Genomic DNA, 57671 nt, shown 5'->3' with positions numbered 1-57671 from the left:
ACGCCGACGGCCGTGCGCCAGATGACGTGGGTGACGCGGTTGCGGCGCAGGCGCGCCCGCCAGGCCCAGCGGTCCTCGCTCGCGTCGAGCGTGACGTTGGGGTCGGAGTAGTCGACGGGCGGTCGGGTCTCGTCGCGGGTGCGGTCCTCCCCGGTCACGGGTCGCTGTCCCGCTCGGCGTTGCTGCGGAAGACCCGCTGCAGCTCGGTCGTGACGGGGCGGTCGGCGGACAGGTCCCGGTCGTCGACGGCGTGGACGGGCAGGACGTCCTTGGTCGAGCTGGTGATGAAGACCTCGTCGGCGCTGCGGAGCACGTCGAGCGGCAGGGTCTCCTCGCGGATGTCGAGGCCGGCGGCGCGGCCCCACTCGATGGTGAGCTCGCGGGTGATGCCGAGCAGCAGGCCGGACTCGGCCGGCGGTGTCAGCACGACGCCGTCGACGACGACGAAGACGTTGCTCCCGGTGCACTCGCAGAGCTCGCCTCGGGTGTTGCCGAAGACGGCCTCGACGGCGCCCACCTGCTTGGCACGGGCGAAGGCGACGACGTTCTCCGCGTACGACGTCGTCTTGAGCCCGACGACGGCAGAGCGTTCGTTGCGGGTCCACGGGACGACGGTGAGCTTGCCGCTCGACGGAGGGACTGGCTGCGGCGCCGCGAGGACGATGTAGGTCAGCGCCGTGTCGTCGCGGTCGGACCCGAGCGGCCCGACGCCGCCCGTGACGCTGTAGCGCAGCCGCCCGAAGTCGATGGCCGGCCCGTCGAGGACCGCGGCCACCCCCTTGTCGACGACGGTGAGGTCGAGGGGCGGCAGGCCGAGCCCGGTGGCCGACCGCTCGAGGCGTCGGTGGTGTCGCGTCAGCGCGAAGGGGACGCCGGAGGCGATCTTGGCGGTCTCGAAGACGCCGTCACCGACCGTGACCGAGTGGTCGAGCGCGGAGACGGAGGGGCCGGTCGGGTCGACGAGGTCGCCGTTGACCCAGACGCGCGTGGTCGTGCTCATGGTCCCTTCCTGGTGGCTCGGCGGCCGCCCGGAAGGCGCCCGACGGGAGCTCTCATGGTGTCACAGTGCCGGCGGCGAGCCCGATGAGGCGGGCCGCCTTGAGCTCGGTCTCGGCCCACTCCCCCTCGGGGTCGGAGTGCCACGTGATGCCGGCACCCGTGCCGAACCGCAGCCACCGCCGACCCACCTCGTCGTGCTCGGCCCAGAAGGTCCGGATGCCGACGGCGAGGTCTGCCTCCCGGGCGTCGGCGTCGACCCAGCCGACCGCGCCGCAGTACGGGCCGCGGGGCACCGTCTCGAGGTCCCGGATCGCTGTGAGCGCGCTGGACTTCGGCGCCCCGGAGACCGACCCCGGCGGGTAGGCGGCCGTGAAGACGTCGGCCCATCCCACCTCCTCACGCAGGTGCCCGCTGACCGTCGAGACGAGGTGCACGAGGCCCGGGTGGGCCTCGATCGTGCAGAGCTCGTCGACGGAGACGGTCCCGGGCTCGCAGACACCCGACAGGTCGTTGCGCATGAGGTCGACGATCATGACGTTCTCGGCGTAGTCCTTGGGCAGCATCTGCTCGGCGGTCGCGGCGGTGCCCTTGATGGGGCGGGTCACGAGGGACGCGCCGCGTCGCCCGAGGAAGAGCTCCGGCGACGCGCTGACGACGTCGAGGCCTGCCTCATCGCACCGGACCCGCGCGGCATGCGGCGCCGGGTTGCCCTGTCGCAGAAGGGCATCGAGCCCGTCGAGGTCGGCGTCGTCGGGCAGCTCGTGGCTGAGCACGCGGCAGACGTTGACCTGGTAGACGGTCCCGGACGCGATGCGCTCACGCACCTCGCGCACGACGCCGACGTATGCCGTCCGGTCGAGTGACGAGTGCCAGTGGCGGTCGAGCGGCTGCCACGCCACAGCGGACGCCCGGGTGGCCGCGGCGGGCGGCCCGGCGGCATACGCCCTCGGGGTGACCTCGGCGAACCGCACAGCGGTCACGGCACCCTCGAAGGTGGCCACGACGGCCCAGAAGCCCTCGCGCGTCATCGCGTCGAGGGCGTCGTGGCCGTGGCGGACGTCGACGACACCGCGGGCGTCCCGGTCGGCGAAGCGGGCGTGGTCCACCCGCAGATCGTAGGGCCTAGGCGGAGAGGGCCTTCTCGATGTCGCCGGCGAGGTCGGCGGGGTCGGTCGTCGGTGAGTAGCGGCCGATGACCGTGCCGTCGCGGGCGACGAGGAACTTCGTGAAGTTCCACTTGATCTTCTTGCCGAGCAGGCCGCCCTTCTCGGACTTGAGCCACGTGTAGACGGGGTGCTCGTCCGCGCCGTTGACGTCGACCTTCGAGAACATCGGGAAGGTGACGCCGTAGTTCTTCTGGCAGAAGGCGCCGATCTCCTCGTCGCTGCCCGGGTCCTGACCGCCGAACTGGTTGCACGGGAAGCCGAGGACCGTCAGGCCCTGGGCGCGGTAGGTCTCGTAGAGCTGCTCGAGGCCGCCGAGCTGCGGGGTGTAACCGCACTCGCTGGCGGTGTTGACGACGAGGACGACGTCACCGGCGTACTCGCCCAGCGACACCTCCCCGCCGTCGATGGAGGTGGCCTTGAAGTCGTGCAGGACGGTCACGGTGTCTCCTCTGGTGGTCATGCGTCACCCCGATCCTCACCCGTGGAGCCCCAGAACTGCGAATCGGTGGTCGAGCGGGCGTGCGGCGGCAGGGTGCAGCGTCGTCGCGGTGCGTCGTGACGGTGGTTCGGCGCCGTGGACCGCGCGGATGGGTCAGGCCCCCGCGTCGTCGGGCTCGGGGGGCACGTCGTTGCCGTCGCGCTCGTCGCGGTCGGCCCACTCGAGCAGCGTGCTGAAGTCGAAGACGGCGTCGTCGATGCCGGCATGCAGGTCACCGAGGCGGGCGAAGCGCTCGGGCATGGTGGCGATGGTGAAGTCCTGCGGTTCGGCGTCGGCGATCTCGTCCCACGCCAGCGGGGCCGAGACGGTGCCGCGCGGGTTGCCCCGGACGCTGTAGGCCGCTGCGATGGTGTGGTCACGCGCGTTCTGGTTGTAGTCGACGAAGAGGTCCTTCGGCGACCGGTCCTTGCGCCACCACGTCGTCGTCACGTCGTCGGGCAGCCGCCGCTCGACCTCGCGGGCGAACGCCAGCGCGCCGCGGCGCACGTCCTTGAACCCCCAGTCGGGGGCGATCCGGACGTAGACGTGCAGGCCGGAGCCGCCCGAGGTCTTGGGCCAGCCGACGGCGCCGAGGTCGTCGAGGATCTCGTGGGTCGTGGCCGCGGCCCGCCGCACCTTCTCGAAGCCACACTCGGGCATCGGGTCGAGGTCGATGCGCCACTCGTCGGGGCTCTCGGTGTCGGCGCGACGGCTGTTCCACGGGTGGAACTCGACCGTCGACATCTGCACCGCCCAGATGACGTCGGCGAGACGGGTCACGCAGAGCTCGTCGGCGTGGAGGCCGTAGCGCGGGAAGTGCAGACGCACGGTCTCGACCCACGGCGGGGCCCCGGCGGGAAGCCGCTTCTGGTGCACCTTGGGCCCGTCGACGCCCTTGGGGAAGCGGTGCAGCATGCACGGCCGCTCGCGCAGGGCGTTGACGATCCCGGGGCCGACGGACAGGTAGTAGTCGACGAGGTCGCGCTTGGTCTCGCCGCGCTGGGAGAAGTAGACGCGGTCGGGGCTCGACAGCCGCACGGTGTGGTCGCCGACCTCGATCTCGACGGCGGGGGCCTTGCTCGACGCAGCCATGGCCGACAGCCTACGGACCGGACCATCTCCGGCGCGTGAACCGGCCGGCGGCATACGCCCCCGAACGTGCGGAAGGGCCCGCCGACGTGAGTCGACGGGCCCTTCCGACGGAGCGGACGACCGGGCTCGAACCGGCGACCTCAACCTTGGCAAGGTTGCGCTCTACCAACTGAGCTACGTCCGCCTGCCAGGCCCTCGGAGCCGGGGGCTCCGTGGGTGCGAGGTAGACCATAGCGGACGGTCACCCGGTTGGCGAAATGCGCCGAAACCCGCTCTCGGAGTGGCCGTTCGGCTACTTGTCGACGGCCATCTCGCCGAGCTCGGACCACTGCGTCCCGTCGACCGTCGTGTTGACGATCCTCGGGGTGGCCGAGAGGTAGGCCGGCAGGTCGGAGGTGGCCTGGCGGAAGTGGTCGCTCTGCACGTGGGCGCCTCCGGCGGCGTCGTCACGGAAGGCCTCGACGAGGACGTACTCGGTCGGGTCGTCGAGGCTGCGCGACCAGTCGAACCAGAGGCAGCCGTCCTCGGCGCGGGTGGCCTCGGTGAAGGCCCGGGAGATCTCGGGCCAGTCGTCGGCGTGCTCGGGCTTCACGGGGAACTTCGCGGTGATGAAGATCAAGGCAGGTCACTCCTGGGTCTGGATGAGTCGGTCTCGTGTGTGCCGGGAGCGGCGGCGCTCGCGACACGGTCCTCGGGTGGGATACCCAACAGTGGACGCCACCCATCGTGCAGCGTCCTGCCGCTTCATCCCCGGGGGGTGATGTCGGGTGCGGAGTCGGCGCGTTCCATGGAGGTATGTGCCGCTGGATGGTGTACTCGGGTGACCCGATCCTCGCCGAGGACCTGCTCTTCAAACCGGAGCACTCGCTCATCGAGCAGAGCCTCCACTCCCGGATGGGCGCCACGACGACGAACGGCGACGGGTTCGGGATCGGCTGGTACGGAGACGAGCCCCGACCCGCGGTCTTCAAGAGCGTCGACCCCGCGTGGAACGACGAGAACCTCCGCGAGCTCACGACCCAGGTGCGCACGCGCCTGATGTTCGCCCACGTGCGGGCCTCGACCGGGACCCCGGTGCAACGGAGCAACTGCCACCCGTTCCGGCACGACACGTGGCTCTGGATGCACAACGGCGCCGTCTACGGCTTCCACGAGCTCAAGCGCGACCTCATGTTCGCGATCGACCCCTCGCTCTACCCCGACGTCGAGGGATCGACCGACTCCGAGGCGCTCTTCTTCCTCGCCCTGACCTTCGGCCTGCAGGACGACCCAGTCGGCGGTGTCGCCCGAGCCGTCGGTTTCGTCGAGGACCTCGCCGAACGACGCGGCGTGAGCAACCCCGTCCAGGCCACGATGGCCACGAGCGACGGGGAACGCGTCTGGGCCTTCCGCTACTCGTCGCAGCACGAGAGCCGCACCCTCTTCCACTCGACCAACGTGGGTCAGCTGCGCGAGCTCCACCCGGAGGTGGAGATGCTCCGCACCCTCGGTGACGAAGCACGGTTCGTCGTGTCCGAGCCGCTCCGGGACCTGCCGGGCGCCTGGCGTGAGGTGCCGGAGTCGTCCTGCGGCATCATCCAGCCCGGCGACGACGAGTTGCGGCCCTTCGAGCCGGTCCGACCCATCCACGTGGCCTGAGGGCGCCACTCGGCCCGTGCACCCCCGAAGGACTGCACGGGCCGGATGACCCCGGAGCCTGGGTCTCGTCAGAGACCCAGGATTCGGGACTTCTGTGTCTGGAACTCCTGCTCGGTGAGCACCCCCGAGGCACGCAGCTCGCCGAGCTGCTGCAGACGGGCCAGGTCGGCGTCAGGGTCGGGGGCCGCGGGTGGAGGCGGCGGCGGTGGCGCGGCATACTCCTGCGGCGCCTGCTCCGGTGGTGCCTCCTGGGCCGCCCACCGGCCGGCCTGTCGCCGTGACACCCGGTTGGACACCGCGGTCGCGGTCCCCGCGACGACGGCCGTCCGCGCCACCCCACGTAGTAGTCCCATCGTGTTCTCCTCCTTCTCGACTGCGGTTCGTCCTGACGTTCACGAGCCCTGGCACCGACCCGGTGCGGGACGTCGCTGGTCGGCGTCGCTACTCGGCGTCGCCGGCGGCGGCCTCGAGCGCCTCGAGCCGGGCGATGACGGCGTCGGCGGGGAGTCGGACGCTGGCGACGACCTCGGCTCCGGCCCGCCTCATGGCGGAGACGAACGGACCGGCCCAGGTGTTCTCGTAGACGAGGACGGCCACCGCATCCCCGGGCTTCACGAGGTCCGCCGCCGCGGCGAGGTCCTCCTCGTCCAACAGGTCGGACTCGACGCCTTCGAACACGGCGAGGTCGAGCGTGCCGTCCCCGTCGAGGTCGGTGATGGCAACCGCGGTGACCGTCCCGTCCGCGTCCCGGACGAGGCCTCGCATGTCGAGCACCCGGATGGTGCCGGCGTCGACGAGCCTGACCAGCTCGGCCAGACCTTCGCCCGTGAGCCGGGCGCCGGGAAACTCCAGCGCAAGGTAGTCGATCGGTCCGACATCGACGTTGACACTCATGTCTGCCTCCTTGGCGACTCTCGACTGACACCCCGACACTCGTCCCGGGGCCGGTCCCCGTGCATCGCTCCACGAGGATGAGTTGACCGTGACCTGTCGACGGCGTTGATCAGCTCACGGGGTCGTGACCCGGCGTCGGGTCGCCGACCTGGTGCACCGCGGTGACGCCGATCCCGAGCGTCTCCAGCAGGGCCAGGACGCGCGGCAAGGCCTCGGGGTCGGCCGTCGGCAGACTGAGGACCGTCGCGCCGCCGACGTCACGTCGCGGGATCGTGCCGAGGGCGTCGGCGAGGTCCGCTGACAGCTGCCCGTCGACGACGACCTCGTACACCTGCATGCTGCGCCCCACATCCCGATCTCGGCGATGCCCTTCCGCGGCATTCGCCCACGTGGTTACTCTGGAGGGGATCCAGACATCCCCGCATCCCTCAGCGGGGGTGACCTCTTGGGAAGCAGGGGCACCCATGGTCGGTCCACGCCACGCCCGGATGTCTGTGCCCCTCCCATCGGCCGGCGCCATCGACCGGTTGCGGCTGACCCCACTGCTCGAGCGGCGTCCCGTGACGGTGCTCTCCGGCATGGCGGGGTTCGGCAAGTCGACGCTGCTGTCCGAGACGGTGCGACGCCAGCAGGTCCGCGGAGCGGGATTCTGGCTGACCGTCGACGACTCGGACCGGGACCCGGTGCGTCTGGTGTCGGATCTGCTGGCCGCGGCCAGCCTCGCCGGCATCGAACAGCTCACCGCGGCCCTGGCTCCGCTTCGTGCCTCGTCGCTGCGTGCCGAGCCCGTGGCCCTCGTCGACGCGCTGCTCGAGGCGCTCTACGACACCGCTGAGCCCCTCGTCCTGGCCCTCGACGACGCACAGCACCTCGCAGGGGCCAAGGCGTCGGCAGAGCTGGTCAACCACCTGCTCAGATGGGCCCCTGCCAACATGCGCGTCGTGATCGGCGCGCGGGTGGTGCCGCCGCTGCGGCTGCAGAGACTGCGGCTCGACGACCACCTCACCTACCTCGCCCACAGCGAGCTCGCCTTCAGCGCCGACGAGACGGCCGAGGCGGTCAAGGCGTCCGGCCTCGAGCTGGACGGCGACACCGTGGCCTCCATCCACGAGGCCACGGGCGGGTGGCCCGCCGGGGTCCGCATGGCCATCCTCGCGGCCCGCCACGACGACCGACCCCGCAACGTGCCGGTCGAGCTGCGCCGCGACCGGGCGCTGGCCGAGTACCTCGCGACGGAGGTGCTCGCAGCCCTGAGTGACGAGATGCGCGACTTCGTCCTCGACAGCTGCCTCGACGAGCTGGTGTGCCCATCCCTCATCGACGGCATCCGTGGCACGACCACCGCCGAGGCGCTCCTCGAGCAGTGCCTGTCCGACGGGATCTTCCTGTCGCGGGGAGCGGCTCCCACGGACGAGCCCTGGTACCAGTGGCACCCGCTCTTCGCCAGCCACATCCAGCGCCGTCTGGCGACGGATCGGCCCGAGCGGGCCGTCCAGCTGCACTCCGCAGCGGCAGCCTGGTGGGTCCGCGTCGACGCGCCGACGGCGATCAGGCACGCCGTGGCCGCGGGCGACGGTGACATGGCGTCGCGCATCTTCTCCGAGCACTGGCTGGAGCTGTTCCTCGAGGGTCGGGTCGACGCCGTCACGGACGCCGTGCAGCACCTCCCGCACGCCGTCGCGGACAGTGCCGACGTGCACCTGGCCCAAGCGCTCGTCCTCGTGCGCCGGGGCCGGCTCGACGCCGCCCGCGCCGAGATCGCCTCTGCTCGACGCGCCGTGGAGCGGCTGCCGCAGCAGGACCAGGACGGGATCGAGGAGCGCACGGCGATCGTCGAGCTCTTCCTCACCGGCTACGACCAGGGGCTGGGCGCCGCGGTGGAGTCCGGGGAGGCGATGCTGGAGCGGCTCGCCCGGGGCGGCCGCGCCCCGGACCCGGCGGTCCAGGCGTCCCTGCAGGTCTTCGTCGGGATGGGCGAGGCGCGCCTCCAGACCCACGACGAGCTGCCCCTCGAGATGCTGCGGGCCTCGGCGGCCACCGCTCACGACAGCGGCCTGCTCGCGCTCGAGCTCACCGCCCTGGCCGAGTCCTGCATCCCCGCGATCGCCGAGGGCCGGCTGACCGAGGTGCACGACCTCGCCGTCGACGTGTTGGCCCGGGCCGCGGACCGCGGCTGGGTCGGTCTCGTGACGCTCGCCCCTGCGGTCGCCTACCTCGGCTGGCTGGACTACTGGCGGGGCAACCTGACCCAGGCGAGGGACCAGCTCGAACGCAGCCTGTCGATGGTGCTCCCCTTCGACCTGGAGCTGCGGGGGCTCACGCTGAACTTCCACGCGAAGACGTGCCTGGCGCTCGGTGACACCAAGGCCGCCAGGGCCAGCATGTCCGAGATCGGCGCCATGATCAGCTCCCATCCCCAGATCCCGTGGTGGCCCTCCATGCTCGACGGCCTGGAGGGGCTGGCCCTCATGGCCGAGGGTCGGAAGCCCGAAGCCGTCGCCCTCGCATCCTCGGCCCCGCTGGAGACCGACTACCGCCTCGCGCCGGCTCACCGTGCCAGGGTCCTGCTGCTGGCAGGTGACCCCGAGGCTGCGCTGGCAGAGATCTCCCGCGTGCCGATGGGCGGGGGGTTCGTCCACCTCACCTGCCTCGGCCGGTGCATCGAGGCAGAGGCCCGGTCCAAGCTCGGGCGAGCCGATGCCCATGCCTCCCTCGAGCTCGCCCTCGCGGCGGCCGAGCCCGACCAGCTCTACGGGCCGTTCCTCGCCGGCGGCAAGACGATGGCCCAGCTGCTCAAGGCGCACCTGCGCCACGGGACGAGCCACCCCGCTGCGCTGACGCAGGTGCTCGCGCGCCTCTCGAGGCAGCACGAGCACCACGTGCCCGGGTGGGGTGAGCGCCTCACCGACCGTGAGCGGGTGATCCTCCAGTACCTGGCGACCAACCTCACCAACGCCGAGATCGCCGAGGCCGAGTTCATCTCGCTCCACACGACGAAGACGCACATCGCGCACATCTACCAGAAGCTCGGGGTGGGCAGCCGCCGGGCAGCGATCCGTCGGGCCGCCGACCTCGAGCTCTACTAGGCCCGACCCCGCACCTCGCTCGACCGGCCGTTCCCGCGCGTTCGGCGTCCATCTCCCCCTCGGCGGATGACGCACGGTGCCAGGACCTCGCGACATCCTGCGACAGAGACGTGGACACCCCCGTCACGAGAGGGGCCAGCATGCGAGCGATCGTGGTCGTGGCCGGTGACGTCGACGAGCGCGACGTGTGGCCGTATGCCGTGTGGTCCGACGGCGACGGCACGAGCACGACGCTGACCGTCACCGTGCACGACAGCCAGGAGCTCGTCGGCGTGCTCGCCGCGCTGACCGCGCTGGGGCTCGAGGTCATCTCGACCCGGCTCGTCGACGAGCCGGGTGGCCCCGCTCCCTCCGACCCCCGTCGCTGACACCCGATCTCGCTCTGGGAGAGCGATGCCGCACTCCCCTCGGCGGGATGAATGTAGGGCTCGACAACAGGTCAATCCACTCGACCGTCGCAGCACGCGGCGGCACTGAAAGGTCGGTCTTCACCATGGACTTCTGGAGCTTCTTCTGGCTGCTCGTCTGGTCCTTCTTCTTCGTCGCCTACCTGATGATGCTCTTCCAGATCTTCGGTGACCTCTTCCGTGACGAGTCGCTGGGCGGCGTCGCGAAGGCCATCTGGGTCATCGTGCTCATCTTCTTCCCGCTGATCTCGGCGCTGGTCTACGTCATCGTCCGCGGTCGCGGCATGGCCGAGCGCACGATGAAGCGCACCTCTGAGCAGATGGCGGCACAGGAGGACTACATCCGCACCGTCGCCGCGCCCAAGTCGTCGTCCATCGAGGAGCTGACGCAGGCCAAGGCGCTGCTCGACGCCGGCGCCATCTCGCCCGAGGAGTTCGCACAGATCAAGTCCCGGGCCCTGGCATGACCCCGACCGCCCCGGGTGCGCTTCGGCCGGCCGGGGCCGTCGACCGTGACCGCCTGCTGGCCACGTTTCTCGGGCTCGTGGCCGTGGACAGCCCGACGGGCCACGAAGGCTCGATCGGCACGGTCCTCGAGGCTCGCTACCGCGAGCTGGGCTGCTCGACCACCATGGACGACATCGGCAACATCGTCGCGGTCTACCCGGGCACGCGGCCCGGAACGATCCTCGTGTCGACGCACATGGACACGGCCGGCACCGACCGCGGGATCGTCCCCATCATCGGGGACGACGGGGTCATCCGGACCGACGGCTCGACGATCCTCGGGGCCGACGACAAGTCCGGGCTCGCCGGTTGCCTGGAGCTGCTCCGGCTGCTCCAGTCCAACCGCGGATGGACCTTCCCGACGATCGAGTTCGTGTCGACCGTCGGCGAGGAGCGAGGTCTGGTCGGCTCACGTCATCTCGACGTGAGCCGGCTCGACGCGACGCACGGCTTCGTCCTCGACACCGCGGGCGTCATGGGGTCGATCACCTACTGGTCACCGACCTCGGTCTACCTCACCATCACCGTCCGCGGCCGCAAGGCCCACGCCGGCGTCGAGCCCGAGAAGGGCATCAGCGCCGTGCGGGTGGCCGCACAGGCCATCGCCTCGATGCCCCTGGGGCGCATCGACGAGGAGACGGTCGCCAACATCGGCACCATCCGGGGCGGCGAGGCCCGCAACATCATCCCCGACACGGTCGAGCTCGAAGGGATGGCGCGCAGCCACGACCAGGACAAGCTCGACCACCAGCTGGCGGCGATGCGGAGCGCGTGCCAGCGCGCGGCCGACGAGGCCGGGGCGACGGTGGACTTCGCGGCGGAGGAGATCTACAAGACGTACAAGATCGCCGAGGACGCCCTCCCCTACCGAGAGGCAGCCACGGCGATCCGGTCCCTCGGCCTCGAGCTCTCTCCACGCAAGTCGGGTGGCGGCACGGACGGAAACTACTTCAACGCCAAGGGAATCCCGTGCGTGGCCTTGCCGACCGGCATGGTCGACGAGCACGCAACCAGTGAGCACATCGCCATCGACGACATGGTGCTGGCCTGCCAGACCCTCGTCGCGATCGTCACCCAACCAGCTCAGGAGTGAGCGCCATGAGACACCGGACCCTGAGTCGGACAGCAGCCACCGTGGCCGTATCGGCAACGCTCGTCCTCGGAGGCTGCGCCACCGCGCCGGCGACGCAGGACCTGTGCAGCAACGCCAAGAACCTCACGACGGCGGTCGAGGAGATGCGCGCCCTCAAACCGGAGGGTACGAAGGTCGACGCCCTCACCGCCAGGGTCGATGCCGCCCTCGCCAAGCTCGACACGTTCCAGGCCGTGACCGAAGGACGGTTCGACTCCGCCGTCTCCACGCTGCGCGCGAACCTCGACGCCTTCCGGCAGACCCTGGCCGCCGCCAGCAACGAGGCGTTCACCGCCGCCGCACCGCAGCTCACGTCGTCGCTCAAGGACGTCAGCTCGGCGTACGCGGCACTCAACGAGTCCCTCGCCACCCAGTGCCCGACCGGTTGACCGGCCGGGCATCTCGCTAGGAAGGAATCGACATGAGCGTCAGCTTCGTGCTCGAGGCACTCGTGGTGCTCGGAGCGATCGTCATGGGAACCCGCGCAGGCGGCGTCGGGGTCGGCCTGTGGGGCGGCCTCGGCACCTTCGTGCTCGTCTTCGTCTTCCGCGAGCCGCCCGGCGAGCCGCCCGCAGCGGCCCTCGCGATCATCCTCGCCGTCGTCACCTCGGCCGCCATGATGCAGGCTGCCGGCGGGATCGACTGGATGGTCTACGTCGCAGCAGGTGTCATCGAGAAGCGTCCCAAGCAGATCACGCTCATCGCACCGCTCACGGCGTTCCTCTTCTCGATCGGCGCGGGGACGAGCAACATCATCTACCCGCTGCTGCCGGTCATCTACGACGTGTCGTACAAGAACCACATCCGCCCCGCGCGACCCCTGACGGTGACCGTCGTCCAGTCAGGCATGGCGCTGGCCGCCTCGCCCGTCTCGGCGGCCATGGCGGCGATGCTGACGCTCACGGAGGTCGCGCCCTACAACCTCGGGCTGACGCAGATCCTCGCGATCACCATCCCGTCGTGCGTCATCGGCATCGTCGTCACCTCGCTCGTGGTCAACCGGATGTGGAAGAACCTCGACGACGACCCCGAGGTGCAGGCCAAGATCGCCTCGGGCGAGCTCGCCGCACCCCAGCACGCGATCGAGGGCGAGTCGGCCTCCTCGAGGCTGACCTACACCAAGGAGGGGCGCAACTCCGCGGTCGCGTTCCTGGCCGGCGTCATCCTCATCGTCGTCTTCGGCCTCTTCCCCCAGCTGCGACCGGCGTTCGCCGCCGAGGGCGAGGCCGCCGTGCCCATCGACATGACGACGACCATCGTCATGGTGATGTTCGTCGTCGGCGTCGCGATCCTCTTCCTCGGTCGCCCGGACGTGAAGACCGTCCCCGACCAGTCCGTGTTCAAGGCCGGCATGATCTCGGCGATCGCCCTCTTCGGGATCGCTTGGCTCACGGCCACGTTCATCTCGGCCCACGAGGACTACATCGTCAGCACCATCGGCGGATGGGTCACGAGCTGGCAGTTCATCTTCGCCCTCGCGGTCTTCCTCGTCGCCGCACTGACGACGAGCCAGTCGACGGCGACGCGGACCATCGTCCCCATCGGCCTCGCCGCGGGCCTCCCGGTGGGAGTCGTCACGGGCATGTGGGCCGGCGCCCTGAGCGGCGTCTACACCCTGCCCGCGAACGGCACCCAGATCGCCGCAGCCAACTTCGACCTGACGGGCACGACCAAGCTCGGCACGAAGCTGCTCGACCACAGCTTCTTCGTCCCCATGCTCGTGATGTCCGTGGTCACCATCGCCGTCGGCGCGCTGATCGGCGGGGTCTTCTTCTGACCCCGCCTGACCGCGCCACCTGACAACCACGAAGGAGAGACCATGCAGGCCAAGGAGATCGCCGACAAGGCTCGGGCACTGATGCCCGGGGTCATCGAGGACCTCGAGAAGCTGGTGGCGATCCCGTCGATCGCCTTCCCCGGGTATCCCTCGGAGCCCATGGAGCAGATGGGGGCCACGACGTTGCAGATGTTCCGTGACGTGGGCTTCACCAACGCCGAGCTCATGGAGGTGCCCTCGGGGTACCCGCCGATCTACGCCGAGATCGAGGGACCGGCGGGCTCGCCGGTCGTGGTGCTCTACGCCCACTACGACGTCCAGCCCGCTCCGCCCGAGCAGGGGTGGACGAGCGACCCGTGGACGCCGACCCACAAGGACGACGGCCGCATCTACGGCCGGGGTGCGGCCGACGACATCAGCGGGCTCGTCAGCCACCTCGGCACGCTGCGGGTCTTCGACGGTAAGCCGCCCTGCACGGTCAAGCTGATCCTCGAGGGGATGGAGGAGACGGAGAGCAACCTCGAGGCCTTCGTCGAGGCGCACCCCGAGCTCTTCGCCTGCGACCTCTTCGTCATCTGCGACATGGGCAACCTCCGCGTCGGCGAGCCGGCGCTGACGACGGCCCTGCGCGGAGACGTCGCCTGTGTCGTGACGGTCCGCACCCTCGAGCATCCCCTGCACTCGGGCGTCTTCGGCGGCCCGGCGCCGGACGCCATGATGGCCCTCGCGCGACTGCTGTCGACCCTGCACGACGACGAGGGCAACGTGTCGATCGCCGGTGCCTCCACCACCGTGTGGGACGGCGCCGACCTCACGGAGGACGACCTCCGGTCGAGCGCCGATGTGCTCGACGGAGTCCAGCTCACCGGCACCGGTCGCATCGGTGACCTGCTGTGGGCCCGCCCGTCCGTCAACGCGATCGGCATCGACATGACGAACATCGCGACCTCATCGAACGTGCTCATCCCCGAGGCCAGGGCCAAGATCTCGATGCGCATCGTCCCGGGGTCCGAGCCGGAGGCGGAGCTCGACGCCCTCGTGACGCACCTCGAGACGCATGCACCTTGGGGGGCGAAGGTCGAGGTGCAGCGCACCAAGGCCGCTCCCCCGTTCCTCTGCAAGACGGACGGCCCGGGGTATGCCGCGGCGCGCGACGCCTTGGCCGAGGCCTACGGCCGACCGGCCGGCGAGGCGGGCTGCGGCGGCTCCATCCCGTTGCTCCGCACGCTCGAGACGGCTGCTCCCGGCGCGGAGTTCGTGCTGTGGGGGCCGGAGGACGTCGCGGCAGCGCGGATCCACGCGTCCGACGAGAGCGTCGACCCGAGCGAGATCGAGAAGATGATCGTGGCCCAGGCCCTCCTGCTCCAGCGCCTCGCCGAGGGCGCCGGGTCCGGGTCCGGGTAGGCCGCGGCGGCCGGCGCATGACGTGGGTCGTCGCAGTCTTCGCGCTGCTGGTCATCGTCTTCGTGACCCAGTCGGCCCGCGTCGGCCGGGCGCACCTGACTGGTCCCATCGTCTTCGTCGTGGCCGGCATCGTGCTCGGCGTCCTCGTGTCGGGCGGGGCCGACACGAGGACGAGCCGCACCATCGCCGAGGTGACGCTGGCCCTGACGCTCTTCCACGACGCGGCACAGCTGCAGCCCCGCGAGGTGCGTGGTGACTCGGTCTTCACCGGACGACTCCTCCTCATCGGTCTCCCCCTCACGATCGGGGCAGGGTACCTGCTGGCGCGCGGCATCTTCCCCGGCTCCAGCGCGTGGCTGGCCCTGCTCCTCGCGGCGACCCTGGCTCCCACCGACGCCGGACTCGGCGCGGCCACCGTGCTCAACCCGGTCGTGCCGGTCCGGGTGCGGCGCATCCTCAACGTCGAGAGCGGTCTCAACGACGGGATGGCCACTCCGGTGGTGCTGTTCGCCATCGCAGCGGCCGCTGGGGTCGCGCCCGAGGACGCCCTCGTCGACGCCCTGCGCGAGCTCGCGATCGGAGCGCTCGTCGGCATCGCGGCGGGGTACGCGTCCGGCCGGCTGATCGAGCGGTCGCGCAGAGCCGGGTGGGCGGAGTCGGGGCTGCTGCCCATCGCAACGCTCTCGGTGCCGGTGCTCGCGTACTACGGCGCCGTCGAGGTCGGCGGCAACGGGTTCGTCGCAGCCTTCGTGGCCGGGACGGCATACGCAGCTGCTCAGACGGACTCGAGGCACACGCACGCCGGCCTGGAGATGACTGATCGGCTCTCTGCACTCCTCGGGTTCGGCGTGTGGCTGCTCTTCGGGATCACGGTCGCCCACCATCTCGACTGGATGGTGCGGTGGCAGAGCCTGCTCTACGCGGCGCTCTCCCTCACCGCCCTGCGGATGCTTCCCGTCGCGCTGTGTCTGCTGGGCACGGGACTGCAACGACGCACCGTCCTCTTCGTGGGCTGGTTCGGGCCGCGCGGGCTCGCCTCCGTCGTCTTCGCGCTCATCACCTACGAGACCCTCGGCGCAGCCGACCCCGCTGTCCAGACCGTCATCGGCGCCGTCGCCACGACCGTGCTCCTCAGTGTCATCCTGCACGGCCTCTCCGCGGGGCCCTGGGCGCAGCGGTACGGGGACTGGGCACAGCACACCGGTCCCGCGGTCGAGACCCAGCCCGCGGCAGAGCCGCTGGCCGTGCGCCGGTCGGTGGGCGGGCACACCACGTACGGGCCGCGTGACGAAGCAGGGACGCCGCCCCGGTGACACTCCGTCCGGCAGGGCACGCCCTCTAGATCCCGCGCCAGGTCGACGTCGCGCGGCCGATGCGCTCGGAGAGCCCGGAGCCGACGACCACCCCGACGGCGATGGCCACGATGCTCAGCAGGGCGTTGACGAAGTCGCCGAGGCCGGCGGCCTGGTCGACACCGACGATGCGCGCCACGCCCTGGAGTCCGAGCGCGCCGGGCACGAGCATCCAGAACGTGGGCAGGAAGGTCACCGGCACCGGAGGACCGCTTCGACGGCTCTGGATCGCGTAGCACACGGGCAGGACGACGGCCGCGGCGAGAAAGCTCGCGCCGAGGGTGCCGAGGACGCGTCCTGAAAGCGCCTGGACACCGTAGGCGACGTAGAGCACCACGAGGAGCCATCCGAGGGTCCGGCGCGGCGCGGACGAGGCGACGAACTGCCCGACCCCGAAGACGAGCACGCCCACCCAGGGCGCCCACGCTCCGAGGGTCACGGGCGCCTGTCCCACGGCCGGCGGCAGGCCGGCCAGCTCGGCCCCCATAGCAATGCCGAAGGTCAGCACGAGCAGGCGTTCGAGCCCGTAGACCAGGCGCGCGGAGCCCGCCAGCATGTCTCCCGTCGACAGCTCCACGGTCGCCATCGTGAGGGCCGCACCCGGCAGGAAGGTGACGAGGGCGGGGATGACGATCTCCAGCGGCGGCGAGTCGAGCGCCGGGGCCACCCACTGGAACACGATGGCCGTGACCACCGTGGCGGTCACGACGGGGAGCACGAGCGAGAGCAAGGGCTCGCGGTCGGCCCACCACCGGAGGCCGCCGACGAGGAAGCCGATGAGCAGGAACGCCGGCAGGGCGCTGGCCGTGGGGTCGAGCATGAGTCCCAGCCCGACGGTGAGGACTCCGCTGGCGAGGACGGACACGCCGCCGCCGAAGCGCGGCCGTGAGGCAACCAGCGCATCGAGGCGCTCGCACGCGACGCCGGCCTCCACCGAGCCGTGGCGGATGTCGTCGATGAGCCGGTAGAGCGCATCGACCTGGTCGAGCCGCAAAGGCACGCTGCTGCAGGCCTCGAAGTCCATCCGGCTGGAGTCACCCGTGTCGATGCGCACGAACACCCCGGTGGGTACGACGAAGAACGTCACACCGGTGGCCGCGTACACACCGGCCACCTCCTCGAGGATCTGGGTCACGCGCTCCGTCGCGTCACCGGCGCGGGACATGACGACGCCGAGACGGCGGAGCAGGTCGAGGACGGCCTCGGGGGGCGGTGCGTCGAAGTCCTCGGGCTCGGGGTCCGCCGCAGGGCCGAGAGGCGCGAGGTGGGACTGGGCGACCTCCGCGACGCGCGACCACCACCGACGGCTCACCGATCGCACCCGTGCACCCGGTGTGACGAGCCCCCCGGGCACCGGGTCCGATTCGATGGACACGTCACCAGCGTGGCAGCCGCTGGGGTCGTCAGAGTCATCCTCCACGGGTGACTCTGACGCGTCGCGGGCGTCCTAGATTCGAGGAGCGCGGCAGGCGCGTGTGCTTGGCGGAGGGAGCGCAACCATGACCGAAGCGAGTTCGTCAGCCGCGTCCGGGAGTTCCGGACGGGCGGCGGCGCAGGCTGCGGCTCGCGCGGGCGGGGTGCTGGCCGCCACCTGCCTGTCGACCTTCGTCGTCAACGCCAACACGTCGGCGGTCAGCATCCTCCTGCCGGCCATCAGCGCGGACACGGGTATGGACGTGACGACCCTGCAGTGGGCCGTCACGGGCTACTCGCTCGTCGGCGCCGCGGTCATCGTGACGTCCGGCTCGCTGGGTGACGTCTTCGGCCGCAAGCGGGTCTTCCAGCTCGGCCTGATGCTCTTCGTCGTGTCCTGCATCTTCATCGCCCTGTCGTCGTCCGGAGGCGCCGTCATCGCCGGCCGCGTCATCCAGGGCGCGGCGGGGGCCACCATCCTGGCCTGCGGCCTGAGCCTCCTGTCCGTGGCGAACGACGGGCAGGCGCAGCTGCGTGCGGTGTCGCTCTGGGGGGCCGCCGCCGCCGTCGGAGCGGCGGCCGGCCCGCTCATGGGTGGGGTGCTGGTGTCGGTGATGGGCTGGCAGGGGCTCTTCTGGGTCGACGCCGTCATCGCCGTCGTCTGCATCCTCATCACGGCCCGACGCGTCTCCGAGTCGCGCGACACGACCCGCTCGCGGTCGATCGACTACGCCGGCTCGATCCTCATCGCGTTGACGCTGGCGCCCCTCATCCTCGCGCTGAGCAAGGGCGGCGACTGGGGCTGGGGGTCGGTCGCCACGCTCGCGTGCATCGCCATCGGTGTCGCGGCAGGATTCGCCTTCGTCGCCGTCGAGCGGCGGGTGGCCGTCCCGATGCTCGACCTCGGACTGCTCCGCAACCGCGTCCTCGTCGGCTCGACGATCGCCATCCTCATCGGTGCCGGCACGATCAACGCGCTGATGTACCTGCTGAGCCTCTACTTCCAGGACCCGAACGCCCTCGGCTTCACGACGCTCCAGGCGGGTCTGGCAACGCTGCCGGCGACGATCGGGCTCGTCGTCATCGCGGCCGCCGTGCCGCGGCTCACCGCGCGCCTCGGGGGACGCCAGGTCGTCGCCATCGGCTTCCTGCTGACCGCCGTCGGCTTCGCCGCCCTCGGGTTCGCCGACTCCGACTGGGCCTACCGCGCCTTCCTGCTGCCGCTGCTCGCCGTCGCGGTGGGCATGGGCCTGTCGAACGGGCCGGCGTCCTCCGCCTCGACGGCCTGTGTGCCGGAGAAGCAGGTCGGGTCCGCGTCCGGTGTCTCGAACATGGCGCGCTACGTCGGAGCCGCGGTCGCCACGGCGCTGGCGGCGACGATCTACGGCGCCGTCATCGCCGACCGGACGGCCGAGGGCAACCCGGCTGGGGAGGCTCTGGCCTCGGGCCTCGCGACGGCATCGTGGGTGATGGCCGGCTTCAGCATGGCCGGCGTGCTCATGGCGGTCCTCATGGGTCGTCACCAGCCCGCCAAGGGCACGATCCACGACTCGGCGGCCGCCGCAGCGTCCACCGCCATGACTCTGCGCACCTCCGCCACGGGCAGCGCGGTCGCGAAGGTCTGACGCAGTTCCTGTCCCCTGCCGGGAAACTGGGGGTGTCATCGCCGATCCGGAACCATCCGTTCACCCAGCCGCGTTACGTTCGGCGCAGAGGTGGAGGCCGACCGGGCGTCGACCCGACGAGGAGCGTGCATGGTGGACCCACTGCTGGCCGGTGACCGCGTCGCCGCGCCGCGGACGCTCGTCGACGTCCTCGCCGACGTCACCGCGCGTCACCCCGACGCGCCGGCGCTCGACGACACCGTCACCGTCCTGACGTATGCCGAGCTGACCGAGCAGGCGAGACGGATGGCCGCAGAGCTCGTGGCCGCGGGCGTATGCCGTGGCGACCGGGTGGGCGTACGCGTGCCGTCGGGGACGACCGACCTCTACGTCGCCGTGCTCGGAGTCCTCCACGCCGGGGCGGCGTACGTGCCCGTCGACGTCGACGACCCGCAGGAGCGGGCCGACCTCGTCTTCTCCGAGGCCGCCGTGAAGGCGGTCGTGGGAGCGCGTCGGCAGGTCACGGTGCCGTCGCCCGGCTCACCGGTCCCGGCGTCCGGGCGGACCGCCCGACGCGCGGCACCGCGGCCGGCGCGCGCGGGCCGGGACGGTCGGCACGACCCGGGCGTCCTGCCCGAGGTCCGCGTGCAGGACGACGCCTGGGTGATCTTCACCTCGGGGTCGACCGGCGTGCCCAAGGGTGTGGCGGTCTCCCACCGTTCAGCGGCGGCCTTCGTCGACGCTGAGGCCCGGATGTTCTTGCAGGACAGTCCGATCGGTCCGGGTGACCGCGTGCTCGCAGGCCTCTCGGTCGCGTTCGACGCGTCGTGCGAGGAGATGTGGCTCGCCTGGGGGCACGGGGCGTGCCTCGTCCCGGCACCACGGAGTCTCGTGCGCACCGGCATGGACCTCGGACCGTGGCTCGTGGCCCAGGACGTCACCGTCGTCTCCACGGTCCCGACGCTGGCCGCGCTCTGGCCGGCCGAGGCCCTCGAGCCGGTGCGACTGCTCGTCTTCGGGGGCGAGGCGTGCCCGCCCGAACTGGCCGAACGGCTCGTCGCCCCGGACCGCGAGGTCTGGAACACCTACGGCCCGACCGAGGCGACCGTCGTCGCCTGCGGAGCGCGGCTCGACGGCACCACCCCGATCCGGATCGGCCTGCCCCTCGACGGTTGGGACCTCGCCGTCGTGGGCCCGGACGACCGGCCCGTTGCCCAGGGTGAGACGGGCCAGCTCATCATCGGCGGAGTCGGGCTCGCCCGCTACCTCGACCCCGCCAAGGACGCCGAGAAGTACGCCCCGATGCCGACCCTCGGCTGGGACCGCGCCTACCGGTCGGGCGACCTCGTCGTCAACGACCCCGAAGGCCTCGTCTTCGTCGGGCGCGCCGACGAGCAGGTCAAGCTCGGCGGTCGCAGGATCGAGCTCGGGGAGGTCGACGCGGCGCTGCAGTCCCTCCCGGGCGTGTCAGGGGCAGCCGCGGCCGTCAAGACGACGGGCGCCGGGAGCCAGGTCCTCGTCGGCTACGTCGTGCCCGACTCCGTCAGCCGCGCAGGCCTCCCGGTGTCGGCCCCCGACTTCGACCGGACGGCGGCGCTCGCGCGCCTCCACGAGGAGCTTCCGGCCGCCCTCGTGCCGGTGCTCGCCGTCGTCGAGTCCCTGCCGACGCGCACGTCGGGGAAGGTCGACCGTGCGGCGCTGCCGTGGCCGCTGCCGGGCGCGGCCGACGACGGCGAGCCCAGCGACCTGTCCGGCACGGCGGCATGGCTCGCGGATCACTGGACCGCGGTGCTCGGCACCGAGGTTCGTTCGGCCGAGGCGGACTTCTTCGACCACGGCGGCGGGAGCCTGTCGTCGGCGCGCCTCGTGTCGCTGCTCCGCGAGCGCTACCCGACGGTGACCGTGGCCGACGTCCACACGCACCCGCGCCTCGGCGCCCAGGCCGAGCTGCTCGAGACGATGGACACGGCCGACGGGTCACGGACCGAGCGCACGGTACGCCGCATCCCGCGCGGCACCCAGCTCGTGCAGACGGCCGTGTCCCTCGTCCTGCTCACGGTCAAGGGACTGCAGTGGCTCGTCGGTCTCGTCACTCTCACCGAGCTCCTGCGCCTCGCCCACCTCGCCGACTGGTCGCAACCGGTGTCCTGGTGGGCCCTCGGCATCGGCTGGCTCCTCTTCATCACCCCCCTCGGCCGGATGGGCCTGTCCGCGTTGGCCGCCCGGGTCCTCCTCGCCGGTGTGCGTCCGGGCACGTACCCCCGTGGTGGGAGCGTGCAGATGCGGCTCTGGGCCGCCGAGCGCTTCGCCGATGCGATGGGGGCCATCACGATGGCCGGAGCGCCGTGGATCATCTACTACGCGAGGATGCTCGGCGCCTCGGTGGGTCCCGGTGTCGACCTCCACTCCGTGCCCCCGGTCACGGGCATGCTGACGATCGGGTCCGGTGCCAGCGTCGAGCCCGAGGTCGACCTCTCCGGCTACTGGATCGACGGCGACGTCGTGCACGTGGGCCTCGTCCACATCGGCCGCGAGGCGGTCATCGGCGCCCGCAGCACCATCGGTCCGGACGTGCACATCGGCCGTGGCGTCGTCGTCGAGGCCGGCTCGACCGTCCTCCGGTCCGTGCGACCCGGGCGGGTCGTCGCCGGGTCGCCGGCCCAGCGGGTCGACGACCCGAGCCGTTCGAGATGGCCCACGGACCGTCCCCCGAACGCACCGGCCTGGCTCGTCGTCTACGGGCTGTCCGGCGTCCTCCTGTCGGTCCTGCCCTTCCTCGCGCTCCTCCCAGGCGTGCTCGTCGTGGGCGGCGCGGTCGCCCGGGCCGCGGGGTCACGCGAGGCGGTCGTGACGGCATACGCGGCCGTGCCCGTCCTGACCGTGCTCAGTCTCGCGTCGCTCTCAGCCATCACGATCGTGCTGGTGCGCCTCCTCGCCATCGGGCTGCGCGAGGGTTACCACCCCGTCCGCGGCAGGGTCGGGTGGCAGGTGTGGGCGACCGAGCGGCTCCTCGACCAGGCGCGGACGTTGCTCTTCCCCGTCTACGCCAGTCTCGTCACCCCGATCTGGCTGCGCGCCCTCGGCGCGCGCGTCGGCCGTGATGTCGAGGCCTCGACGGTCCTGCTGCTGCCGTCGATGACGTCGGTCGCCGACGGCGCCTTCCTCGCGGACGACACGATGGTGGCCGGCTACGAGCTCGCCCACGGGTGGGTGCACATCGCACCGGCCAAGATCGGCAAGCGCGCCTTCCTCGGCAACAGCGGGATGACGGCGCCGGGCCGACGTGTGCCCAAGCACGGCCTCGTCGCGGTGCTCTCGGCCGCACCGCAGAAGTCCAAGGCCGGGTCGAGCTGGCTCGGCAGCCCGCCGGTGCGGCTGCGCCGCCCCCCGCAGGGCTCCGACGACGAGAGGACCTTCGCTCCCCCGCTGCGGCTCAAGGTGGTCCGTGGCCTCGTCGAGCTGTGCCGGGTCGTCCCCGTCATGGTCACCGTGGCGATCGGTGTCACCGTCCTCGTGGCGCTCCAGTGGCTCGTCGACCGCGTCGGCCTGGCCGGCGCGGCGGCTCTGGGCGGTGTCGTCCTCGCCGCCGCCGGGGCCGTCGCCGCCGGCGTGACGACCGTCGCCAAGTGGGTCGTCGTCGGCCGCATCGGGGCCGTCGAGCACCCGCTGTGGAGCTCCTTCGTCTGGCGCAACGAGGTCGTCGACACGTTCGTCGAGATGGTGGCCGGACCGTGGTTCGCGTGGACGGCGACGGGCACACCGGCCATCAACGTCTGGCTGCGAAGCCTCGGGGCCCGGATCGGGCATGGGGTGTGGTGTGAGACCTACTGGCTGCCCGAGGCGGACCTCGTGACCCTCGGTGACGGTGTGACCGTCAACCGGGGCTGCGTGCTCCAGACCCATCTCTTCCATGATCGAATCATGAGCATGGACACGGTCACGCTCGAGGACGGAGCCACGCTCGGCCCCAACGGGGTGATCCTGCCCGCGGCGAGCATCGGGGTGGCCGCGACGGTGGGTCCCGGTTCGCTCGTGCTCCGGGGCGAGGCCGTGCCGCGCGGGACCCGCTGGACGGGCAACCCGATCGCACCGTGGAGCGGCGCCGACCCCGTGGCCCACGCGTCCGGACCCGCGCCGGGATCATCGTCGGCTGGATCTTCGGGCGACGTCGCGAGCGGCGTGCGATGACGGGCGGCCTCGTCCAGCAGGTGCCTGCCCTGACCGACGCGTACACACCCGACCGTGGTGACCCTGCCTACGAGGTCACCCACTACGACCTCGACCTCGACTACAAGGTCTCGACCAACCGTCTCGCCGGTCGCGCCGTCCTCGAGATCACCGCGCTCGAGGACGTGCGGCGGCTCGTCGTCGACCTCGTGGGCCTGCGGGTCCTCAAGGTCTCGGTCGGTGGCCGGGCCGCCAAGTGGGTCCACCGCGGCCCCCGGGTCGTCGTCACCCCGTCGGTCCCGCTGGCACGCGGTGAGCGCACCCAGGTCGCGATCACGTATGCCGGCACGCCGGGTCCCGTGGCGACGCGCTGGGGCGACGTCGGCTGGGAGGAGCTCACCGAGGGGGCGCTCGTGGCCGCGCAGCCCAACGGAGCGGCGACGTGGTTCCCGTGCAACGACCATCCCCGGACGAAGGCCACGTACCGACTGGCGTTCGAGTGCGACTCGCCCTACGACGTCGTCGCGACGGGGGCGCTCGTGGCCGCCCGGGCGCGCGGCAGCCGGACGCGGCGGGTCTTCGAGCAGGACGTCCCCATGGCGACCTACCTCGCCACGGTGCACGTCGGCCACTACGTGCGGCGCGCCCTGGCCCCGGCCGACGTGCCGATCGCCGTCGTGCTGCCGGCGACCCGCGAGCGCGACGTCATGCACGACCTGGAGCGGCTGCCTGCCATGACGAGCCTCTACGAGGCGCTCTTCGGGCCCTACCCGTTCGAGGACTACACCGTCGTCGTCACCGCCGACGACCTCGAGATCCCGCTCGAGGCGCACGCCATGGCGACGTTCGGGCCGAACTGGCTCGACGGGCGTCGCCGCCACGAGCGCCTCGTCGCCCACGAGCTCGCACACCAGTGGTTCGGCAACAGCCTGACCCCGTCGACGTGGGCCGACATCTGGCTCAACGAGGGGTTCGCCTGCTACGCCGAGTGGCTCTGGGCGGAGCACGCCGACGGCGTCCCGGTGCGCGTCAACGCCGCGACCCACTGGTCCCGGCTCTCCCGTCTGGCACAGGACGTCGTGCTCGCCGACCCCGGGCCCGACCACATGTTCGACGACCGCGTCTACAAGCGCGGGGCCCTGACCCTGCACGCCCTGCGGGTGGAGCTCGGTGACGTCGCGTTCTTCGACCTCCTGCGCGACTGGGTCGCGGCCCACCGGCACGGGTCCGTGACCACTGACGAGTTCGTCAGCCACGTCGAGACGTTCGTGCGGGAGATCCCGCCCGTGGACGGGGACGGGAACGGCGACGCTGCGGGCCGGCGGGCACGCGACCTGCTCGAGCGGTGGCTCTGGGCCACTCCCCTGCCCCGGTTCGCCCAGCCCGCCTGACGTCTCAGTGGGCGCGTACCGCCAGCGCTCCCGCGGCGGACTCGAGAGCGACGGCGGCGGCATACGCCCTCGGCACGTCGAGGTCGGCGACCGTGACCGACGGCATGCCCGGGACGACGTCGGTGGGGACTCCCGGCACGGGCGTCGCGAAGGTCGTGGGGTCGATGCGGAGACCGACCCGGAGCGCCTTGAGGGCGGCCTCCTTGCGCACCCACGTCGTGATGTCCGTGAGTTCCCCGGTGCCGCGGGCTCGTTCGCCGGGGTGGAGTGCCACGTCGCCGTAGCCACCGAACCCCACGGCGTCGACGGGCTCGATGTCGACGCCGACAGGTCCGTGCCGGCTCAGTGCGAGCGCGACGACCGTGCGGGTGCGGCTCAGCGACAGGTGCAGCCCCGGGTCGTCGAGCAGGCGGGGGGCGCCGTGCTGCCGGTCGCAGTCGGGGCACGTGCGGTCGAAGCGCAGCGACTCCGGTGGTCGGCCCAGGACCCGGCCGACCTCCCGGCGGGCCATGGCGTGGAGCAGCAGGTATGCCGCCGCGTCGCGTCGGTCGGCCAGGCGCGCCCACCGCGCGCGCTCGTGCTCGTCGAGCCCGGCCGCGATGGCCACAGAATCGGGCGGCACCCATGCCCCGGACGTCGACTCGCGCACCCAGACGTCGACCGTCGCGTCGGTCGGTCTTCGCGACCTCTCGGTGCCGTCCACGCGCCAAGGATCGACGCGTGGACCCCGATCCGCAAGGCAGCGTTCGCCGAGACATCGCCCTGCTGAGGTGATGCGTGCACTGTCCGGTGGTGCGAGCGTCGAGGAGAGCGCACCACGCGCCACGTCGCGAGGCGTCCACCCTGAGGAGAGACTGTGAGCAACGAGAGCCAGTCGGCGACGACATCCGGGGCGCGAGCGGGGACGGCGACCCGGAAGGTGGCCCACCTGACCCCGGACCAGCGCGTGACCCGGGGCAGGGCCGCCCGCAACGAGACACCGAGGCGCAGCCACGGGTCGTGGGAGCCGTCGACGGACCGGCCCGACCCCGTCGCGCTGCTCGAGGAGCAGGCGACGAGCCGGGTCCCGGAGCTCGTCCCGCTGCGCTACGGACGGATGCTCGTCTCTCCGTTCACGTTCTACCGCGGCGCGGCGCTCATCATGGCCAGCGACCTCGCCGCGACCCCACGGTCGGGATTCATCTCCCAGATCTGCGGCGACGCGCACCTGTCGAACTTCGGAGTGTTCGCCTCTCCCGAGCGGCGCCTCCTCTTCGACATGAACGACTTCGACGAGACGCTTCCGGGCCCGTGGGAGTGGGACGTCAAGCGGCTCGCGGCGAGCTTCGAGATCGCCGGTCGCGATCGGGGCTTCTCGGCTGCGGACCGCCGGGACGTGGTCAGGTCCTGCGTCGCCGAGTACCGCGCCCGGATGCAGCTGTTCGCGGCCGCGCGCAACCTCGACGTCTGGTACGCCCACATCGAGGTCGACACGGTGTTCGAGCTGCTGAAGTCCAGCATCACGAAGAAGCAGCAGGCCAAGGCACAGGCCAACGCGGCCAAGGCCCGCACCCGGGACAGCATGCAGGCCTTCACCAAGCTGACCCATGACGTCGACGGTGAGCGTCGGATCATCTCCGACGCGCCCCTCATCGTGCCGATCGAGGAGCTGGCGGCGGGCACGGGGCATGACGACGTCGAGGGTGAGCTCCGCGCTCTCATCAGGTCGTACCGCCGCACCCTGGAGACCGATCGGCGCGAGCTGCTCGAGTCCTTCGAATACGTCCACGCCGCCCGCAAGGTCGTCGGGGTCGGGAGCGTCGGCACCCGGGCCTGGATCATCCTCCTGCTCGGCCGGGACGGGCAGGACCCGCTGTTCCTGCAGGCCAAGGAGGCGCAGGAGTCCGTCCTCGAGAGGTTCGTCGGGGCGAGCCGGTATGCCAACCACGGCCAGCGCGTGGTCGCCGGCCAGCGGCTCATGCAGGCGGCCAGCGACATCTTCCTCGGGTGGCAGCGGGTCCACGGGTTCGACGGTCAGGTGCGTGACTTCTACCTGCGTCAGCTGCGCGACTGGAAGGGCTCGGCCGACGTCGACACCATGAGCTCCGGCGTCATGACCGCCTACGCCCGGATCTGCGGGGCGACGCTGGCCCGGGCACACGCCCGCTCGGGTGACCGCATCGCGATCGCCGCCTACCTCGGCACGAGCGACGTCTTCGACCGCGCGATCGCCGACTTCGCGTCGTCCTACGCCGACCAGAACGAACGTGACTACGAGGCCCTCGTGGCGGCAGTCCGATCCGGGCGCCTCGAGGCCCAGACGGGCATGTAGAGGGCGTCGGGGTGATCGTCAGGGCGGACCGAAGACGCTCCAGACCCGGTCACGGAGCGGGCCGTGCACCGGCGTGACCTCGAAGACCAGGCCGGGACGGCTCTCGCTCTCGAACGCGCCCTTCGCCAGGTCGTGAACGGTGTACCAGTCGGGTCCGCGATCTTCCTCGGGCCGCTCCTGGCGGCCGTCGCGCCAGCACACCTTGATCCACAGCGACTCCTGCAGTTCCTGGCGGGCAGGGAGGTCGTGGAGGTCGTGGACCTGGCGCCGGCGCGGAAGGGCCTCGCCGTAGGTCACGCGAGTGATCAGGTGCGCCTGGGTCTGTCCATCGAGGCTGAGCGCCCAGACGGCATCCCGGTAGGGGTCCAACCTCGGGTCGCTCGACCAGGACTCGTCGGCTGACATGGGACCATGTCTACCGGACCCGAGCGTCGTCGTAGAGCGTTTGTACAACGTTTGTCGGTGGGCGCGTGAGGTGCCGGAGGCATGTCATGGGCTGCGGACGACCAGCACGGGAGGCACGCGATGACCAGGCTGTCGATGCATGAGCAGCTGCCGTTCGACGAGGAAGCGGTCAGGTCGTCGATCTCGACCGGAGAGCTCCCAGAACCGGACGAGGTGATCGGCGCCGTCACCGAGGCGTACGAGCGGTATCGGGCGAACCGGGAGGGTGCCGTCGCCGACTACATCCCGGTCCTGGCCGAGGCGTCGCCGGACTGGTTCGGCATCTCCGTGGTGGGAGCACGAGGGAGGTCGTTCGAGATCGGGGACGTCGAGAGGACGTTCTCGATCCAGAGCGTGTCGAAACCGTTCGTCTTCGCGCTGGTCTGCGAGGCGGTCGGAGACGTCGACGCGCGTCGCCTCCTCGGGGTCAACAGCACCGGCTTCCCCTTCGACTCGCTCGTGGCGGTGGAGCTCAACCTGGACCGCACGATGAACCCGTTGGTCAACGCGGGTGCGATCGCAGCGACGAGTCTGGTGCCGGGGAGCACGGCGGAGGAGAAGTGGGACCGGGTCAGGGAGGGCCTGTCAGGCTTCGCCGGCCGTGAGCTGAGCCTGAACGAGAGGGTCTACGCCTCGGAGTCCGCCACCAACCTGCGCAACCAGGGCATCGCCCACCTGCTGCAGAGCTACGGCCGTCTCTACTTCGACCCGGACGAGGCCACCGACATCTACACGCGCCAGTGCTCTCTCGACGTGAGCGTCCACGACCTTGCGGTCATGGCGTCCACGCTGGCCAACGGCGGCGTGAACCCGGTGACCGGAAGGACGGTCGTCGGGCGGGGCGTGTGCCGGCGCGTCCTGGCGGTGATGGCCACAGCGGGCCTGTACGAACTGTCCGGCGACTGGCTCTACGAGGTCGGGGTCCCGGGCAAGAGCGGGGTCAGCGGCGGCATCGTCACCGTCGCACCCGGTAAGGGCGGCCTGGCGACGTTCTCGCCTCCCCTGGACGTGGCGGGCAACAGCGTGCGCGGGCAGCTGGTCACCAAGTACCTCGCGGAACGGCTCGGGCTCAACCTCTTCGCCTCGGTGACGGTCTCGCCGGAGTGAGGGCCGCTGGAGATCAGGCCGCGCGAACCTCGGGATCGATGAGGCCGACGAGGTCCTCGGGCGACCGGCAACCGCGGGAGCACAGGACCACCGGCACCCCCTCGAACCAGACGATCCTCCATCGGGTTCCGTCCTCGTCCAGCTCCCTCGCGGCATGGATCTCGCCCTCGCAACCCTCGGTCAAGCACGGGATCCGGATCGTGTCCACGTCCACCTTCGAACACCTTTCGGGGGGTCGGCCCTGTCGGTCTGCTCGTGAGGGGTCCCGCAAGTCCGGGTGCGGTGTCCCTCTCCGGTATCCATACCCGCGGGGGGACCGCGCGCGTCGCATCGGCGCCCGCACCCGCCCATGCCCGGGCGTGAGCCACGAACGTGCCGGCATCCATGCTGTCGCGCTCGGTGCCCGCTTCAGGAGCGTCCTGCGTGTCGGCTCGTCGCGATACCGTCACCGGGTGCCGGGTCCCATCGAGATACCCCCCGACGAGTTCGTCGTCCTCGACGGTGTCCACTTCCACTACCTGGACTGGGGCGGCGACGGAGACCCGCTGTTGATGCTGGCCGGTCTGGGCTGCACCGCCCACGTGTTCTCGGAGCTGGCCCCCCACCTGAGCGACCGGTTCCGGGTGGTCGCCCTGACTCGGCGCGGGCACGGCCTGACCGACCGGGTCCAGAGCGGCTTCGCGCTTGCAGACGCCGCCGAGGACGCGCGCCGCCTCCTCGACGCCCTGGACATCGAGCGGGCCCACGTCGTGGGGCACTCGATGGGAGGAGGTGAGGTGTCGGCCCTCGCCGCTCGACATCCCGAACGCGTGGCGGGAGTCGTCTACCTCGACGGGGCCTATGACTGGGCCGACAGCCCGACGGTCGAGTGGCCGGAGGAGGCAGCGAGCCCGGACCGGTTCGCCTCGTACGAGGACTACGTCGACTTCGTGCACTCCCTGCTCCCGGACGACATCCGTGGACCTGCTCTCGACGCGATGATGCGCGCCTCCGTGGACACCCTCGCGGACGGGTCCGTGGTCGACACGTTCTCGACGGCGGCCTCGGCCCCGTTCGTCCGGGCCCTCAGGGCGTTCCGGCACCCCTACTCCGACATCACCGCTCCCGCGCTCGCCATCTACGCCCTCGGGGACCAGTGGCAGGGACCCGACGCGATCTGGCGGGCCGCGTGCCGTGACCGCTTCGCAGCGGAGACCGCGGATGCTCACGTCATCGAGCTCCACGCCAGCCACTACGTGTTCATCGACCGCCGCGACGAGGTTGTCGCGGCCCTGCGGAGCTTCCTCACCTGACCCTCGGCCTGAACCGTGGCCGCGGCGGCCTGCGGTCCGGCATTCCCCTGCGACGTGACCGACGCGCTCAGCGCCGAGGCCTACACTGAAAGGGCGTCGCGCGCAGTTCCCTTGAATGGTAGGTGGATCGCCATGCGTTCCTGCTTCCCGCGCGTGCCCACAGCGTGCGCCGCCGCTCTCGCTCCCATCGCCTTCGTCGTGCTCGCCCTCCCCGCCGCGACGCTTGCCTCCGCCCGTCCGGCAGGCTCGGCCCCTCCACTCGTCGTGTCCGCGGGCACCGTCGCTACCACTCTGAGCCCGGGTGCCCAGGCCCAGGCCGTCTACAACCGGATGACGGCGGCACAGCGCGTCGGGCAGCTCTTCATGGTCGGAGGTGCCGTGACGGGGCTCGGTTCGGCCACGACGACGGCGATCAGCCGGTACCACGTCGGCAACCTCATCCTCATGGGCCGCACGACCGCGGGCGCCCCGCCGGTGCGGTACCTCACGGGGCGAGCCGACACCGTGACGACGACCGCGGCGACGGCAGGAGTGCCGCTGTTCATCGCCTCCGACCAGGAGGGCGGATACGTGCAGGTCCTCCAGGGGTCGGGCTTCTCGCGCATGCCGACCGCGCTGACGCAGGGCTCCTGGTCCGACACGTCGCTCACGGCATACGCCAGGACGTGGGGCACGCAGGTGATGCGCTCGGGCGTCGACGTCGACCTCGCACCGGTGATGGACACGGTCGCCAAGAGCTTCGCGAGCCTCAACAAGCCCATCGGCTTCTACCAGCGGGAGTACGGGTACACCCAGACCGTCGTCGCCGACAAGGGCACGACCTTCCTCAAGGGCATGAGAGCATCCGGTCTCGCGATGACGGCCAAGCACTTCCCCGGGCTCGGACGGGTGACCGGAAACACCGACACGACGGCGGGAGTGACCGACACGGTGACCACACGCACGTCCACCGACATCACGCCGTTCCGAGCGGCGATCAGCGCCGGTGCGCATCTGCTGATGGTGTCATCGGCCTACTACTCCCGCATCGACGCGTCGCACCCGGCGGTCTTCTCGTCCACGGTGATCCGGGGCATGATCCGCGGCGACCTGGGCTTCACGGGCGTCGTCATCAGTGACGACCTGGGAAGCGCCAAGCAGGTGGCCGCCTGGTCGCCCGGGGCCCGTGCCGTCGGGTTCGTCAACGCGGGCGGTGACGTCGTGCTGACCGGCAACCCCTACGTCGTCCCGGCGATGGTCGCTGCTGTCACCGCACGGGCCGCATCCGACAGCGTGTTCCGCGGTCGTGTCCAGGCATCGGTGATGCGCGTCCTGACGGTCAAGGCGCAGTACGGCCTGCTCGCGCCGCGGCTCCCGGTCACGGGATACTTCGGCCCACTGACGAAGACGGCCCTGCAGCGCTGGCTGGGTATCTCACAGACCGGCGTCTTCGACGGCGCGACGATCCGCGCTCTGCAGGTCCGGATCGGTGCACCTGTCGTGGGCGTCTGGGGCCCGCACTCGATGGCGGCCCTGCAGAGCTACCTCGGCCTCTATCTCGACGGCGCGACGACGTGGAACACCCGCACCGTCGCCGCACTCCAGCGCTACCTCGACACCCAGCTCTGAGGACCGCCGACCCTTTCCCGCTCCAACGACGGCCTCCGACCGAACGGAGGCCGACCCTCGACAGAAGGCGAGAGGCGGTGACACCGCACGGGTATGTGCCCCGACGTGAGCCGACCCGCAGCCCCTCCCGCCCCACCCACCCACGGGATCGTGCGGTGAGGGGCGCGGTGCGCCTGGCGGACGTGGTCACCCCTGCGTCTGAGGTCGAGGCACTCGTCGAAGCCTTTCTGCAACTGCGCCGCGACGGTCGAGACCCGGTGGCGACGACCGAGCTCGTCCGAGCGCTGCCTGACGCCTTCCCGCTTCCGGGCTCGGGCTCGACCCGCATCCTGTGGGAGTCGCTGGCGTCCGTCGCGGCCGTGGACCTGACGGCGGCCCGCACCCTCGAACCACACCTCGATGCCCTGGCGATCCTCGCTGAGGCCCGGTCGGCCGGGTACCCCGTCGCCACGCCAGTCCCCGACGGCGCCTCGTGGGGAGTCTTCGCGGCGGAGGGGCCCGGTGTCCGTCTCGAGGCGCGCGACGACACGGGCCGCGCCGCCGGCACCGTCCGACTGCGCGGGACGAAGCCGTGGTGCTCGCTGGCCGGATCGCTGTCGCACGCCCTCGTCACCGCCTGGGACAGCGACACCACCCGGCGGTTGTATGCCGTCCGCCTGGGTCCGTCGAACGGCGTGACCGTCCAGCCCTCGGCGTGGTTCGCCCGGGGTCTGACCGCCGTGCCCAGCGGTCCGGTCGACTTCGACGGCGCCGAGGCGGTCCCGGTCGGTCCGACGGGTTGGTACCTCGAGCGCCCCGGGTTCGCCTGGGGCGGCATGGGCGTGGCAGCCATCTGGTACGGCGGCGCGGTGGGCGTGGCCCGCCGCCTGCTCCGCGGCGGACGGGAGCCCGACCAGATCGCGCAGATGCACGTGGGGGCGGTCGACGCCGGGCTCTGGGCGGCTCGGACCTGCCTCGACGACGCGGCTGCCCGGGTCGACGACGGCCGCGCGACGGGTGAGGAAGGCGCACGACTCGCCCTGCGCGTGCGTCACGTGGTGGCACGTGCCGCGGAGTCCGTGGTCGAGCGCGTCGGCCATGCGACCGGACCGGCACCTCTGGCGCTCGAAGACGACCACGCCGCGCGCGTCGCGGACCTGCAGCTATACCTGCGTCAGGAGCATGCCGAGCGCGACGAGGCTGCCCTCGGCCGGCATGTCCTCGAGCGTCCCGTCCTCGACGGCGGCAGCGGCACCGACGGCCGACCGTGGTGACCCGCGCGCGGCCCTTCACGCACTCCGAGCGGGGCACGGCGGAGAGCCGGTGGCGCGAGCGACGCGAGTGGGCCGACCTCAGGCCCGCAGACGCTCTGCTCTCAGGGCGTGGCCGCCTCGTCGTCGTCGCTGCGCACCCCGACGACGAGACGCTCGCTACGGGCGGACTCATGTCGATTGCAGCACGAGCCGGACTCGAGGTGACGGTCGTGCTGCTCAGCGACGGTGAGGCGTCGCACCCCGGTTCCCCCACCGTGTCCAGCCGCGACCTGGCCACTCTCCGGGTCGAGGAGTCCCGCGCCGCGCTGGCTCGACTCGCGCCGTCCGCGACGCTCGAGCGGCTCGGTCTGCCGGACGGCCGCCTGGCCGCCTGCACCGCCGAGACCGTCACGGGCCTCGTCGACGTCATCGGCGAGCGCGGCGGCGACACCGTCGTCGTCGCGCCGTGGCGGCACGACGGCCACGCCGACCACGACGCGGCCGGGCGGGCCGCTGGAGTGGCGTGCCGGCGTACCGACGCGGTGCTCTGGGAGTACCCCCTGTGGCTGTGGCACTGGTGCCAGCCCGAGCGCGCGCCGTGGGCCGACCTCCACGCCCTCACCCTCGACGCCGACGTGCAGGCGACGAAGCAGGAGGCCGTGGCGCTGCACCGCACCCAGGTGGCTCCGGTCTCCGACGAGCCCGGGGACGAGGCCGTCCTCCACGAGGACATGCTCGCCCACTTCGCGCGGCCCTTCGAGGTCTTCCTCCGGCTGGACCTGCCGACGGACGACAGCCTCGACGAGCTGCATGACTCGTCCAGCGACCCGTGGCAGGTGCGCACGAGCTGGTACGAGCAGCGCAAGCGGGCCGTCACCCTGGCGGCCCTCCCCCACGAACGTTACGGCCGCGCGCTGGAAGTAGGTGGGTCCGTCGGGGCGCTCGCGGAGGACCTCGCGACACGGTGCGACCGGCTCGTCGTCGTCGACGAGAGCGGGGCCGCCGTCGAAGCCGCGCGGTCCTCGTTGCGAGGGCTCGACCACGTCGAGGTCGTGCCCGGCAGCGTCCCCGAGGACTGGCCCGACGGCCCCTTCGACCTCGTCGTCGTCTCGGAGGTCGGGTACTTCCTCAGTCCGGCGCGGCTGGGACGGCTCGTGACACGGGTCGACGCGTCCCTCGCGGACGACGGCGCGCTCGTGCTGTGCCACTGGCGGCATCCCGTGCGGGGCTGGCCGCTCGACGGCCTGCGGGTCCACGAGCTGTGGACCCGCTCGTCCGCCCTGCCCGTCGTGGCCACACACCTCGAGAGGGACTTTCGGCTCGATGTGATGTCGAGGTCCTCGGCGCACCGGGCCGGCTCGCCATGACGGCCCACCTCCCCCGCCCCCTGACCCACGTTCACGTGATCGTCCCGGCCAACGACGAGGAGGCCCTGCTCCCCCGTGCCCTGGGCTCGATCGACGACGCCGTCGCGGAGCTGCACCGGTCCCGACCCGGCGTCCACGCACGCGTCGTCCTCGTGCTCGACGCCTGCGTCGACCGCTCACGCGAGGTCGCCGCCCGGCACCGCGACGTCACCGTCGTCGAGGTCGACCGTCGGTGCGTCGGTGCCGCTCGCGCCCACGGCGTCGTGGTCGCGACGGCCGACGTCGCGGAGGCGGACACCGATCATCACTGGCTGGCCGGCACGGACGCCGACTGCGTGGTCCCGCCCGACTGGCTCGTCCGGCAGGTCATGCTCGCCGATGCCGGCCTCGATCTCGTGACCGGCACCGTGCAACCCGACGACGAGCTCGACGCAGAATCCCTCAACCGGTGGCACGCCCTGCACCAGCTGCGTGATGGTCACCCGCACGTCCACGGCGCCAACCTCGGCGTCCGGCTCTCTGCCTACCTGGCGGCCGGGGGCTTCGAGCCGCTCGCGGTCCATGAGGACGTGGGTCTGGTCGAGCGCATCCGTGCGTCCGGAGCCGCCTGTCTCGCCAGCTCGTCAGTACACGTGCGCACCTCGGGCCGCACGCAGGGACGCACGCCCGGCGGCTTCGCCGACTACCTCGGGGCGCTGGTTGCCCAGGGTTCACTCACCGGCTGAGGACCCAGCCCGACATGCGGCCGGCCGAGTCCGTGGCGCGCTGGCGGGTATGTCCGCTGCGTGGAGCCGATACCCCAGACCCGTGACGCGCTGCGACGGATGGCACTGCGTGGAGAGATCGACATCGCCGACCAGCTGGCCAGGGTGACCGAGAGCCTCACGGCCGTGGTGCCGTCCATCGTCGCGTTCAGCATCGGCATCGCCCGCCACGACGTCACGCTGACCTACGTGTCGAGCAGCCTCGAGGCCGCGTGGCTCGACGGGGTGCAGTACGTCGACGACGGTCCCTGCCAGCAGGCGGCCCGTAGCGGTGAGGTCGTCGCCGTCGACCACCGCGAGCTCCTCGACGAGGGTCGCTGGCAGCTCTTCGCCCAAGCCGGCGCTGCTGTGGGGATCCGCAGCACCCTGTCTCTCCCCGTCCTCGACGCGTCACGCGTCATCGGCGGCGTCAACCTCTACGGCAGCGGCACCGACACCTTCGTGGGCCGTCATGACGAGGTCGCGGCGCTCGTCGGCGGGTGGGCGGGAGGCGCGGTGACGAACGCCGACCTCAGCTTCCGGAGCCGGGTCGAGGCCACCGACGCGCCCCGACGCCACGAGGAGGTCGAGACGGTGCGTGTCGCGGTGGGAGTCCTCGTCGACGCCCAAGGGGTGTCCCCGGAGGTCGCCGAGAGCAAGCTCTACGAGGCCGCCGCGCGGGCGGGCATACCGGTGGTGGCCCTGGCGCTCATGGTGATCGGCGAAGGGGGCGAGAGCGGAGGTCCGTGACCTCCCGATCGGGCCGGCGCGGTGCCATCATGCACCTATGACCACGCACCGCCCCGACACGATGGTGGGCGACGTCTCCGGTCTGGATGCCGCGAATGTCGTCACGACCCTGGCGCGGGTCCTGGCCGAGACACCCGGAGTGCTGCCCACCCTCCACGAGATCGCCACGAGGTCGGTCGACCTCGTGCCCTGCGACTGGGCGGCCGTCGCCGTCGCGGAACACTTCACGCGTCGACGTGCCCGACTGGCCGACTCGACCGACGATGCGCTCATGGAGAGAGTGGCCGTGGCTGCGGCCGAGGCAGGCGACAGCCCGGGCCTGGCCGCTTTCGAGGCCGGCGAGACCGTGCGGTGCGACGACCTCGCGCACGAGTGCAGGTTCACGGCATACGCCACGCAGCTCGTCGCACGCACGCCCATCCGGGCGGTGCTGTCGGTCCCGCTGCGCTTCCACGACGCCACTCTCGGCGTGCTCACCCTCTACAGCGCCACGCCCCACTCGTTCGACGAGTCGTCGGTCGCGCGGGCGACTCTCGCGCCGAGCATGCCGCCATCGCCGTGGAGGCGGCTCGCAGCGACGACCGTGCCGTCCAGCTGCAGGCGGCCCTGGAGCACAGCCGGACCATCGGGGCCGCGATCGGCATCCTCGTCGAGCGTCACCGCATCCTGCCCGACGAGGCCTTCCAGATGCTGCGCGAGGTGAGCCAGCACACCAACCGCAAGCTCGTGCAGGTGGCGACCGACCTCCTCGAGACCGGAGCCCTGCCCGAGGTCTGACCACGTCGCACGAGGGATGACGACCACGCCGGCACACTCAGACGAGCACGACGCCGCCACGTCCCGCCTATGCGGCCGGAGGGAGGAGCTGCGCAAGGGCGTCACCCATGCGGTCCCGGCTCGCACCGTTGCGCCCGATGTTCCCCAGCCCGAACTGCAGGTTCGAGGACAGGGTCACCTGCACGGTGCCGGGAGCGACCTCGCGGATTCGGGCCGTGACCTTCTCTCCGAACGCAAGCACCATCCGCCCCGCGGTGAAGACGAAGACGCCGGTCGCAGCATCCGAGGAGAGGTGCTGCATCCCGGAGCGGCGCGCTGCCTCCTCGAGGGCCGTGACCGCCTCGCCGCCGCTCGCCCGGAACGTCATCGACCGCGTGTTCCTCGCGCTCATCTCACCACTCCCTCACCCGACGCCCTCCGCAGGTCCGCGGCGGGGTCCGGCTCCAGGCCGGCCTCGCGGCCGACCATCCCGCGTCTACGACGAGAGTAGCGAGGCGGCGGCGGCGAGCGTGATGTTTAGGTGCACCGACGTCGGGGATCGGGCGGGCCGCACGTGGCGACGTCCAGCGCTGCACGACGGAGCACGTGGTCGCGAGGTGCGCCGTTCACGTCCGGACCGAACGCCGGGAGCCCTACAGTGGGGCATGGCAGACATCATGCTTGGCCTTTTCGCGATCGTTGCCGGCGGCTTCATGCTCTTCGCCGGACAGCTGGCGCTGCGTCTGGTCCTCCCCATCTGGGGCTTCTTCGCCGGGTTTGCCTTCGGGGCAGGGCTTTTCGCGGGACTTGCCGATGAGCGTGTCCTCGGCACGGTGCTCGGTTGGGTGGCGGGATTCGTGTGCGCCCTGATCTTCGCTCTCCTCGCGTACCTCTACTTCGCGGTGGCGGTCGTTCTCGCCATGGCGGCCTTCGGCTTCGCGATCGGTTCGGGCCTCATCGTCGCCCTGGGCATCGACTGGAACTGGGTTGCCGTCCTGGTGGGCATCGCAGTCGGAGCGGTGCTCGGACTGGTGGCGGTCATCGGCAACCTCCCGATGATCGTGCTGGCTGTCGTCAGCTCGATCGCCGGGGCCGTCAGCGTCGTCGCCGGTCTGATGCTGCTGGTGGGGGCGATCGACTCCGCCGACTTCACCCGGGGCACCTTCACACAGGCGGTGCACGCCGGCTGGGGCTGGTACCTGACCCTGCTCGCCCTTGCCCTGATCGGCATCGTCGCCCAGACCCGGCAGCGGCTGGCGATGCGTCGCACCGTCCAGGAGACCTGGTACGTCGAGAGCCGCTGACGTAGGACCGACATTCAGGCGCGGCGGTCACTCGCGCCCTGCGGCCGCAGGTACTCCGTCTTCGGCACCCTTCGTCGAGGGCATGGACCTGGTGCGCGCCGTCGTTCCTTCCCTCAACGGCCGGCGAGATCCAGCCCGAATGCCGTGGCCATCGAGGGAGCGCCGGCCGCCTCGCGGAGCGGCTCCGCAGCGAGGATCTCGCTGTAGAGACGGGCGAGCGAGTAGTGGGTCAGCGGCGTCGTGACGACAGCACCATGCATGGATGGGTGGGCAACGGTGGTCAGGACGAGGTTGTTCTGCCGGTGGTCATCCTCATCGGCGGTGACCACGATCGCGAGATGCCCGGCGCGCCAGTCCGGACCCGACATCACCGCCTCGATCTGCGTCCGGAGCCAACGGTCGGCGACGGAGAGATCGCAGTCGTGGGCGTTGTCGCACAGATCGGGAATGACCATACCGGCGTTGGGTAGCCGGCCGTTGGCGGCGTCGTTGCCCAGCTCACCGGCCGGCACGTCGTACCGGGCGCAGGAGGATCGCTCACTCCGGTAGTAGGCCCACGGGTTGTGCTTCACGACGTACCGTCCGGAGTTCTCCGTGGCGCAGTTGCCGGGCATCCCCTCGGCGTACACCTTCGCCGACTTGCCGATCGCCAGCGCCTGGCCGAACACGGACGGCTGATCGGTCGTGTGGCTGGATGGCGGGGCATCATCAGCGACGGCGAACGTGCTGCCGCCCGTCATCGCCAGGTAGTTGGGCAGCGACGGATGGGTCACCGCCTCGTAGTTCGTCGCGATCGCGAACTCCTGACCCAGGGCTGCCGTGTAGGGCATGGCCGCACGCATCTGGTCCAACGAGTGGTTCTCGACGACGAACACCAGCAGCTTGGTCACCTTCGCCGGTTGAACCGTGGCGAAGGTGACCGGCGCGAAGGGTTCTCCCGCTCCGCAGGCGCTGAGAACCACCAGTACGGTGGCGATCACCAAGCCGAGCACCTTGTGCGACACGCGTCCTCCACGGTCTGAAGCAGCTTGCCGGGCCGACAGTACCTCGGGGCCGTCACAACGGGCTGGGAAGCGAGAGCGTGCGCCCGGTTCGTCGAACAGGTGGACGAGCGGCCGACCAACGCTGCGCCTGCGTGCATGCCCGCATCGATTGCGCGCCGTGCGACTTCCGGGGTTCGATGGCCGTATGCGCGTCCGGCACGTCCGCAGCCCCCGGTGGGCTGCCGCCGCAACGGGCTTCGCGGTGCTCTTCGCCGGTTGTCTCGCGGCCTGCGACGCCGGTCGCGCGGCGAGCGACCCGACCGACATGAGCCGGCCGACGATCGGCCGACACGACACCACGGTGCGCGTGTTGCAGATGAATCTCTGCAACAGCGGACGCGCTGACTGCTACTCCGGCGGGCGTGCCGTCAGCAGGGCGGTTGCACTGATCCACGAGCATCAGCCGGACATGGTCAGTCTCAACGAGGTCTGCCGCGATGACCTGGCCGTCCTCGAGCAGGCGATGTCGGCCACCGTCCCGGTGACGGCGGTCGCCTCGGCGTTCACGTCCGCGAAGGACCGCCAGACCCATGCACCGGTCCGCTGTCAGAACGGCCAGGAGTTCGGCGACGGCGTCCTGGTCGTGGTCTCGCCCCCGGTAGTTGGCTCTCACAGCTACAGCGGCGTCTACCCGGTTCAAGACCCCCACGACTCAGAGGAACGCGTCTGGGTCTGCATCGACCTGGCCACACGGTTCTCCGCCTGCACCACGCACACCACCAGCGTCGACGCCACGATCGCGCTGAACCAGTGCCGGTACCTTTTGAGCTCTGCGCTGCCCGTGATCAGCCGCCGCAACGGTGCCCGCCCGATCGTCCTCGGCGCAGATCTCAACCTCGCGGCTCGCGGTTCACCCAGCCCACAGTCATGCTTGCCCAACGGCTACCAGCGCACCGACGACGGCGGTCTGCAGAGCGTGGTGGTGAGTCCGGGTATCGCGGTGCGCACGCACTCCGTCATCGACATGCAGGGCACCACTGACCACCCCGGCCTCCTGGTCGACCTCGTCCTCTCGCGTCCCTGATTGCGGGCCGATCCCCTCCCCTGCTCACCCGACGGCAGCAGCGTGCTCGGGTTCTGGCGAGCGTGTTTCCCGAGCCCACTCTCAGAAGAAGATGGCTCCGATCGCGGTGCCCACCACGACCGTCGTGAAGGACAGGACCAGCATGGGCACGAAGTAGCTGTGGTCGACGAGCTTGGTGCCGAGCTTGGTGGTGCCGGACAGGTCGAAGTTCGCTCCGGCGATCTGCGGACCTCCGGTCGGCAGCGTGTAGACGCCGCCAATGGCTCCGGCCCACATGCCGGTGACCACACCCGGGGGCAGGCCGGCCGCGAGGCCGATCGGGACCATGGTCCGCGTCGCGGTCGACTGGCTCGTGGTGAGGGCCGCGACGATGAAGACCGAGAGCGCGAAGACGAACCGGTAGTCGTTGACCCACCCTCCGACGGTGTCGACGATCGCCTCCTCGTTCGCCGAGATGAACGTCGCGGTCAGCCAGGCGATGCCGAACAGGGCGATGGCCGACATCATGCCGGCCTTGAACACCGACTGGTCGGGCACCGTCTTCACGGACGGCTTGCCCAGGAAGAGGATCGCGACGCCGACCACGAACATCACCATGACGATCGTGGTGGTCATGTCGATGGGGACCGCTCCTTCGCCGGTGTCGAACGCCGGGCGCAGCTGGGGAAAGAGGCCGAGGAGGACGATGAGCAGCACCCCGGACAGGAACGCCATGGCGGCGTTGCGACCTTCGGTGGTCGCGGTCAGGCGTGCGGACGCCGGCTCCACCGGGGCATCGGCTACCGCGCCGGACGAATCCGTGACTCCCACTCCCGACGACATGGCCGGGGCCGGCGCTGGTGCGCCGGCGTGGGCGGGTGCGGCGAGCAGCCCGGCGCGGATCCGCTCCTGCACCTCGGGGTCGTCGGCGAGCTCCGGGCCCAGCCGGTTGACGACGAGCGAGGTCACGACGATGCCGATGACGCAGGCCGGGAAGGTGATGAGCAGGATCTGGGTCAGCCCCAGGCCATATGTCGGTGTGTCGGTCAGGGTCAACATGGCCGCCATCGCTGCCGACACCGGTGAGGCGGCCAGGGCGACACCGGACTGGACCACGCTCACGCTGATCGGCCGTGACGGGCGTATCCCGTTGCGGTACGACACGTCGTAGATCACCGGCAGGAGTGGGTAGAGGATGTTGCTCGTCCCGGCCCCGACCGAGAAGAGGAAGGCCGTCAGGGGGGCGATCAGGGTGATCTGCTTGGGCCGGCTCTCGATGATCTTCGCTGCCACGAGCACCATCCAGTCGATCCCCCCGGCCGCCTGCATCATCGCGGCCGCGGTCACGACGGCCAGGATGATGGCGATGGCCGCCGCAGGCGGCTCACCCGGCGGCTCACGGAAGATGAAGACGAGGACGAATACGCCCAGGCCACCCCAGAGCCCGACACCGACACCGCTGACCCGGGTCCCCATGAGGATGCATCCCAGGACGACCAGAGCCTCCAGGACGAAGATGATGCTGTCCACGATCGGACCTGCCTCTCAACACATGAGCCTTGGTGGATGACGGGGTGCGCCCCACGGGGCGGCGAGATCGGCCCGCGGCGGGCGGTGCCTCTTGGTTCTAGTGGATGGATCCGCCGACGGTGCGCTCGTCGGGCTTGCCGTCGTACTCGACGATGGCGCCGATACCCGCGGCCAGAGCCGTCGTCATGTCGTCGATGCCCATCGACGGCTGGGGAGGTTGGTTGACGACCTGCTGCGGCGAGTAGGGCACGTGGACGAAACCGGCTCTCTTGCCAGGGAACTCGTGATCGCTCATGTAGAGGGACTGGTACATGATGTGGTTGCAGACATAGGTCCCGGCCGTGTTGGAGACCCGCCCTGGGATCCCGGCCCGGCGCATCGCGGTCACCATCGCCTTGACGGGCAGCGAGGTGAAGTAGGCGGCCGGACCGTCCTCCCGGATCGGGGTGTCGATGGGCTGTTTCCCGTCGTTGTCCGGGATGCGGCCGTCGTCGACGTTGATCGCGACGCGTTCCGGAGTCACCTCGAACCGGCCGCCTGCCTGCCCGACGTGGAGCACGACGTCCGGGTCGTGCTCGACGATCGCCTCATGGACGACCTCGGCCGACCTTCCGAACACCACGGGAATCATCACCTTGACGACCTCGGCGCCCGAGATGGTGTCCGGAAGGTGGCGGACCGCCTCCCACGAGGGGTTGATGGGCTCGCCGCCGAACGGCTCGAAGCCGGTGACCAAGATCTTCATGAGACGTGCCTCCATCTTCCCTGGGTCAGAACGCCCAGACGTACATCAGGACGACCTGGATGACGAACAGGACTGCTGCCAGTGGTGCTTGCGCCTTGATGACGCCGTAGGTGTTCTTCATCTCGAGAAGACCGACCGGCAGTGCGTTGAAGTTGGCCGCCATCGGGGTGACCAGAGTCCCGCAGAACCCGGTCGTCATGGCGATCGCGCCGACGATGACCGGGTTGCCACCGAGCGCGATGACGAACGGGATCCCGATGCCGGTCGTGATCACCGTGAACGCGGCGAACGTGTTGCCGACGATGATCGTGAAGAGAGCCATGCCGACGCAGTAGGCGATGACGCCGGCCAGCTGGTTGCCTTCCGGCACGATCTTGGCGATGCCGTTGGCGACCACCTCGCCGACACCCCCCTGGGTGAAGACGACCCCGAGCATCGCGAGGAACTGGGGAAGCATCCCGATCGGGCCGACCTGCTGGATCATCCGGTCGGACTGCGCCACGACCACGGGGGCCGGGGCACGCGTCAGGACCCAGGCGATGACCAGCGCGAGGACCGACGCGATGCCGATCGCGATCGAGCCCGACTGGTCCCCGAACGGCGCCCACGTGGAGATCAGGACGGCGATCGCGGCCAGGGACAGGGCCGGCGCGAACAACCAGTTCCCGAGCCGTCGGGCGTGTGCTCCTCGGTCCTCGGGCGTGCCTTCGTCGAAGGTGCCGGTCTTGACACCGCGTGCCAGGGACAGCGCGCCGATGGCCAGGACGATGATGCCGGCGAGCCGGTCAGGCAGCACCGCGCCGAACGCGAAGGTGATGCTGAGCAGCAGCCAGAACGCTGCCGTCGTGAGCCGACGCGGGTTCGAGTGGTCGAGGAACGCCCGGATGCCGGTGACGGCGAGCAGGACGCCGATGAGCACGAAGGTGGCTTCGAGGAGCCCGGGCCCGAGGTCACTCATCGCGGGCCACCTCGCCCTCCTCGGTCGGCGCCGGATGTTTGGCAAGCCGGCGATCGATGTTCCAGAAGTGGACAGCGGCGACGATGGCGGCGATCACGATCATCGGCAGGGACGCGGCTGCGATGAGCTCGGGGGTGACGTCGTAGCCGGCCTCCGTCAAGGTGCCGACGATGAGAAGGACGCCGGAGGCGGCCACGAAGCCGTTCTGCCCGAAGAAGTTTCCGATGTTCTCCGACAGCGCGCTCTCCGCCTTGACCAGCTCGGTGTCCGAATCGGAGCTCGAGCCACGGCTCTTCGCCGCGGCCGAGCTCATCGGGTGCACGATCGGCCGGACGAACTGGACCATGCCGCTGATCCGGATCCCGAAGATTCCCGTGAGCTGCCGGATGACGGTGTAGATGGTCAGGAACCTGCCCGGCGTGAGCGCGTGCAGCTTGCTGATGAGGTTGATGGCTTGTTCCTTGAGCCCGTACCGCTCCGAGAGAGCGATCATCGGCAGCGTCAGCAGGAACAACGAGACCGCACGGTTGTCGACGAACGCCTTGCCGAGCAGGTCCAGGAACGCCAGGAAGGACTCGCCCGCCGCAAGTGTCGTCACCAGCGCGGCAGCGATGACGACGGCGATGACGTCCAGCTTCAGCAGGAATCCGACGACGATGACCAAGACACCGACCAACACGAACCACTCCGGCATAGCGAGCTCCTGATCATTGGCCTGCACGGGCACAACCACGCTGTGGGAACGACTCTCATGTCGCACGACCACCGTCGCACCGCGAAGCAGGCCCGCACTCAGCCTCAAAGAGTGAAATGTCGGCTTGCCTGACCCGATGTGCACCATGCGTTGCTGCGGGAGATGGCCGACGCCGGGGCGATGACTCCGCCGCCAGCCACCGCCTCTGGCTCGGCTCGGTGTGAGGACACACTCGAGCATCGCGGCCCGTTCGGATCCGGGTCCGTTGCTTGCGTGTCATCCAAAAGCCGTAGGGCAGATCGGGCGTCCGGCGGGGCACGAGTGAGGGTCGAGTCCCTAGCGTTCCAAGCATGACTCTGTTGTCATCGCGCCGGCCTTCGCGCCCGGCGTCTTCCCGTGCACGCCTGGCGCTGCGCACTGCCGGGATGAGCCTGGTCGCGGCGATGGTGCTCGCCGTTGGCGGCATACCCTCGGCGACGTGGGCCGCAACCGTGTCCGACGAGGTGCACTACACGTTCACGGGCTCCACCTCGGTGGCCATCGACTGGCGCGGGCCGGCCAACGACGTGCGCTGGGGCACGACGACTGACTACGGAAACACCGCCACCGGAGTGGCGCCGAGCGTGATGCCGTGGTCGTCACCCGGCCCGTTCTGGCAGCTGCAGATCGGGGGGCTCAGTGCCGGCAGCACGTACCACTACTCGATCGGCGGAGGCCCGGACTACACCTTCCATGCCCCGCCGACGACGAACTACCGGTTCGATGCCATCGGGGACGTCGGTGACACGGCACACTTCGGCAAGCTCGGGACCACGCTCGACAACATCAGCGCGGATGACCCGTCGTTCGTGCTCATGGTGGGCGACCTCACGTATGCCAACAGCGGGAGCAGCGGTCAGAGCGCCGTCGACACGCACTTCAACGATGTGATGCGCTGGAGCGGACGGGCTGCGTACATGCCCGCCTGGGGCAACCACGAGTACGACGTGCCGGGCTCGGACGATCTGCGCAACTACAAGGGTCGCCTACTGATGCCCAATGCTGCTGCCTCCCCCGGGTCTCCGGCGATCTCGTGCTGCGGCGACGACTGGGGATGGTTCGACTCCGGCCCCGTGCGGTTCATGTCGTACCCGGAGCCCTGGACCGGCGCGTGGGCCGATTGGCAGTCCAAGGCCGGCCCGCTGATGCGCCAGGCGCAGGACGACCCGAACATCAAGTACATCGTCACCTATGGTCACCGTCCCGCGTACTCGACCGGCTACCACGCGGGCGAGACGCAGATCGCCTCCATCTTGGGCGGCTTCGGAGAGGCTTACAGCAAGTACGTGCTGAACATCAACGGCCACTCGCACGACTACGAGCGGTTCCAGCCCATCCAGGGCGTCACGCACGTCACGGTGGGGGCGCCGTCGTCACTCGAGCAGCCGTGGACCAGCTCAGACCCGCGCACCGCGATGCGCGCCATGCACCTGTCCCACCTGCGGGTCGACGTCGGCGACACCGGCATCAAGCTCCAGGCGATCTGCGACCAGTCCACACCGGGTGAGGACCTCACGTGCAGTGCGGGCAGTGTCATCGACGAGTTCGTCATCGGCACTCCACCAGCCCTGCCGGTTGCCAGCGACTTCTACGTGGACAAGACCGTCTCCGCCTGCAGCGACTCCGGGCCCGGGTCGAAGGAGGCGCCGTTCTGCACGGTCACCAAGGGGGTTGCCCGCCTGCAGCCCGGCAACGCCCTCTACATCGGAGACGGCAGCTACGCCGAGACGGTCAAGCCGTCCGTGTCAGGCACGGCCAGCGCACCGGTCACGATCACCAGCTGGCCGGGCCGCAGCCCGGTGATCGGCAATGGCGTGACCAACGGGGCCTACATCTCGAACAAGAGCTACATCACGCTCTCCAACCTCACCTTCACCGCGACCACTGGTGACGGGGTCTATGTCACCAAGAGCGACCACATCACCGTCACCGGCAACACCGTGACCAACACGGGGCGGCAGGCGCAGGGAGCGACGGCTCCCGGGATCAGCATCCGGGCCACCAACAACTCGGTGGTGTCCAACAACAACACCACCCACAACAGCGACACCGGGATCTACGTGACGAACACGTCGACCGGCAACACGGTCAGCAGCAACGAGTCGAGCTACAACGCCCAGGGTTGGCAACGGAACGCCAACGGCATCAACGTCACCAGTCCGGGCAACACCATCATCCGCAACGTCACCCATGACAACGAGGACACGGGTGTCCAGCTCTACACCGGCGCCAACAACAACCTGGTCACCTTGAACGTCTCGTACAACAACGGGGACCACGGCATCGACAACCTCAACGTCACCGGGGGCCTGATCGTCGGGAACACCGTCTTCCACAACTGCACGAGCGGGATCAACCTCGAAGGCTCGACGTCGGGGAGCTACCGCATAGCCAACAACATCGCCGTCGACAACGCCGTCTATCCCGCGTACTCAGGCATCGCCTGCGCTCGCCGGGCCGGCAACATCGGTGTGTGGGACGGCGCCCAGAACTCCACCCTGGTGGATCACAATCTGGTCTTCCTGAGCAAGTCCGGGGTGATGTACGCGTGGGGAACGACGTACAGCTCCCTCACCGCGATGAAGGCGGTATCCGGGCAGGAGGGCGCAGGCCTACAGGCAGACCCCGTGTTCCTCGACAAGCCTTCCTGGAACCTTCAGCTCAAGGAGGGGTCCCCCGCTATCGACCGCGCCGACAGCGGGGTGCCGGGTGAGCAGACCACCGACATCCTGAGCTACCCGAGGGTGCGAGACGCCAACGTCAGCAATGCCAACGCAGCCGGACCGCGCCTGTATGACGACCTCGGCGCCTACGAGTTCCAGCCGGACATCGTGCCCGTCCCCATCCAGCCGCCGGTCGCCGACCTGACGCTCACCCCGACGCAGGGCACCGCACCCCTTGCGGTGACGGCCGACGCCAGCGCCTCCGTGGACCCACAGGGCCAAGTCCTCAGCTACACCTTCGACTTCGGTGACGGCACCACGGTGGCGCCGCAGGCGCAGTCAACCTTCAGCCACACGTACCTCAACAGCGGGGTCTACACCGTCAGGGTCACCGCGCGGAACACCTCCGGCGTCACCGGCACCGCCAGTGGGACCGTCACGGTCAACGCCCCACCGCCACCAGTGCTGCCACCCACCGCCATGCTCACCGTCACACCGGCCGATGGGGCTGCGCCCCTGATGGTGACGGCGGACGCCTCCGCCTCCAACGATCCCCAGGGCGCCGCACTGACGTATGCGTTCGACTTCGGTGACGGGACGGTCCTGCCTGCTCAGACCGCCCCCACGGCGACCCATGAGTACCAGAGCCAAGGCACGTTCTCGGCCACGGTCACGGTGACGAGTGCCAGCGGGCTCACCAGTGTCGCCAGCACCACGGTCACGGCGACGAAGGCCTCGAGCGTCCAGGCGCCCGCCGCATCGTTGCTCGTCACCCCGACCAGTGGCACGGCGCCACTGCCGGTGACCGCGGACGCGTCCGCGTCCAGCGACCCGCAAGGCCAGAACCTGACCTACGCCTTCGACTTCGGCGACGGCACCACCGTGCCCGCCCAAGCCAGCCCCACCGCCACGCACACCTACACAACGGCAGGGTCGTACCTGGTGACGCTGACGGTCCGGAACGTCAGCGGGCTGAGCGACACGGCGGCGACCACGCTGGCCGTGAGCGACCCGTCCCCGATCCAGGCGCCCGTCGCCCGGCTCACCCTCAACCCGACCAGCGGCACCACACCGCTACCGGTGACCGCCGACGCATCCGCCTCCAGCGACCCACAAGGCCAGAACCTGACCTACGCCTTCGACTTCGGCGACGGCACCACCGTGCCCGCCCAAGCCGGCCCCACCGCCACCCACACCTACACCACCACCGGCAACTTCACCGCCAGCGTCACCGTCACCAACACCTCCGGACAAGCCTCCACCGCCCAGCAAACCGTCACGACAACCGCGCCCATCCAGGCCCCGATGGCCCGGCTCACCCTCAACCCGACCAGCGGCACCACACCGCTACCGGTGACCGCCGACGCCTCCGCATCCAGCGACCCACAAGGCCAGAACCTGACCTACGCCTTCGACTTCGGCGACGGCACCACCGCACCCGCCCAAGCCAGCCCCACCGCCACCCACACCTACACCACCACCGGCACCTTCACCGCCACCCTCACCGTCACCAACACCTCCGGACAAGCCTCCACCGCCCAGCAAACCGTCACGACAACCGCGCCCATCCAGGCGCCCGTCGCCCGGCTCACCCTGAACCCGACCAGCGGCACCACACCGCTACCGGTGACGGCCGACGCGTCCGCCTCCAGCGACCCACAAGGCCAGAACCTCACCTACGCCTTCGACTTCGGCGACGGCACCACCGCACCCGCCCAAGCCAGCCCCACCGCCACCCACACCTACACCACCACCGGCACCTTCACCGCCACCCTCACCGTCACCAACACCTCCGGGCGAACCTCCACCGCCCAGCAATCCGTCACGACCAGCGCACAGCCCGCGTACGTCGCTGCGCTGGGTACCAGCTCAGCCACCTCGACGAAGAGCTCGGGAACTGTCACCGTCAGCCCCATCGCAGGGGTGCGCCGAGGCGACCTCGTGGTGATCACGCTACAGATCGCGGCCAAGTCGACGACCGGAGCCGTTGCGGCCACCGACACGGCGGGCAACACCTACACGGTCGCCCGTGATGTCCCAGTGAACGGCGGTCGCCTCCTGGTCCTCACGGGGCTGGCCACCAAACCGCTCGCCGCCGGGTCGAAGATCACGGCGACCTTCCCTGGATCGAGCACCTATCAGATGGTGGCCGATGAACTCGCCGGTGTGACCCGCGTGGACCGTGCGGCGTCCGCCATCGGCACGAGCACCAACTACTCCTCCGGCCTCACCGCCATGAGCACCGCAGCCCACGAAGTCGTGTTCGGAGCGGTTGCAACGTTCACGGCGGCCACCAACCCCACGTGGGCTCCCTCCTGGACCGCCCTCACCGCCCAATCGGTCTCCAAGGCGAACCTCGGAAGGGCCTATCAGCTCCCCACCTCGTTGGGCACCTTCAAGGCAGACGGCACAATCGCCGGCACCTGGGCTGCCCTCGTCATCACGTTCAAACCCTAGAGTCACCACGGGCGAGAACTGTGTCAGGACCGCCCCGACGCCCGGATGCCCTGCCAGATGAGTATTCCGTCGATCGCTGCGATCGCGACCGCGACGGCCGCATGGAGGACGCCGTACCACGGACTGGTGTCGCCGCCCAGCCCGGCGAGCAGCGGCTGCAGGATCCCGAGGACGACGAGGGCGACGGCCCGGAGCACGATGCCGCGTTCTTGGCGTGTGACGAACGCGACGACCAGGACGGCGATGATCGACAAGATCGCGAGGTAGCCGACCGCCTGGTGCGGCTCGAACCACCCGTCGTCCGCCTTGTGGTACTGCCGTTCGAAGATGCCGTACCCGGCGAGCACGAACTGCAGGGCTATGAAGAACATCGTGACGCCCGCAACGATCGCAAGCGGTCGGCCCGGCGCGGCCGTCGATCTGGGTGCCGAGCGCAATGCCTCAGATATCACCCTTCCCTTTCGACAGTTTCCAGGTCCCTGTCAGTGGCCGAGCCAGCGGTCGAACATGTGGGCGTCTCCGCGCCATTCACGCTCACCAGACGCGGGAGCCGGTGCCGCAGTGCCCGGGGGCCGTCCTGATCGTAGGCGCGCAGGGCGCATACTGCGAGCACTTGCCCGGGCGGCGACGGGCTCGACTCCCTCCCCGTGGTTCGGTCACCCTGGACGGGCCGACGTGGAGGTCTGGCCGCTGAGCGCCATGGCGAGGCGGGGGCCAACAGGTCCATGGCCATCCCCCGGCCGTCCCGATCTCGACCACAGAGCACGCCAGTCCCTCGCCTCAGCGAGGGGCGAGGATCCGCAGCTGGAGCATCGCGGCGAACCGCTGTTCCGGGTCGGCGAGGTCGAGCCCGCTGACCTCCTCGAGCCGACGCAGCCGGTATCGCAGCGTGTTGGGGTGGATGAAGAGTGCCGAGGCTGCCGCTCGGACGTCGCCGAGCGCGTCGAGCCACGCCCCGAGGCTCTCGGCCAGGTCCGAGTCGTTGCGATCGTCGTATGCCAGAAGGCGCGCGACGGGACCGACCGGACGCTCACCGCGAGCTGCGGCGAGGTCGCGCAGTTCGAGCAGCAGGGACTGGGCGTGGACGTCGGGAAGGCGAGCGACCCGCTGTGCTGCGTGCCCCTCGCGGAGGACCCGCAGCACCCGGGTCGCCGTCTCGGCCGACTCAGTCACCCCGCGAACGTCATCGCCGACGCCCCCGATGCCGACCACGATCGACAGGCGACTCCCGACCCGCTCGCAGAACTCTTCTGCCAGGCTGGCGGCGCGTTCCTCCGGATCGCTGCCGGCCACGACAGCGAGCAGGCCGTACGCGATGCCGCCGACCACGGCGACGGCCGAGTTGGGCGCTGATGCCGACAGGTGCATGCTGAGCGCGTCGGCAACCCGCTCGAGGTCGCCGGAGCCCCCGCCGGTCCCGCCGGCGGCCTGGGCGGGGCTGACCGGGAGTCCGTCCGGGTGCTCGGCACGCAGAGTCGCAGCGAGCACGACGACCGGCGAGCCTGCAAGGCCAAGCCGGCTCAGCGCGTCAAGCGCCCCGACACCACCCTCCAGAGCGGTGCTCACGAGGCAGGTGCGCAGCCGGCGTTGCACGTCGGCACCGGCGCGGACGCGCAGCATGTGCAGGGCCACCAGATTGGCGGAGTCCTGCAGCACGGCGCTCCGCTCGGGCGTGACCTCGCCGTCCATCGCCGCCCAGATCGAGCCCAGCACCTCGTCGCCCGCACGGACCGCGATCGCGACCCGCTGCTTGTTGACCGCGTCGGCCCCGAGGTTGGCCGGGTTGACCACGACGGGGCGGTGCTCACGGTAGAGCTCTCTGAAGACACCGAGCTCGGTGAGCGTCTTCGCGTACCTCTCCGGCACCTGGCGTCCGATGATCGTCTCGACCCGGGACGAGTCCGCCATGTCCTGCCGACCGGAGAAGGCGAGCACGCCCGAGCTGCGGTCCTCGATCGTGACCGGCGCGTCGAGGAGTGCACCGACAGCGTTGGCCACGGCGAAGAGGTCGCCCGACGGCAGCCCGCCGATCGACTCTGCCCCGGCTGGCCCGATGTCGTCCTCGGCGAGGAGGGAGCGGAGCAGCGCGGTGAGCTGACCCCACGTCGCGCCCCGGCGCAGGCCGGGCAGGGCGGAGCCCGGCTTCCCGGACCGCCGCGTCGAGCGTGGGGCTCATCGCCACGGGCGCACGGACGCGTCCTGCCGACGTGGAACGTCCGGCTCCGCGCGCCGGGCTCACGTCCGGACGACCTCACGTGTGGGACGTCACCATCGTCAGGGACGGCAACGAGATCCAGACCGCCCTCATGACTCTCCGCCGCCTGCCGAGGCCCGGGTGTGCGCGGTGTGAACCCATTCCGGGTGATCCCGTCTCGGATCGACCAACCTGGCTCCTTGGGACCGCGCAGGACGATGGAGGCAAGGGATGAGCTTCTCCTCACGTCCGGCGGCGTGACGAACCCGAGCATCCGCGACGCGTTGGTCGATCTGCTCGGCAAGCCGATCGCCGAGTCGGGCGCCCTCTGCATCCCGACCGCGCCGCCGAGCGCAGGTGGCTCGCCGCCCTGGGTCGCCGGCGGGCGACCGCTTGGTCGGGCCGGTTCTGAAGCGATCGAGACGTCTGGCGGCGCTCAGTGCTGGTTCAGGGTCGCTGCTGGTCGGCCGGTGCGCCGTGAGAGGGGAGCGGCTCGCTGGCGGCCCAGCTGGCGAGTAGGGCTAGCGCGTCGTGGGTTGGTGTGCCGTGCTCGGGGAGGTACGTGACCAGGCTGGTGCTGGCGCCGGGCTCGAGTGGCAGTGACTCGAATGGCAGGTCGAGGTCGCCAACGACTGCGTGGTGCAGCTTCTTGACGCCCGTGGTGTGGATGCGGACGTCGTGGGCGGCCCAGCGGAGCCGGAAGTCCTCGCTGCGTGTGGACAGCTCACCGATCAGGTCAGAGAGCCCTCGGTCGTAGGGGCTGCGGCCGGCTTCGGCACGCAAGAGGGCGACGGTGTCATTCGCGACGGTCTCCCAGTCGCGGAACAGGGAGGTCGCGCGCGGGTCGAGGAAGACCAAACGGGCGTTGTTCACGGGCTGGTCGGTGTCGTACCAGGGCGAGAACAGGGCCCGGCCCAGGGGATTGGCCGCGAGCACATCGAGGCGCCCGTTGAGCACGAGTGCCGGCACGGTCGGCATCGCCTCGAGGAGACGTTGGATGGTGGGGCGAACCCGGGTGGGCGCCGGTGGTCGCCGTTTCACCGCGCGTGCTGGCGTGCCCGCGGTGCGGAGGAGATCAAGCAGGTGCTCCCGTTCCGCGTCGTCGAGGCGCAGCGCGTGGGTGATCCCGTCGATGACGCTCTCGGACACGCCGGTGGCATCACCTCGTTCGAGGCGGATGTAGTACTGCGGGGAGACTCCGACAAGCAGGGCGGCCTCCTCTCGCCGAAGCCCGGGCACCCGGCGGCGGCCGTCGCCGTAAGTCGGCAGGCCAGCCTGCTCGGGCGTGATCCTGGCTCGACGGGTGCTGAGGAACTCCCGGATCTCAGTCCTGACGGCGTCTCGGGGGCGCGGGTCCGGTGCGGTCACGTCATCAACTGTAGGAGAGCCCAAGCCAAGGTTGGGGGTCCCTCTCAGTGGCCCCCACGACAGGGACTGCCACAGCTTCTCATCTGCTGCTTCTCTGGCTGGACGGACCACATCCGCGTCGCCCACCCAATCCACCCACAGGAGCACTCATGCAGACCGCACACCTCGGAGGCCTCGTGGTTTCCCGCATCGGCCTCGGTGCCATGACCATGGCCGGCACCTACACGTCGGAGGGCGCCCTCGACCACGACGAGTCGACCCGCACCATCCACCGCGCCCTCGATCTTGGCGTCACGCACATCGACACCGCCGAGATCTACGGACCCTTCCTCAGCGAAGAGCTCGTCGGACGCGCCATCGCCGGCCGTCGCGACCAGGTCGTGCTCGCCACGAAGTTCGGCCTCGTCTCCCACCGCCCCGGCACCGACCCCCAGCCCGGCAAGATGGACAGCAGCGCCGCGAGCGTCAAGGCGGCCGTCGAGGGCTCGCTGCGTCGCCTCGGCACCGACCACATCGACCTGTACTACCAACACCGGGTGGACCAGTCGACGCCGATCGAGGAGACCGCGCAGGCCGTCGCCGACCTGATCGCCGAGGGCAAGGTGCTGCACTTTGGCCTGTCGGAGGCGTCGCCCGAGACCATCCGACGCGCCCACGCCGTGCAGCCTGTGTCGGCGCTCCAGACCGAGTACTCGCTCTGGACCCGCGACGTCGAGGCGGAGATCCTGCCGCTGCTGCGCGAGCTGGGCATCGGCTTCGTGCCCTACTCGCCGCTCGGCCACGGCCTCCTCACCGGCCAGATCCGCACCGTGGACGACTTCACCGACGATGACTGGCGTAAGACCAACCCGCGGTTCGTCGGCGAGAACTTCCAGCGCAACGTCGCGCTAGTCGACGAGGTCACCGCCATCGGCGCCGAGATCGGCGCCACCCCGGCGCAGACCGCGCTCGCGTGGATCCTCACCCGCGGCACCGACATCGCGCCCATCCCCGGCACCCGCCGCGTCGCCCGTGTGGAGGAGAACACGGCCGCCGACACGATCGAGCTCACCACCGACCAGATCGCGCGCCTCGAAGCGCTGGAGCCCGCAGCGGGAGCACGGCACGACGAGGTCAACATGGCGTCGATCGACGGGTGACGCCCACCCACTCCACGACATGCGCAGGATTTCGCAAAGGTACCCCGCCGATCGGTGGGCTGGTGCTCACGGCGGTTCGGGCCAGGGAAATGGACCCCGTGAGCGTGAACTCGGGCCGGCACAGCCGTACGCCAACGCCGCGCCCCGAGCGGTCGTGCCGATGAGAGGTCGCCCCAGGCGCTGGGTCCTCGGCCATGTCCATCTGACGCGACGGACTCGCGAGCCACGTCGTCTCCACGGTAGGTGCGCGGCAGCCGAGGCCTCCACCGACGACGGCGGCCGTAACCTGCCTTGCACCGACTGCGAGCGCGGCGTCCCGCGTGTGCGGCGCGGGGTGACCATCGGCTGCTCGCCGAGCTAGAGTCGCCCGACGTGACGATCCCGGGGCTCCGGCTCACCTTCCCCACGGCCGAGCTCGCCGAGCAGTTCCTGACCTGGCGCCACCGGACCGACGTGACCCGCTGGTTCCTCCAGCAGCGCATCGAGGACACCGAGGAGTACGTCGCCGACTGGGCGGCGTACGACGACCACGATCATCACCGGGTCGTGGCGGTCCTCGACGGCGTGATGGTGGGCCAGGCGACCCTGGGGGTCGTCGACGGGATGGGGCAGTCGGGTAGCGAGGCGGAGTTCGTCGGCCGTGAGGGGCGGCTCTCGTACTTCGTGCACCCGGACCACGCGGGCCGGGGCATCGCGACGGCGCTGGCGCGGGATGCGCTCGCTAATGCTTTCGGCCGACTGGGGCTGCGCCGGGTCCAAGCCGGCTGCTTCGCTGACAATGTCGCGTCATGGCGGGTGCTGGAGAAGGTGGGGATGCGGCGCGAGCAGCACGGCGTCAAGGACTCCTTCCACGCCGAGCTCGGCTGGCTCGACGGCTACACCTATGCGGTCCTTGCCGAGGAGTGGCCGGGATGAGCACCGGGCACGCCGGCAGACCTGCTGGTGCTGCACGCCGTCCGGCTGATGGGGTTCGTGCCCGTCGGGCGCGTCCCTCGCTACGGATTCCCGGAGGCGAGGTCCCATCGGCCGACTACAGCGCGAAGGCCCATCGCGTCAGCAGCCTGTGCGCATCTCGGAGAGGTTGCGCGGAAGCCACCTCATGCGTGTCTGCGCTTCCGCGCCGCCGCTCGACCTGGAACGAGCCGTCGGGAAGCTGGAGCGCCTGCGCGTACGTCTGACCGGACGCGTCCGCCACCTTCTCGACAATGAGCCACGAGCCCTCACCCGCGGCGAGGTCCTCGAGCAGTACGAGGAGGACGTCCTCGGACGGGTCGTCGTAGGTGTCGCCGTTCTCCATGACTGCTCGGAACGTGCGCGTGGACATACCCGTACTCTCGCATCCATCGGAGCGACAGCATGACCGTCTTCCGGATCGCTTGCTCCTACGCGAAGGACTGGTCGCCGGTTCTCTCTGGCCCACGACGGCGCGACGCTCGTCGGGATCGTCGACGCACCGGCGATGCGGCTCCTCCATGCCGCGCCCTGTGCCTCTACGTCTCGAGCAGACCCCCATCCTGGGCCAACCGCCCGCGTCCGAGGCCACCACGTCCGTCCTCGGACGCGGCTGACACGACGACCGACCCCTACGAGCGGGCTGATATCACCTCGAACACCTACTACGACTGGGTGCTCGACCACGTCTGGCTCTTCATCCCGGCCCAGGCCCACGTCGCCCAGATGCTGCAGACGCTGATCGAGTTCCCCGCCCGCCAGGAGCCGGCCAGCTTCAACATCGACCAGGTGATGGCCAAGCTCAAGGCCGGCCTCGGCAGCTCGTGACGCCGGTCCCCCGACCAGCAGGCACCGGCCCGTCCTGACCACCCCTCTCGGAGGAGTTCCAGGGCACGGCGTCCCGACAGTGCTCGCCAGCATGCGATCGGGTGGTGTCAGCCACGGGACAGGACCACGCCGAGCTGCCATGGCGAGTGCGGCCAGTTGAGTCCATAGCGTTGGTGTACGACGACACCGGTGAGCGTGTCCCTGCACATGCAGGTGCGGTCACCGCGTGATCCTTCGAGTGAACCTCTCACAGAACCCTCGAATGGAGCATCGCGATGACCGCGAACACCAGTATCGACCCTGCCCTTTTCCTGCACGAACAGCTGTCCCAGGCGAGCCCTGATCTGATGCGTGAGCTGCTCGGCACGTTCGTCAACGCGTTGCTGTCCGCGCAGGCCGACAGCGTGTGCGGCGCCGAGTACGGGGTCCGCAGCCCCGACCGGGTCAACACGCGCAACGGCTACCGGCACCGTGACCTCGACACCCGCGCCGGCACCTTGGATGTCGCGGTGCCGAAGCTGCGTGAGGGGACCTTCTTCCCGGACTGGCTGCTCGAGCGGCACCGCCGTGCGGAGGCGGCGCTGACGACGGTCGTCGCGACCTGCTACCTGCTGGGCGTCAGCACCCGGCGGATGGACAAGCTCGTCAAGACGCTCGGGATCACCGGCCTGTCCAAGTCGCAGGTGTCGGTGATGGCCAAGGACCTCGACAAGCAGGTCGCCGCGTTCCGCACCCGACCCCTGAACGAGGGGCCGTACACGTTCGTCGCGGCCGACGCGCTGACGATGAAGGTCCGCGAGGCCGGCCGGGTCGTGAAGGTGGCGGTGATGGTCGCGACCGGCGTCAACTCCGACGGCTACCGTGAGGTCCTCGGGATCCACACCGCCACAACAGAATCGAGCGCCGGCTGGCTCGGGTTCTTCCGGGACCTGACGGCCCGCGGCCTCACCGACGTCGCGCTCGTCACGAGCGACGCGCACGCCGGCCTCGTCGAGGCCATAGGGGCAACCCTGCCGAACGCGTCCTGGCAACGCTGCCGCACCCACTACGCCGCGAACCTGATGGCCGTGACGCCGAAGTCGCAGTGGGGGTGGGTCAAGGCGCTACTTCACTCGGTGTACGACCAGCCCGACTCCGAGGCCGTGAACGCCCAGTTCGACCGGGTCCTCGAGGGCCTGTACGAGAAGCTCCCCGCCGTGGCCGAGCACCTCGAGCTCGCCCGCGCCGACGTGCTCGCCTTCACCGTCTTCCCGAAGGAGATCTGGCGCCAGATCTGGTCCAACAACCCGAACGAGCGCCTCAACCGTGAGATCCGCCGCCGCACCGACGTCGTCGGCATCTTCCTGCGTGGTTGTCTGAGCCTTGGGAGCCCGGGGGTGACCCGGAATCTTTCTGTCGGGCCTGAGGGCCTTGACCCCGTTAGGGCCAGTCCCTCCGGGCTCTCTCTATCCCGGTGGTCCCGTGACCTAAGAGCGGCGTGCTGACCGAACGGCAGGACTGTCCTCGACCACCACGATCATCATCGTCGATGGGTTGAGGAGTTACTCATGAGAGAAGTAGTCACGGTCGGGATCGATGCGCACACCCAAGTTCATGTGGCTGCGGCAGTCGACCCCCGAGGCCGCGTTGTCGACCAGTTCGAGACCGGCGCCAACCGGAGCGAGTTAGCCCGGATGCTTACCTGGATCCAGGCCCTGCCCGTTCCTCGAGAGGTCGCTGTCGAGGGCGCCAAGGGCTTCGGTCGGGCGCTGACGCTGTTGCTCCTGGCGGCTGGGGAAGAGGTCATCGATGTCCCCACGCACCTGACCGCTAAAGGGCGACGCACGAGTCGCCGACGCGGCAAGGATGATGAGGGTGACGCGATCATCATCGCCCGCGTCGCCGTCCAAGAGCAGAACTTGCCCCGGATGGACGCAGCCCACTTGGACGCGGACATGAAGCTGCTGGTGGACGCACGGGACCAGCTCGTTCAAGAGCAGATCCGAGTGCGGAATCGTTTGCACGCGTTGCTGATCGGCCTCTCTCCCGGCCATCGAGCAGTCACCGGCGCGCTGACCAGTAAGGCCGCCGTGAAGCGAGCCCGTCAGCTCGCGATGGCGGAGAGGACCAGCGACCCGGTGCGAGCCCACTTGGCGCTGGTCGCGATTCGGCGACTGGGTTCACTGGAGAAGGAGATCGCCGAGCTGGGGGCGGGGATCGCCAACAAACTTGACCTAGACGTACACGAGCACCTGCTCGCAATCCCGGGGGTGGGACCACTGACCGCCGCGAAGATCCTCGGCGAGACACACGACGCCAGGCACTTCCCCTCCGCGGCCGCCTTCGCGGCCCACGCCGGCGCCGCGCCCATCCCTGCGAGCAGCGGCAACACCTCCCGGCACCGGCTCGCCCGCGGCGGGAACCGCCAGCTCAACCGTGCCCTGTTCACGATCGCCCGAACCCAAGCGCGATGGCACCCAGACGCGCGCATATACCTCGCGCGCAAACGCGCCGAGGGCAAGAGCGCGGCCGAAGCTCGACGGTGCCTGAAACGCCACCTCGCTGCCGTCGTGTACCGAGCCATGATCCGCGACCTGCAAGCCCAAAAGCCACCGCTGCCAAAGACAAACTCCGACGCCGCTTGACGAGAGCGGCGCCC

At 70.4% G+C, this 57671-nt stretch carries 51 protein-coding genes, 1 tRNA gene and 2 pseudogenes (1 of these 54 running past the window's edge); 30 read left to right on the top strand and 24 right to left on the bottom strand.

Translation table 11 applies throughout. The annotated features are described in order from the left end of the window. From AC1DW8_RS00270 to AC1DW8_RS00240, 7 genes are all read right to left on the bottom strand, one after another. A protein-coding gene (locus AC1DW8_RS00270; RefSeq protein ID WP_442273393.1) for a TIGR02611 family protein crosses the window boundary here: on the bottom strand, positions 1-158 show its start. The gene continues 322 nt to the left of window position 1, outside the view; 158 of the gene's 480 nt are visible here — the first part of the coding sequence; its start codon is at positions 156-158; its stop codon lies off the left edge, out of view. Then, positions 155-1000 (bottom strand): aminotransferase class IV, encoded by an 846-nt coding sequence (locus AC1DW8_RS00265; RefSeq protein ID WP_478091026.1) that lies wholly within the window; start codon positions 998-1000, stop codon positions 155-157. Before AC1DW8_RS00265 ends, AC1DW8_RS00270 begins: the two co-directional genes overlap by 4 nt. A gap of 52 nt (positions 1001-1052) precedes the next feature. Next, positions 1053-2105, bottom strand: a complete 1053-nt coding sequence (locus AC1DW8_RS00260; protein ID WP_478091024.1) for a chorismate-binding protein — start codon at positions 2103-2105, stop codon at positions 1053-1055. A gap of 16 nt (positions 2106-2121) precedes the next feature. Beyond that, complete coding sequence (locus AC1DW8_RS00255; protein ID WP_056777297.1) at positions 2122-2604, bottom strand: glutathione peroxidase; 483 nt, start codon at positions 2602-2604, stop codon at positions 2122-2124. Positions 2605-2757: 153 nt separating this feature from the next. Next, positions 2758-3735, bottom strand: coding sequence for a non-homologous end-joining DNA ligase (ligD, locus tag AC1DW8_RS00250; RefSeq protein WP_056777299.1), 978 nt, complete (start codon positions 3733-3735; stop codon positions 2758-2760). Between the two features lie 111 nt (positions 3736-3846). Further along, a tRNA-Gly gene (locus AC1DW8_RS00245) sits at positions 3847-3919 on the bottom strand. 108 nt (positions 3920-4027) lie between these two features. Beyond that, complete coding sequence (locus tag AC1DW8_RS00240) at positions 4028-4354, bottom strand: putative quinol monooxygenase (RefSeq protein WP_478091022.1); 327 nt, start codon at positions 4352-4354, stop codon at positions 4028-4030. A 176-nt stretch (positions 4355-4530) separates the two neighbouring features. Between AC1DW8_RS00240 and AC1DW8_RS00235 the strand changes: the two genes are divergently transcribed. Next, entirely contained in the window at positions 4531-5373 is an 843-nt protein-coding gene (locus AC1DW8_RS00235; protein ID WP_478091020.1) for a class II glutamine amidotransferase, read from the top strand. A 68-nt stretch (positions 5374-5441) separates the two neighbouring features. On the opposite strand, the gene AC1DW8_RS00230 is transcribed toward AC1DW8_RS00235, so the two are convergent. The 3 genes from AC1DW8_RS00230 to AC1DW8_RS00220 form a co-directional block, all read right to left on the bottom strand. Continuing rightward, complete coding sequence (locus AC1DW8_RS00230) at positions 5442-5726, bottom strand: SHOCT domain-containing protein (RefSeq protein WP_056777308.1); 285 nt, start codon at positions 5724-5726, stop codon at positions 5442-5444. A gap of 88 nt (positions 5727-5814) precedes the next feature. Then, positions 5815-6267, bottom strand: coding sequence for a DUF6325 family protein (locus tag AC1DW8_RS00225; protein WP_056777311.1), 453 nt, complete (start codon positions 6265-6267; stop codon positions 5815-5817). Positions 6268-6376: 109 nt separating this feature from the next. Beyond that, positions 6377-6604 carry a hypothetical protein gene (locus tag AC1DW8_RS00220; protein ID WP_056777314.1) on the bottom strand — a complete coding sequence of 76 codons (228 nt, stop codon included), beginning with the start codon at positions 6602-6604 and terminating at the stop codon, positions 6377-6379. Positions 6605-6755: 151 nt separating this feature from the next. Here AC1DW8_RS00220 and AC1DW8_RS00215 point away from each other — a divergent pair, with 151 nt between their 5' ends. The 8 genes from AC1DW8_RS00215 to AC1DW8_RS00180 all read left to right on the top strand — a co-directional run bounded on the left by AC1DW8_RS00215 (position 6756) and on the right by AC1DW8_RS00180 (position 15893). Next, on the top strand, positions 6756-9353 hold the full coding sequence (locus tag AC1DW8_RS00215) for a helix-turn-helix transcriptional regulator (RefSeq protein WP_478091016.1): 2598 nt from the start codon (positions 6756-6758) through the stop codon (positions 9351-9353). Positions 9354-9493: 140 nt separating this feature from the next. Beyond that, a complete protein-coding gene (locus AC1DW8_RS00210; RefSeq protein ID WP_056825321.1) occupies positions 9494-9721 on the top strand; it encodes a hypothetical protein in 228 nt (75 codons plus the stop codon). Positions 9722-9846: 125 nt separating this feature from the next. Then, the gene (locus AC1DW8_RS00205) at positions 9847-10227 is read left to right on the top strand and encodes an SHOCT domain-containing protein (RefSeq protein WP_056777323.1); all 381 of its coding nucleotides are present in this window, start codon (positions 9847-9849) and stop codon (positions 10225-10227) included. Continuing rightward, entirely contained in the window at positions 10224-11360 is a 1137-nt protein-coding gene (locus AC1DW8_RS00200; protein ID WP_478091013.1) for a M20/M25/M40 family metallo-hydrolase, read from the top strand. Before AC1DW8_RS00205 ends, AC1DW8_RS00200 begins: the two co-directional genes overlap by 4 nt. A gap of 41 nt (positions 11361-11401) precedes the next feature. After that, positions 11402-11788 carry a hypothetical protein gene (locus tag AC1DW8_RS00195; protein ID WP_478091011.1) on the top strand — a complete coding sequence of 129 codons (387 nt, stop codon included), beginning with the start codon at positions 11402-11404 and terminating at the stop codon, positions 11786-11788. Positions 11789-11820: 32 nt separating this feature from the next. Further along, the gene (locus AC1DW8_RS00190; protein ID WP_478091009.1) at positions 11821-13176 is read left to right on the top strand and encodes an anaerobic C4-dicarboxylate transporter family protein; all 1356 of its coding nucleotides are present in this window, start codon (positions 11821-11823) and stop codon (positions 13174-13176) included. Between the two features lie 42 nt (positions 13177-13218). Then, positions 13219-14580, top strand: coding sequence for a M20/M25/M40 family metallo-hydrolase (locus tag AC1DW8_RS00185; RefSeq protein ID WP_478091007.1), 1362 nt, complete (start codon positions 13219-13221; stop codon positions 14578-14580). Between the two features lie 17 nt (positions 14581-14597). Next, positions 14598-15893, top strand: a complete 1296-nt coding sequence (locus tag AC1DW8_RS00180) for a cation:proton antiporter (protein WP_478091005.1) — start codon at positions 14598-14600, stop codon at positions 15891-15893. 25 nt (positions 15894-15918) lie between these two features. Here the strand turns inward: AC1DW8_RS00180 and AC1DW8_RS00175 are convergent, their stop codons facing one another. Beyond that, on the bottom strand, positions 15919-17307 hold the full coding sequence (locus tag AC1DW8_RS00175; RefSeq protein ID WP_478091003.1) for a threonine/serine exporter family protein: 1389 nt from the start codon (positions 17305-17307) through the stop codon (positions 15919-15921). Positions 17308-17431: 124 nt separating this feature from the next. Between AC1DW8_RS00175 and AC1DW8_RS00170 the strand changes: the two genes are divergently transcribed. The 3 genes from AC1DW8_RS00170 to AC1DW8_RS00160 all read left to right on the top strand — a co-directional run bounded on the left by AC1DW8_RS00170 (position 17432) and on the right by AC1DW8_RS00160 (position 24507). Further along, on the top strand, positions 17432-18970 hold the full coding sequence (locus tag AC1DW8_RS00170) for an MFS transporter (RefSeq protein ID WP_478091001.1): 1539 nt from the start codon (positions 17432-17434) through the stop codon (positions 18968-18970). Between the two features lie 129 nt (positions 18971-19099). Further along, positions 19100-23137 carry a Pls/PosA family non-ribosomal peptide synthetase gene (locus AC1DW8_RS00165; RefSeq protein ID WP_478090998.1) on the top strand — a complete coding sequence of 1346 codons (4038 nt, stop codon included), beginning with the start codon at positions 19100-19102 and terminating at the stop codon, positions 23135-23137. Next, positions 23134-24507 (top strand): M1 family metallopeptidase, encoded by a 1374-nt coding sequence (locus AC1DW8_RS00160; protein WP_478090996.1) that lies wholly within the window; start codon positions 23134-23136, stop codon positions 24505-24507. Before AC1DW8_RS00165 ends, AC1DW8_RS00160 begins: the two co-directional genes overlap by 4 nt. A 4-nt stretch (positions 24508-24511) precedes the next feature. Here AC1DW8_RS00160 and AC1DW8_RS00155 read toward each other — a convergent pair whose 3' ends face one another. Further along, complete coding sequence (locus tag AC1DW8_RS00155; RefSeq protein WP_478090994.1) at positions 24512-25210, bottom strand: 4'-phosphopantetheinyl transferase family protein; 699 nt, start codon at positions 25208-25210, stop codon at positions 24512-24514. Positions 25211-25363: 153 nt separating this feature from the next. Between AC1DW8_RS00155 and AC1DW8_RS00150 the strand changes: the two genes are divergently transcribed. Then, a complete protein-coding gene (locus AC1DW8_RS00150) occupies positions 25364-26818 on the top strand; it encodes a DUF2252 domain-containing protein (RefSeq protein WP_478090990.1) in 1455 nt (484 codons plus the stop codon). A gap of 18 nt (positions 26819-26836) precedes the next feature. On the opposite strand, the gene AC1DW8_RS00145 is transcribed toward AC1DW8_RS00150, so the two are convergent. After that, positions 26837-27223, bottom strand: coding sequence for a hypothetical protein (locus tag AC1DW8_RS00145; RefSeq protein WP_478090987.1), 387 nt, complete (start codon positions 27221-27223; stop codon positions 26837-26839). A gap of 120 nt (positions 27224-27343) precedes the next feature. On the opposite strand from AC1DW8_RS00145, the gene glsA reads away from it, so the two are divergent. Further along, positions 27344-28369, top strand: coding sequence for a glutaminase A (gene glsA, locus AC1DW8_RS00140; RefSeq protein WP_478091421.1), 1026 nt, complete (start codon positions 27344-27346; stop codon positions 28367-28369). Positions 28370-28382: 13 nt separating this feature from the next. Here glsA and AC1DW8_RS00135 read toward each other — a convergent pair whose 3' ends face one another. After that, complete coding sequence (locus AC1DW8_RS00135) at positions 28383-28583, bottom strand: hypothetical protein (protein ID WP_478090984.1); 201 nt, start codon at positions 28581-28583, stop codon at positions 28383-28385. A gap of 238 nt (positions 28584-28821) precedes the next feature. Between AC1DW8_RS00135 and AC1DW8_RS00130 the strand changes: the two genes are divergently transcribed. The 8 genes and pseudogenes from AC1DW8_RS00130 to AC1DW8_RS00095 all read left to right on the top strand — a co-directional run bounded on the left by AC1DW8_RS00130 (position 28822) and on the right by AC1DW8_RS00095 (position 36138). Next, the gene (locus tag AC1DW8_RS00130) at positions 28822-29661 is read left to right on the top strand and encodes an alpha/beta fold hydrolase (RefSeq protein WP_478090983.1); all 840 of its coding nucleotides are present in this window, start codon (positions 28822-28824) and stop codon (positions 29659-29661) included. Positions 29662-29793: 132 nt separating this feature from the next. Next, the gene (locus AC1DW8_RS00125; RefSeq protein ID WP_478090981.1) at positions 29794-31269 is read left to right on the top strand and encodes a glycoside hydrolase family 3 N-terminal domain-containing protein; all 1476 of its coding nucleotides are present in this window, start codon (positions 29794-29796) and stop codon (positions 31267-31269) included. Between the two features lie 257 nt (positions 31270-31526). Continuing rightward, on the top strand, positions 31527-32522 hold the full coding sequence (locus AC1DW8_RS00120; protein ID WP_478090979.1) for an acyl-CoA dehydrogenase: 996 nt from the start codon (positions 31527-31529) through the stop codon (positions 32520-32522). Then, the gene (locus AC1DW8_RS00115; protein WP_478090977.1) at positions 32516-33868 is read left to right on the top strand and encodes a PIG-L family deacetylase; all 1353 of its coding nucleotides are present in this window, start codon (positions 32516-32518) and stop codon (positions 33866-33868) included. Before AC1DW8_RS00120 ends, AC1DW8_RS00115 begins: the two co-directional genes overlap by 7 nt. Before the next feature lie 35 nt (positions 33869-33903). After that, positions 33904-34593 (top strand): glycosyltransferase family 2 protein, encoded by a 690-nt coding sequence (locus AC1DW8_RS00110; protein ID WP_235508636.1) that lies wholly within the window; start codon positions 33904-33906, stop codon positions 34591-34593. A gap of 99 nt (positions 34594-34692) precedes the next feature. Beyond that, the gene (locus AC1DW8_RS00105) at positions 34693-35361 is read left to right on the top strand and encodes a GAF domain-containing protein (RefSeq protein ID WP_478090974.1); all 669 of its coding nucleotides are present in this window, start codon (positions 34693-34695) and stop codon (positions 35359-35361) included. A 37-nt stretch (positions 35362-35398) separates the two neighbouring features. Then, positions 35399-35872: pseudogene (locus AC1DW8_RS00100) on the top strand (GAF domain-containing protein); the annotation flags it as partial. Between the two features lie 47 nt (positions 35873-35919). Then, positions 35920-36138 carry an ANTAR domain-containing protein gene (locus tag AC1DW8_RS00095; RefSeq protein WP_478090972.1) on the top strand — a complete coding sequence of 73 codons (219 nt, stop codon included), beginning with the start codon at positions 35920-35922 and terminating at the stop codon, positions 36136-36138. 67 nt (positions 36139-36205) lie between these two features. On the opposite strand, the gene AC1DW8_RS00090 is transcribed toward AC1DW8_RS00095, so the two are convergent. Further along, positions 36206-36529 carry a hypothetical protein gene (locus tag AC1DW8_RS00090; protein ID WP_056777381.1) on the bottom strand — a complete coding sequence of 108 codons (324 nt, stop codon included), beginning with the start codon at positions 36527-36529 and terminating at the stop codon, positions 36206-36208. 253 nt (positions 36530-36782) lie between these two features. Between AC1DW8_RS00090 and AC1DW8_RS00085 the strand changes: the two genes are divergently transcribed. After that, entirely contained in the window at positions 36783-37421 is a 639-nt protein-coding gene (locus tag AC1DW8_RS00085) for a DUF4203 domain-containing protein (protein WP_478090970.1), read from the top strand. Positions 37422-37534: 113 nt separating this feature from the next. On the opposite strand, the gene AC1DW8_RS00080 is transcribed toward AC1DW8_RS00085, so the two are convergent. After that, on the bottom strand, positions 37535-38425 hold the full coding sequence (locus AC1DW8_RS00080) for an alkaline phosphatase family protein (protein WP_478090968.1): 891 nt from the start codon (positions 38423-38425) through the stop codon (positions 37535-37537). 241 nt (positions 38426-38666) lie between these two features. Here AC1DW8_RS00080 and AC1DW8_RS00075 point away from each other — a divergent pair, with 241 nt between their 5' ends. Next, on the top strand, positions 38667-39488 hold the full coding sequence (locus tag AC1DW8_RS00075; protein ID WP_478090966.1) for an endonuclease/exonuclease/phosphatase family protein: 822 nt from the start codon (positions 38667-38669) through the stop codon (positions 39486-39488). Between the two features lie 81 nt (positions 39489-39569). On the opposite strand, the gene AC1DW8_RS00070 is transcribed toward AC1DW8_RS00075, so the two are convergent. The 4 genes from AC1DW8_RS00070 to AC1DW8_RS00055 form a co-directional block, all read right to left on the bottom strand. Then, complete coding sequence (locus tag AC1DW8_RS00070; RefSeq protein WP_478090964.1) at positions 39570-40997, bottom strand: anaerobic C4-dicarboxylate transporter family protein; 1428 nt, start codon at positions 40995-40997, stop codon at positions 39570-39572. A gap of 97 nt (positions 40998-41094) precedes the next feature. Further along, positions 41095-41742 carry a pyroglutamyl-peptidase I gene (gene pcp / locus AC1DW8_RS00065; RefSeq protein WP_478090962.1) on the bottom strand — a complete coding sequence of 216 codons (648 nt, stop codon included), beginning with the start codon at positions 41740-41742 and terminating at the stop codon, positions 41095-41097. A gap of 25 nt (positions 41743-41767) precedes the next feature. After that, on the bottom strand, positions 41768-42700 hold the full coding sequence (locus AC1DW8_RS00060) for a DUF979 domain-containing protein (RefSeq protein ID WP_478090960.1): 933 nt from the start codon (positions 42698-42700) through the stop codon (positions 41768-41770). Further along, positions 42693-43394, bottom strand: a complete 702-nt coding sequence (locus AC1DW8_RS00055; protein WP_478090958.1) for a 5-oxoproline transporter, DUF969 family subunit — start codon at positions 43392-43394, stop codon at positions 42693-42695. Before AC1DW8_RS00055 ends, AC1DW8_RS00060 begins: the two co-directional genes overlap by 8 nt. 854 nt (positions 43395-44248) lie before the next feature. Here AC1DW8_RS00055 and AC1DW8_RS00050 point away from each other — a divergent pair. After that, positions 44249-48553 carry a PKD domain-containing protein gene (locus tag AC1DW8_RS00050; protein WP_478090956.1) on the top strand — a complete coding sequence of 1435 codons (4305 nt, stop codon included), beginning with the start codon at positions 44249-44251 and terminating at the stop codon, positions 48551-48553. Between the two features lie 23 nt (positions 48554-48576). Here the strand turns inward: AC1DW8_RS00050 and AC1DW8_RS00045 are convergent, their stop codons facing one another. The 3 genes from AC1DW8_RS00045 to AC1DW8_RS00035 form a co-directional block, all read right to left on the bottom strand. Beyond that, complete coding sequence (locus tag AC1DW8_RS00045; RefSeq protein ID WP_478090954.1) at positions 48577-48924, bottom strand: DUF6220 domain-containing protein; 348 nt, start codon at positions 48922-48924, stop codon at positions 48577-48579. A gap of 409 nt (positions 48925-49333) precedes the next feature. Further along, the gene (locus AC1DW8_RS00040; RefSeq protein WP_478090952.1) at positions 49334-50551 is read right to left on the bottom strand and encodes a PucR family transcriptional regulator; all 1218 of its coding nucleotides are present in this window, start codon (positions 50549-50551) and stop codon (positions 49334-49336) included. Positions 50552-51194: 643 nt separating this feature from the next. Beyond that, on the bottom strand, positions 51195-52115 hold the full coding sequence (locus tag AC1DW8_RS00035; RefSeq protein WP_478090950.1) for a helix-turn-helix transcriptional regulator: 921 nt from the start codon (positions 52113-52115) through the stop codon (positions 51195-51197). A gap of 149 nt (positions 52116-52264) precedes the next feature. Here AC1DW8_RS00035 and AC1DW8_RS00030 point away from each other — a divergent pair, with 149 nt between their 5' ends. Together AC1DW8_RS00030 and AC1DW8_RS00025 are read left to right on the top strand one after the other, a co-directional pair. Continuing rightward, positions 52265-53254, top strand: coding sequence for an aldo/keto reductase (locus AC1DW8_RS00030; RefSeq protein ID WP_478090948.1), 990 nt, complete (start codon positions 52265-52267; stop codon positions 53252-53254). A gap of 372 nt (positions 53255-53626) precedes the next feature. Next, positions 53627-54169 carry a GNAT family N-acetyltransferase gene (locus tag AC1DW8_RS00025; RefSeq protein ID WP_478090946.1) on the top strand — a complete coding sequence of 181 codons (543 nt, stop codon included), beginning with the start codon at positions 53627-53629 and terminating at the stop codon, positions 54167-54169. Positions 54170-54284: 115 nt separating this feature from the next. Here the strand turns inward: AC1DW8_RS00025 and AC1DW8_RS00020 are convergent, their stop codons facing one another. Continuing rightward, on the bottom strand, positions 54285-54578 hold the full coding sequence (locus AC1DW8_RS00020) for a hypothetical protein (RefSeq protein WP_478090944.1): 294 nt from the start codon (positions 54576-54578) through the stop codon (positions 54285-54287). A 302-nt stretch (positions 54579-54880) separates the two neighbouring features. On the opposite strand from AC1DW8_RS00020, the gene AC1DW8_RS00015 reads away from it, so the two are divergent. The 3 genes and pseudogenes from AC1DW8_RS00015 to AC1DW8_RS00005 all read left to right on the top strand — a co-directional run bounded on the left by AC1DW8_RS00015 (position 54881) and on the right by AC1DW8_RS00005 (position 57657). Then, positions 54881-55033, top strand: coding sequence for a hypothetical protein (locus AC1DW8_RS00015; RefSeq protein ID WP_478090942.1), 153 nt, complete (start codon positions 54881-54883; stop codon positions 55031-55033). Positions 55034-55308: 275 nt separating this feature from the next. After that, positions 55309-56376 (top strand): annotated as a pseudogene (locus AC1DW8_RS00010) (IS256 family transposase); the annotation flags it as partial. Between the two features lie 204 nt (positions 56377-56580). Beyond that, on the top strand, positions 56581-57657 hold the full coding sequence (locus AC1DW8_RS00005) for an IS110 family RNA-guided transposase (RefSeq protein ID WP_478090940.1): 1077 nt from the start codon (positions 56581-56583) through the stop codon (positions 57655-57657). Positions 57658-57671: the final 14 nt, after the last annotated feature.

Source organism: Terrabacter sp. P2_E3 (assembly GCF_056403915.1).
The sequence above is the reverse complement of the archived record's forward strand: the minus strand, read 5'-3'. Positions and strand labels throughout refer to the sequence as shown.

Coding starts and splice junctions, on each gene's coding strand:
- AC1DW8_RS00105 (WP_478090974.1), top strand. CDS start 34,693: ATGGCACTGCGTGGAGAGATCGACATCGCCGACCAGCTGGCCAGGGTG.
- AC1DW8_RS00170 (WP_478091001.1), top strand. CDS start 17,432: ATGACCGAAGCGAGTTCGTCAGCCGCGTCCGGGAGTTCCGGACGGGCG.
- AC1DW8_RS00210 (WP_056825321.1), top strand. CDS start 9,494: ATGCGAGCGATCGTGGTCGTGGCCGGTGACGTCGACGAGCGCGACGTG.
- AC1DW8_RS00005 (WP_478090940.1), top strand. CDS start 56,581: ATGAGAGAAGTAGTCACGGTCGGGATCGATGCGCACACCCAAGTTCAT.
- AC1DW8_RS00190 (WP_478091009.1), top strand. CDS start 11,821: ATGAGCGTCAGCTTCGTGCTCGAGGCACTCGTGGTGCTCGGAGCGATC.
- AC1DW8_RS00045 (WP_478090954.1), bottom strand. CDS start 48,924: ATGTTCTTCATAGCCCTGCAGTTCGTGCTCGCCGGGTACGGCATCTTC.
- AC1DW8_RS00180 (WP_478091005.1), top strand. CDS start 14,598: ATGACGTGGGTCGTCGCAGTCTTCGCGCTGCTGGTCATCGTCTTCGTG.
- AC1DW8_RS00055 (WP_478090958.1), bottom strand. CDS start 43,394: ATGCCGGAGTGGTTCGTGTTGGTCGGTGTCTTGGTCATCGTCGTCGGA.
- AC1DW8_RS00230 (WP_056777308.1), bottom strand. CDS start 5,726: ATGGGACTACTACGTGGGGTGGCGCGGACGGCCGTCGTCGCGGGGACC.
- AC1DW8_RS00225 (WP_056777311.1), bottom strand. CDS start 6,267: ATGAGTGTCAACGTCGATGTCGGACCGATCGACTACCTTGCGCTGGAG.
- AC1DW8_RS00090 (WP_056777381.1), bottom strand. CDS start 36,529: ATGAGCGCGAGGAACACGCGGTCGATGACGTTCCGGGCGAGCGGCGGC.
- AC1DW8_RS00200 (WP_478091013.1), top strand. CDS start 10,224: ATGACCCCGACCGCCCCGGGTGCGCTTCGGCCGGCCGGGGCCGTCGAC.
- AC1DW8_RS00030 (WP_478090948.1), top strand. CDS start 52,265: ATGCAGACCGCACACCTCGGAGGCCTCGTGGTTTCCCGCATCGGCCTC.
- AC1DW8_RS00050 (WP_478090956.1), top strand. CDS start 44,249: ATGGTGGGCGACCTCACGTATGCCAACAGCGGGAGCAGCGGTCAGAGC.
- AC1DW8_RS00265 (WP_478091026.1), bottom strand. CDS start 1,000: ATGAGCACGACCACGCGCGTCTGGGTCAACGGCGACCTCGTCGACCCG.
- AC1DW8_RS00020 (WP_478090944.1), bottom strand. CDS start 54,578: ATGTCCACGCGCACGTTCCGAGCAGTCATGGAGAACGGCGACACCTAC.
- AC1DW8_RS00235 (WP_478091020.1), top strand. CDS start 4,531: ATGTGCCGCTGGATGGTGTACTCGGGTGACCCGATCCTCGCCGAGGAC.
- AC1DW8_RS00185 (WP_478091007.1), top strand. CDS start 13,219: ATGCAGGCCAAGGAGATCGCCGACAAGGCTCGGGCACTGATGCCCGGG.
- AC1DW8_RS00215 (WP_478091016.1), top strand. CDS start 6,756: ATGTCTGTGCCCCTCCCATCGGCCGGCGCCATCGACCGGTTGCGGCTG.
- glsA (WP_478091421.1), top strand. CDS start 27,344: ATGACCAGGCTGTCGATGCATGAGCAGCTGCCGTTCGACGAGGAAGCG.
- AC1DW8_RS00125 (WP_478090981.1), top strand. CDS start 29,794: ATGCGTTCCTGCTTCCCGCGCGTGCCCACAGCGTGCGCCGCCGCTCTC.
- ligD (WP_056777299.1), bottom strand. CDS start 3,735: ATGGCTGCGTCGAGCAAGGCCCCCGCCGTCGAGATCGAGGTCGGCGAC.
- AC1DW8_RS00145 (WP_478090987.1), bottom strand. CDS start 27,223: ATGTCAGCCGACGAGTCCTGGTCGAGCGACCCGAGGTTGGACCCCTAC.
- pcp (WP_478090962.1), bottom strand. CDS start 41,742: ATGAAGATCTTGGTCACCGGCTTCGAGCCGTTCGGCGGCGAGCCCATC.
- AC1DW8_RS00085 (WP_478090970.1), top strand. CDS start 36,783: ATGGCAGACATCATGCTTGGCCTTTTCGCGATCGTTGCCGGCGGCTTC.
- AC1DW8_RS00220 (WP_056777314.1), bottom strand. CDS start 6,604: ATGCAGGTGTACGAGGTCGTCGTCGACGGGCAGCTGTCAGCGGACCTC.
- AC1DW8_RS00060 (WP_478090960.1), bottom strand. CDS start 42,700: ATGAGTGACCTCGGGCCCGGGCTCCTCGAAGCCACCTTCGTGCTCATC.
- AC1DW8_RS00205 (WP_056777323.1), top strand. CDS start 9,847: ATGGACTTCTGGAGCTTCTTCTGGCTGCTCGTCTGGTCCTTCTTCTTC.
- AC1DW8_RS00165 (WP_478090998.1), top strand. CDS start 19,100: ATGGTGGACCCACTGCTGGCCGGTGACCGCGTCGCCGCGCCGCGGACG.
- AC1DW8_RS00160 (WP_478090996.1), top strand. CDS start 23,134: ATGACGGGCGGCCTCGTCCAGCAGGTGCCTGCCCTGACCGACGCGTAC.